This window comes from Faecalibacterium sp. 3 (assembly GCF_048323735.1).
GTDB lineage: Bacteria > Bacillota > Clostridia > Oscillospirales > Ruminococcaceae > Faecalibacterium > Faecalibacterium wellingii.
The window spans coordinates 114,165-171,835 of sequence record NZ_JBLWFN010000001.1 but is presented as its reverse complement, the minus strand read 5'-3'; the positions used below and the strand labels follow the sequence as shown (position 1 = coordinate 171,835).

At 58.5% G+C, this 57,671-nt stretch carries 48 protein-coding genes and 3 rRNA genes (2 of these 51 cut by a window edge); 40 read left to right on the top strand and 11 right to left on the bottom strand.

Going from position 1 to position 57,671, the window contains the following annotated elements:
- The 4 genes from ACNSPV_RS00775 to ACNSPV_RS00760 all read left to right on the top strand — a co-directional run.
- Positions 1-575: the 3' portion of an exodeoxyribonuclease III gene (locus ACNSPV_RS00775; protein ID WP_249237352.1), read on the top strand. It extends 178 nt beyond the left edge of the window; the window shows 575 of its 753 coding nt (coding positions 179-753); its start codon lies off the left edge, out of view; the stop codon is at positions 573-575.
- A gap of 50 nt (positions 576-625) precedes the next feature.
- Complete coding sequence (locus tag ACNSPV_RS00770; RefSeq protein WP_339395091.1) at positions 626-1,111, top strand: small multi-drug export protein; 486 nt, start codon at positions 626-628, stop codon at positions 1,109-1,111.
- A gap of 129 nt (positions 1,112-1,240) precedes the next feature.
- On the top strand, positions 1,241-2,629 hold the full coding sequence (locus tag ACNSPV_RS00765) for a Sapep family Mn(2+)-dependent dipeptidase (protein ID WP_348584940.1): 1,389 nt from the start codon (positions 1,241-1,243) through the stop codon (positions 2,627-2,629).
- A gap of 8 nt (positions 2,630-2,637) precedes the next feature.
- Complete coding sequence (locus tag ACNSPV_RS00760) at positions 2,638-3,072, top strand: DUF3842 family protein (RefSeq protein ID WP_348585170.1); 435 nt, start codon at positions 2,638-2,640, stop codon at positions 3,070-3,072.
- 302 nt (positions 3,073-3,374) lie between these two features.
- Here ACNSPV_RS00760 and epsC read toward each other — a convergent pair whose 3' ends face one another.
- Complete coding sequence (gene epsC / locus ACNSPV_RS00755) at positions 3,375-4,046, bottom strand: serine O-acetyltransferase EpsC (protein WP_005944190.1); 672 nt, start codon at positions 4,044-4,046, stop codon at positions 3,375-3,377.
- Between the two features lie 495 nt (positions 4,047-4,541).
- Between epsC and ACNSPV_RS00750 the strand changes: the two genes are divergently transcribed.
- From ACNSPV_RS00750 to ACNSPV_RS00675, 16 genes are all read left to right on the top strand, one after another.
- Complete coding sequence (locus ACNSPV_RS00750) at positions 4,542-5,732, top strand: dihydroorotase (protein ID WP_348584941.1); 1,191 nt, start codon at positions 4,542-4,544, stop codon at positions 5,730-5,732.
- Positions 5,733-5,796: 64 nt separating this feature from the next.
- Entirely contained in the window at positions 5,797-6,663 is an 867-nt protein-coding gene (pyrF, locus tag ACNSPV_RS00745; RefSeq protein ID WP_249237348.1) for an orotidine-5'-phosphate decarboxylase, read from the top strand.
- Complete coding sequence (locus ACNSPV_RS00740; protein ID WP_308595067.1) at positions 6,644-7,417, top strand: dihydroorotate dehydrogenase electron transfer subunit; 774 nt, start codon at positions 6,644-6,646, stop codon at positions 7,415-7,417. Before pyrF ends, ACNSPV_RS00740 begins: the two co-directional genes overlap by 20 nt.
- Positions 7,417-8,343: a dihydroorotate dehydrogenase gene (locus ACNSPV_RS00735; RefSeq protein ID WP_348584943.1), complete on the top strand. Its 927-nt coding sequence runs from the start codon at positions 7,417-7,419 to the stop codon at positions 8,341-8,343. The genes ACNSPV_RS00740 and ACNSPV_RS00735 overlap by 1 nt, the downstream gene beginning before the upstream one ends.
- Positions 8,344-8,477: 134 nt before the next feature.
- Positions 8,478-9,071, top strand: coding sequence for an orotate phosphoribosyltransferase (pyrE, locus tag ACNSPV_RS00730; protein ID WP_118528611.1), 594 nt, complete (start codon positions 8,478-8,480; stop codon positions 9,069-9,071).
- A 21-nt stretch (positions 9,072-9,092) separates the two neighbouring features.
- Entirely contained in the window at positions 9,093-10,202 is a 1,110-nt protein-coding gene (locus ACNSPV_RS00725) for a carbamoyl phosphate synthase small subunit (RefSeq protein WP_348584944.1), read from the top strand.
- Position 10,203: 1 nt separating this feature from the next.
- Positions 10,204-13,455, top strand: a complete 3,252-nt coding sequence (gene carB, locus ACNSPV_RS00720) for a carbamoyl-phosphate synthase large subunit (protein WP_348584945.1) — start codon at positions 10,204-10,206, stop codon at positions 13,453-13,455.
- A 232-nt stretch (positions 13,456-13,687) separates the two neighbouring features.
- A complete protein-coding gene (locus ACNSPV_RS00715) occupies positions 13,688-13,990 on the top strand; it encodes an HU family DNA-binding protein (protein ID WP_249237343.1) in 303 nt (100 codons plus the stop codon).
- A gap of 228 nt (positions 13,991-14,218) precedes the next feature.
- A complete protein-coding gene (locus ACNSPV_RS00710; RefSeq protein WP_249237342.1) occupies positions 14,219-15,406 on the top strand; it encodes a DEAD/DEAH box helicase in 1,188 nt (395 codons plus the stop codon).
- A gap of 189 nt (positions 15,407-15,595) precedes the next feature.
- Positions 15,596-16,249: a MerR family transcriptional regulator gene (locus tag ACNSPV_RS00705; RefSeq protein WP_348584947.1), complete on the top strand. Its 654-nt coding sequence runs from the start codon at positions 15,596-15,598 to the stop codon at positions 16,247-16,249.
- On the top strand, positions 16,230-16,541 hold the full coding sequence (locus ACNSPV_RS00700; RefSeq protein ID WP_005944222.1) for a heavy metal-binding domain-containing protein: 312 nt from the start codon (positions 16,230-16,232) through the stop codon (positions 16,539-16,541). The genes ACNSPV_RS00705 and ACNSPV_RS00700 overlap by 20 nt, the downstream gene beginning before the upstream one ends.
- Positions 16,538-17,428: a CPBP family intramembrane glutamic endopeptidase gene (locus tag ACNSPV_RS00695; RefSeq protein ID WP_348584948.1), complete on the top strand. Its 891-nt coding sequence runs from the start codon at positions 16,538-16,540 to the stop codon at positions 17,426-17,428. The genes ACNSPV_RS00700 and ACNSPV_RS00695 overlap by 4 nt, the downstream gene beginning before the upstream one ends.
- A gap of 524 nt (positions 17,429-17,952) precedes the next feature.
- Positions 17,953-19,463: ribosomal RNA gene (locus tag ACNSPV_RS00690) — 16S ribosomal RNA — on the top strand.
- Positions 19,464-19,744: 281 nt separating this feature from the next.
- Positions 19,745-22,579, top strand: a 23S ribosomal RNA gene (locus ACNSPV_RS00685).
- Positions 22,580-22,706: 127 nt separating this feature from the next.
- Positions 22,707-22,823: ribosomal RNA gene (gene rrf / locus ACNSPV_RS00680) — 5S ribosomal RNA — on the top strand.
- The 16S, 23S and 5S rRNA genes sit together here, the layout of an rRNA operon.
- Positions 22,824-22,863: 40 nt before the next feature.
- Entirely contained in the window at positions 22,864-23,142 is a 279-nt protein-coding gene (locus ACNSPV_RS00675; RefSeq protein ID WP_348584949.1) for a DUF1287 domain-containing protein, read from the top strand.
- Between the two features lie 104 nt (positions 23,143-23,246).
- On the opposite strand, the gene fba is transcribed toward ACNSPV_RS00675, so the two are convergent.
- Complete coding sequence (gene fba / locus ACNSPV_RS00670) at positions 23,247-24,110, bottom strand: class II fructose-1,6-bisphosphate aldolase (protein WP_005941384.1); 864 nt, start codon at positions 24,108-24,110, stop codon at positions 23,247-23,249.
- Positions 24,111-24,980: 870 nt separating this feature from the next.
- Here fba and rlmB point away from each other — a divergent pair.
- The 4 genes from rlmB to ACNSPV_RS00650 all read left to right on the top strand — a co-directional run bounded on the left by rlmB (position 24,981) and on the right by ACNSPV_RS00650 (position 30,414).
- Positions 24,981-25,790, top strand: coding sequence for a 23S rRNA (guanosine(2251)-2'-O)-methyltransferase RlmB (rlmB, locus tag ACNSPV_RS00665; protein WP_348584950.1), 810 nt, complete (start codon positions 24,981-24,983; stop codon positions 25,788-25,790).
- A 48-nt stretch (positions 25,791-25,838) separates the two neighbouring features.
- Positions 25,839-28,550 carry a cell envelope biogenesis protein OmpA gene (locus ACNSPV_RS00660; protein WP_348584951.1) on the top strand — a complete coding sequence of 904 codons (2,712 nt, stop codon included), beginning with the start codon at positions 25,839-25,841 and terminating at the stop codon, positions 28,548-28,550.
- A 171-nt stretch (positions 28,551-28,721) separates the two neighbouring features.
- Positions 28,722-29,261, top strand: coding sequence for a rubrerythrin (gene rbr / locus ACNSPV_RS00655; RefSeq protein ID WP_249237337.1), 540 nt, complete (start codon positions 28,722-28,724; stop codon positions 29,259-29,261).
- Between the two features lie 211 nt (positions 29,262-29,472).
- Entirely contained in the window at positions 29,473-30,414 is a 942-nt protein-coding gene (locus ACNSPV_RS00650) for an Ig-like domain-containing protein (protein ID WP_348584952.1), read from the top strand.
- A gap of 39 nt (positions 30,415-30,453) precedes the next feature.
- Here ACNSPV_RS00650 and ACNSPV_RS00645 read toward each other — a convergent pair whose 3' ends face one another.
- A complete protein-coding gene (locus ACNSPV_RS00645; protein ID WP_348584953.1) occupies positions 30,454-30,627 on the bottom strand; it encodes a hypothetical protein in 174 nt (57 codons plus the stop codon).
- A 125-nt stretch (positions 30,628-30,752) separates the two neighbouring features.
- On the opposite strand from ACNSPV_RS00645, the gene ACNSPV_RS00640 reads away from it, so the two are divergent.
- The 6 genes from ACNSPV_RS00640 to ACNSPV_RS00615 all read left to right on the top strand — a co-directional run bounded on the left by ACNSPV_RS00640 (position 30,753) and on the right by ACNSPV_RS00615 (position 37,768).
- Positions 30,753-31,691 carry a ribonuclease Z gene (locus ACNSPV_RS00640; RefSeq protein WP_348584954.1) on the top strand — a complete coding sequence of 313 codons (939 nt, stop codon included), beginning with the start codon at positions 30,753-30,755 and terminating at the stop codon, positions 31,689-31,691.
- Positions 31,688-33,007: a tRNA nucleotidyltransferase gene (locus tag ACNSPV_RS00635; protein ID WP_348584955.1), complete on the top strand. Its 1,320-nt coding sequence runs from the start codon at positions 31,688-31,690 to the stop codon at positions 33,005-33,007. Before ACNSPV_RS00640 ends, ACNSPV_RS00635 begins: the two co-directional genes overlap by 4 nt.
- A gap of 68 nt (positions 33,008-33,075) precedes the next feature.
- Positions 33,076-34,179 (top strand): tRNA 2-thiouridine(34) synthase MnmA, encoded by a 1,104-nt coding sequence (gene mnmA, locus ACNSPV_RS00630; RefSeq protein WP_348584956.1) that lies wholly within the window; start codon positions 33,076-33,078, stop codon positions 34,177-34,179.
- A gap of 10 nt (positions 34,180-34,189) precedes the next feature.
- Positions 34,190-34,960, top strand: a complete 771-nt coding sequence (locus tag ACNSPV_RS00625) for a tRNA threonylcarbamoyladenosine dehydratase (RefSeq protein WP_348584958.1) — start codon at positions 34,190-34,192, stop codon at positions 34,958-34,960.
- A 519-nt stretch (positions 34,961-35,479) separates the two neighbouring features.
- A complete protein-coding gene (locus ACNSPV_RS00620) occupies positions 35,480-36,367 on the top strand; it encodes a putative manganese transporter (RefSeq protein WP_249237330.1) in 888 nt (295 codons plus the stop codon).
- 375 nt (positions 36,368-36,742) lie between these two features.
- Entirely contained in the window at positions 36,743-37,768 is a 1,026-nt protein-coding gene (locus ACNSPV_RS00615) for a zinc-binding alcohol dehydrogenase family protein (RefSeq protein ID WP_249237329.1), read from the top strand.
- Positions 37,769-38,372: 604 nt separating this feature from the next.
- On the opposite strand, the gene ACNSPV_RS00610 is transcribed toward ACNSPV_RS00615, so the two are convergent.
- The 8 genes from ACNSPV_RS00610 to ACNSPV_RS00575 form a co-directional block, all read right to left on the bottom strand.
- Complete coding sequence (locus ACNSPV_RS00610) at positions 38,373-39,662, bottom strand: TRAP transporter large permease (protein WP_348584959.1); 1,290 nt, start codon at positions 39,660-39,662, stop codon at positions 38,373-38,375.
- Positions 39,663-39,665: 3 nt separating this feature from the next.
- Entirely contained in the window at positions 39,666-40,178 is a 513-nt protein-coding gene (locus tag ACNSPV_RS00605; RefSeq protein ID WP_348584960.1) for a TRAP transporter small permease, read from the bottom strand.
- A gap of 112 nt (positions 40,179-40,290) precedes the next feature.
- Positions 40,291-41,358, bottom strand: coding sequence for a TRAP transporter substrate-binding protein DctP (gene dctP / locus ACNSPV_RS00600; RefSeq protein ID WP_348584961.1), 1,068 nt, complete (start codon positions 41,356-41,358; stop codon positions 40,291-40,293).
- 453 nt (positions 41,359-41,811) lie between these two features.
- A complete protein-coding gene (locus ACNSPV_RS00595; RefSeq protein WP_339395804.1) occupies positions 41,812-43,101 on the bottom strand; it encodes a TRAP transporter large permease in 1,290 nt (429 codons plus the stop codon).
- A gap of 16 nt (positions 43,102-43,117) precedes the next feature.
- The gene (locus ACNSPV_RS00590; RefSeq protein WP_249237324.1) at positions 43,118-43,624 is read right to left on the bottom strand and encodes a TRAP transporter small permease; all 507 of its coding nucleotides are present in this window, start codon (positions 43,622-43,624) and stop codon (positions 43,118-43,120) included.
- A 33-nt stretch (positions 43,625-43,657) separates the two neighbouring features.
- Complete coding sequence (gene dctP, locus ACNSPV_RS00585; protein WP_348584962.1) at positions 43,658-44,716, bottom strand: TRAP transporter substrate-binding protein DctP; 1,059 nt, start codon at positions 44,714-44,716, stop codon at positions 43,658-43,660.
- 380 nt (positions 44,717-45,096) lie between these two features.
- Positions 45,097-45,828, bottom strand: a complete 732-nt coding sequence (locus tag ACNSPV_RS00580) for an NERD domain-containing protein (protein WP_348584963.1) — start codon at positions 45,826-45,828, stop codon at positions 45,097-45,099.
- 41 nt (positions 45,829-45,869) lie between these two features.
- Entirely contained in the window at positions 45,870-46,898 is a 1,029-nt protein-coding gene (locus tag ACNSPV_RS00575) for a zinc-binding alcohol dehydrogenase family protein (protein WP_249237321.1), read from the bottom strand.
- 249 nt (positions 46,899-47,147) lie between these two features.
- Here ACNSPV_RS00575 and ACNSPV_RS00570 point away from each other — a divergent pair, with 249 nt between their 5' ends.
- From ACNSPV_RS00570 to glp, 10 genes are all read left to right on the top strand, one after another.
- The gene (locus tag ACNSPV_RS00570; protein WP_249237320.1) at positions 47,148-47,873 is read left to right on the top strand and encodes a GntR family transcriptional regulator; all 726 of its coding nucleotides are present in this window, start codon (positions 47,148-47,150) and stop codon (positions 47,871-47,873) included.
- 273 nt (positions 47,874-48,146) lie between these two features.
- On the top strand, positions 48,147-49,607 hold the full coding sequence (locus ACNSPV_RS00565) for an NAD(P)/FAD-dependent oxidoreductase (RefSeq protein WP_348584964.1): 1,461 nt from the start codon (positions 48,147-48,149) through the stop codon (positions 49,605-49,607).
- 3 nt (positions 49,608-49,610) lie between these two features.
- Positions 49,611-50,843 (top strand): NAD(P)/FAD-dependent oxidoreductase, encoded by a 1,233-nt coding sequence (locus ACNSPV_RS00560; protein WP_249237318.1) that lies wholly within the window; start codon positions 49,611-49,613, stop codon positions 50,841-50,843.
- On the top strand, positions 50,840-51,202 hold the full coding sequence (locus ACNSPV_RS00555; protein WP_249237317.1) for a DUF1667 domain-containing protein: 363 nt from the start codon (positions 50,840-50,842) through the stop codon (positions 51,200-51,202). The genes ACNSPV_RS00560 and ACNSPV_RS00555 overlap by 4 nt, the downstream gene beginning before the upstream one ends.
- Before the next feature lie 253 nt (positions 51,203-51,455).
- The gene (locus tag ACNSPV_RS00550; protein WP_348584965.1) at positions 51,456-52,220 is read left to right on the top strand and encodes a formate dehydrogenase accessory sulfurtransferase FdhD; all 765 of its coding nucleotides are present in this window, start codon (positions 51,456-51,458) and stop codon (positions 52,218-52,220) included.
- Positions 52,221-52,381: 161 nt separating this feature from the next.
- Entirely contained in the window at positions 52,382-53,299 is a 918-nt protein-coding gene (locus tag ACNSPV_RS00545; protein WP_348584966.1) for an FMN-binding protein, read from the top strand.
- 22 nt (positions 53,300-53,321) lie between these two features.
- Positions 53,322-53,966: a ferredoxin-like protein gene (locus tag ACNSPV_RS00540; RefSeq protein WP_348584967.1), complete on the top strand. Its 645-nt coding sequence runs from the start codon at positions 53,322-53,324 to the stop codon at positions 53,964-53,966.
- A 12-nt stretch (positions 53,967-53,978) separates the two neighbouring features.
- Positions 53,979-56,135: an aldehyde ferredoxin oxidoreductase N-terminal domain-containing protein gene (locus ACNSPV_RS00535; protein ID WP_348584968.1), complete on the top strand. Its 2,157-nt coding sequence runs from the start codon at positions 53,979-53,981 to the stop codon at positions 56,133-56,135.
- Between the two features lie 38 nt (positions 56,136-56,173).
- Positions 56,174-57,091 carry a hypothetical protein gene (locus tag ACNSPV_RS00530; RefSeq protein ID WP_348584969.1) on the top strand — a complete coding sequence of 306 codons (918 nt, stop codon included), beginning with the start codon at positions 56,174-56,176 and terminating at the stop codon, positions 57,089-57,091.
- Positions 57,092-57,532: 441 nt separating this feature from the next.
- Positions 57,533-57,671 carry the 5' end (the start) of a gephyrin-like molybdotransferase Glp gene (glp, locus tag ACNSPV_RS00525; protein ID WP_348584970.1) on the top strand. The gene runs 1,100 nt beyond the window's last position, so only the first 139 of its 1,239 coding nucleotides appear in the window; it begins with the start codon at positions 57,533-57,535; the stop codon falls past the right edge of the window.

Genomic DNA, 57,671 nt, shown 5'->3' with positions numbered 1-57,671 from the left:
AGGGCTACTCCGGCACGGCCTGCTGGTGCCGTGAGCAGCCGCTGGCCGTGACCACCGGCATCGGCATCGAGGAGCACGACCACGAGGGCCGGGTGCTGACGCTGGAATACCCGGCGTTCTGGCTGGTGAACTGCTACACCCCCAACAGTCAGGACGGGCTGAAGCGTCTGGACTACCGCATGGAATGGGAGAACGCCTTCCGCGCCTACCTGCTGGCGCTGGATGCGAAAAAGCCGGTGATCCTGTGCGGGGACCTGAACGTGGCCCATACGGAGATCGACATCAAAAATGCAAAAACCAACCGCATGAGCGCAGGCTTCACCGATCAGGAACGCGGAAAAATGACCGAGCTGCTGGATGCCGGCTTTGCCGACAGCTTCCGTGTGCTGCACCCGGACGAGGTGAAGTACAGCTGGTGGAGCTACCGCTTCCATGCCCGGGAAAAGAACGCGGGCTGGCGCATCGACTACTTTATCGTATCCCGCCGCATCGCCGACAGGATCCGGGCGGCAGAGATCCACAACGAGATTTTCGGCTCGGACCACTGCCCGGTGGAGCTGGACATTGACCTGTAACCTGTAAAAAACGCCTGCTCTCCCGGAAAGAGCAGGGAAAAGGAGACTCTATGCTCAAAAGCTATCTGCTGGTATTTTTCGTTTCCATGGTGCCGCTCATTGAACTGCGCGGTGCCATCCCCATCGGGCTTGGCATGGGCCTGCCCATCCTGCCCACCTATCTGGTGTGCGTGGTGGGCAACATGATCCCGGTGCCGTTCATCTATCTGTTTGCACGCAAATTCCTGATCTGGGGCTACCATAAGCCCATCATCGGGCCCATCTGCAAGTTCTGCATCGTCAAAGGCGAAAAAGGCGGCCGCGCACTGGAAGCCAAGGCGGGCCGCGGCCTTGAGGTGGCGCTGCTGCTGTTCGTGGGCATCCCGCTGCCGGGCACCGGCGCGTGGACCGGGACGCTGGCGGGCTCAATCCTGGATATGAAGTTCAAGGACGTGGTCAAGGCCTGCATGGGCGGCGTGCTGCTGGCGGGCATCATCATGGGTCTGGCCAGCGCGGGCCTGCTGGGTGCGCTGAGCACCCTGTTCTCGGTGGGCTGAGAAAAAAGACTGCGTTCCGGCAAAGAACAACAATTGACAATGGCATTTTGCCGCCGAGTATGCTAAAATAAAAAAAGTGTTTTGGAACCGGCGGCGCAAAGCTGCCGGACGGAAAGGAACGATAAGATCATGGATCAGGCACTGAATCAGAAAATCGACGCATATATTGCACAAAACAAGGAACAGCTGCTGAAGGATATCGCCGCACTGGTGGCAGTCAACAGCGTGGAGGGAACCCCCGAGGAGGGCGCACCCTATGGTGCAGGCCCCCGCGCCGCACTGGACAAGACGCTGGAGCTGGCTGCAGGCATGGGCCTTGCCACCCGCAACTGCGAGAACTACATCGGCTATGCAGAGCTGGCCGGCAAGGACCCTGAAAAGTATCTGGCGACCATCTGCCATGTGGACGTGGTGCCCGTGGGCAACGGCTGGACGGCCGACCCCTTCACCATGCGCATTCAGGACGGCTGGCTGCTGGGCCGCGGCGTTGCCGACGATAAGGGCCCCATGGTGGCTACCCTGTATGCCCTGAAGTTCCTCAAGGAGCAGGGCTATGAGCTGCGCTACCCCATCCGCGCACTGGCAGGCACCAACGAGGAGACCCACATGCAGGATGTGGACTACTACCTCAAAAACTACCCGGCCCCGGCCTTCTGCTTCACCCCGGATGCCGAGTTCCCGGTGTGCAACGGCGAGAAGGGCCTGTTCGGTGCCAAGATCGTCAGCCCGGTGTGCAACGGCGTCATCGTGGAGATCGAGGGCGGCGTGGCAAACAATGCCGTGCCCGACCGTGCAAGTGCACTGGTCAAGACTGATATCTCCAAGCTGAAGAATGCCCCCAACATCACGCTGGAACCGGAAGGCGACGGCGTGCGCATCCGTGGCTGGGGCAAGTCCGGCCACGCAGCTATGCCGCAGGGTACCGTGAACGCCATTGGTCTGGTGGTGAACTACCTGCTGGACAACGGCCTGTGCAACGATGCGGAACGTGCGTATCTGGAAGCCATCCGCAAGCTGCATGCTTCCACCGCCGGTGAGGGTCTGGGCATCAACTGCGCCGACGGCCCCTTTGGCCCGCTGACCGTGATCGGCGGCCGCATCTACATGGAAGATGGCCGCATTTTCCAGACCATGGACAGCCGCTTCCCCACCTGCACCAACGGCGAAAAGATGACCGAGCAGATCCGTGCCGCACTGGGCGACGGCGCTGAGCTGCGCGATGTGACCGCTGCCGAGCCCTTCTATATTGAAGCCGACAGCCCCGCCATTCTGGCCTGCATCAACACCTACAACGAAGTCACCGGCGAGAACGCCAAGCCCTTCACCATGGGCGGCGGTACCTATGCCCGCCATTTCCCCTATGCGGTCAGCTTTGGCCCCGAGCATGTGGACCTGCCGCTGCCGGAGTTCGGCGGCCCGATGCACGGTGCAAACGAAGCTGCCCCCATTGACAAGCTGCTGGAAGCCGTAAAAATCTATATCATCGCGCTGCTGCGCCTTGAGGAAATCGACTTCTGATGCAGCCGGTGAATGTGCTCGTCATCGACGGGCAGGGCGGGGGCCTTGGCAAACAGCTGGTGGCGGCCCTGAGCACGCAGTGCCCGGAGATCCGGCTCACTGCGGTGGGCACCAACAGTCTGGCGGCAAACGCCATGCGCAAGGCCGGTGCCCCGCGTGCCGCCACCGGCGAGAATGCAGTGGCGGTGAACTGCCGCAGCGCGGATATCATCGTGGGGCCAATCGGCATCGTTATTGCGGATGCACTGCTGGGCGAGATCACGCCCGCCATGGCCACGGCCGTGTGCCAGAGCCATGCGACGCGGGTGCTCATCCCGGTGAACCACTGCGAAAACTATATCGTGGGTGTGCCGGAGCAGCCCATCAGCGATCTAGTGGCCGCTGCGGTGCAGAAGGTGAAAGCCCTCTGCGCCGGGGAAGGCTGCGGAAAAAGGGTTTATTGAAAATGCCCTCCGCTCTCGCTCTGGGCATGATTCAAGGAATTTATATTTTTTAGTTGCAAGTCGGAAAATCCTGCGGGATTTTCCGACTTGCTTTTTCACCGGAGCGGGCGCAATGAAGAAGTGGCCTGTTTCCCGGCTGTGCGGCTGTTTCCGCAGGAAACGAGCACAGACAGATCAAGTTTCCCTCTTGGACCCTTTCCGTGAAAATGCAACAGCGGACAGCCCGCAGGCTGTCCGCTGTTGCTATAAGATATTTTTCCGCTGAAGATGCCCAGAGCGCAAGCGGAGGGCATTCTGAATCGTTATGACTTCTGCCGTGCGGCGATCTGCGCTGCCGTGGGCGGGGTGTCGCCCTGCGCAGCGTTTTCCAGTGCGCCGAGGCGGCGGTCCAGATCGGTCAGGCGCTGGGCTACGATATCCGGCAGATCCTGCTGGTCCAGATCGTCCGCCGGGTTCACGGCCTTGTTGTTGATGCGCACCACCTCGGCGGGCACGCCCACGGCGGTGCAGTTGGCGGGCAGATTGCGCAGCACCACGCTGCCTGCGCCGATACGGGAGTTGTCCCCGATATACACCGGGCCAAGGACCTTGGTGCCTGCACCGATCAGCACGTTGTTGCCCAGAGTGGGGTGGCGCTTGCCGGTGTCCTTGCCGGTGCCGCCCAGAGTGACACCGTGGTAGATGGTGCAGTTGTCCCCGATCTCACAGGTCTCACCGAACACGATGCCCATGCCGTGATCGATGAACAGGCATCTGCCGATGGTGGCACCGGGGTGGATCTCGATGCCGGTGCGGCGGCGTCCGTGCTGGCTGACCCAGCGGGCAAGGAAAAAGCGCTTATGCTGGTACAGCCAGTGCGCAATGCGGTGATACACCAGAATGTGAAAGCCCGGATACAGCAAAATGACCTCCAGCACGTTGCGTGCTGCGGGGTCCTTGCGCTGGATGTTCCGCGCGTCCTCCAACAAACCCATGGGAAAACCCTCTCTTTCCTGATTCCGATGAAGCTGCTCTGAATAAAAATCACGCCTCTGCCATGAAAACAGCCTCTGACTCTTTTGACCATATTATAATAGCACACCCGGACGGGAATGTACAGCAATATGCTAGGAATTGATGTAACTAACCCTGAATCTGGCGGGGAAAAACTGCTTTTGGGTAGAGTAGCTAAAATTCCGGGAGGGAAGCGGCAAACCTTTTTGCAACAAAATATATGCGGAAGCATTGACACATTTCGCGCTTCTATGCTAAAATATTATGAAAAGATTCCAGACTTATAAAAGGAGACAGCACCATGCAGAAAAGCGCGATGTGCACCAAACTGAACAAGCAGTTCGCATCCGGTTTTGCCGTGGGTTCGTTGTTTCCTTTTTTTGTGGAATGAGCTTTTCCCTTTGCGGGGAAAAGTTTTTTTTTGCCCGTAAGCCGGAAAGCCGAACCAGACAAACGCAAATCAGGAGGGAACTGCGATGCTGCTTGTAAATGCTGTGAACACCGAAGGAAGACCGCTTGAGATTTTTGTAAAGGACGGCAGGATCGCTGCTGTGGGTCAGGAGCTGGAGGCACTGGCCGGGGAGAACGAAACGGTCATTGATGCCGGAGGGCTGACCGTGCTGCCCGCCTTTGTGGACCTGCACTGCCACTGGCGCACCCCGGGCTTTGAGTACAAGGAGGACATCGAGACCGGCAGCCGCGCCGCAGCCGCCGGCGGTTACACCTTCGTGAACCTGATGCCCAACACAAAGCCGGTCTGCTCTTCTGCGGCACAGGCCATGATGGTGGAACAGAAAGCCGCCGAGGTGGGCCTGTGCGATGTGAACCAGACCGTCTCCATCACCGAGAACTTTGACGGTGTGAGCATCGACCACCTCAAGACCCTGCCTGCCGGTGTGAAGTTCATCACCGAGGATGGCCACGGCGTGCAGGACAATGCCACCATGGCAAAGGCTTTCGCTATCTGCACCCAGAAGGATATCACCGTGATGAGCCACGCTGAGGATATGGAGATCAGCCCGTGGGACTACCGTCTGGCTGAGGACATCGAGACGGTGCGCAACTGCTGGCTGAGCGAATACTACCAGACCCGGCTGCACATGTGCCACGTGTCCACCCGCGGTGCACTGGATGCCATCCAGATGGCAAAGCTGCGGGGTGCACCTGTCACCTGCGAGGTGACCCCGCACCACCTGTGGTTCACCAATGATACCTGCGATTACCGTGTGAACCCGCCCATCCGCACCGCCGACGATGTGCAGGCGCTGGTGGATGGCATCCGCACAGGCATCGTGGACGCCATTGCCACCGACCACGCGCCCCACTCCGAAGAGGACAAGCTGAAGGGCATGGCCGGTATGGTGGGCAGCGAGACCGCTTTCGGCGTCTGCTACACCAAGCTCTGCAAGCAGGAAGGTCTGCCGCTGGAAGTGCTGGTGCATCTGATGAGCACCCGCCCCGCCGAGATCCTGGGCCTTGCCAAGGGTCAGCTGGAGCCGGGCTACGACGCGGACTTTGTGCTGGTGGATCTGGATACCCCCTACACCGTGGACAAGGACAAGCTGCATTCCAAATCTCACAACACCCCGTTCGATGGTGCCCAGCTGTTTGGCAAGGTCTGCGCCACCATCAAGGGCGGCAAGCTGACCTATCAGGCAGAGAACTGAGAAAATGTTTCACAAAATAATATGATATAAAATAGATAAGAGAGCAAACAGGAGGTACACCCAAATGACGAACATGGACAAACTGTACGAAGCTGTGGAAGCCCGCGGCCCGGTGTGCGTGGGTCTGGACACCGACTTCAGCTACCTGCCCGCCGATTTTGTGGACAGCACCCTGTCCCGCGGCGAGAACATCGTGCGCTTCAACAAGAAGCTCATTGACGCCACCAAGGCCGTGGCAGGCTGCTACAAGGTGCAGATCGCTTACTACGAGTCTCTGGGTCTTGAGGGCATGAAGGCCTACGCCGACACCCTGAAGGCTGTGCGCGAGGCAGGTGTGCCGGTGATCGCCGACATCAAGCGCGGCGATATTGCCAAGACCGCCGAGATGTACGCCATGGGTCACTTTACCGGTGATTTCGAGAGCGATTTCGTCACGCTGGCACCCTATATGGGTCTGGACTCCATCAGCCCCTATCTGCCCTACGCCGAAAAGCAGGGCAAGGGCATGTTCGTGCTCTGCCGCACCTCCAACGGCGGTGCCAAGGACTTTGAGTATGAGAAGCTGGCCGATGGCCGCCACGTCTACGATCTGGTGGGCGACAAGCTGAACGCTCTGGGCAAGGACTACATGGGTGAGCACGGCTATTCCTCCATCGGTCTGGTCATCGGCGGCACCCACATCGAGGAGGCCACCGAGATCCGTGCAAAGTATCAGGACAGCTTCTTCCTGATCCCCGGCTACGGCGCACAGGGCGGCAAGGCCGAGGACATTGCCCAGTATCTTACCAAGGGCAACGGCGGCGTGGTCAACTCCAGCCGCGGCATCCTGCTGGCCTACAAAAAGCAGCCGGGCACTGCCTTTGACGAAGCCGCTTACAACGAATGTGTGAATATGAAGGAGGCCATTGCTCATGCGTGCAGCCTGCTGTGAAGCCACTGTCCTGCGCAATGAGGTCATTGCCCCGGACATCCGTCTGCTGACGGTGGTCTGGCCGGACCGCGACCACGCACCCCACGCAGGCCAGTTCTTTACCCTGCGTGCATGGGGCGCAGACGAAGCCCCCTTCCTGTCCCGGCCCATCAGCGTGCACCGCTGGAACCCGGACAGCAGCACCATCGAGTTTCTGTATCAGGTGGTGGGCGAGGGCACTGAAAAGATCGCGCAGCTCAAAATGAAGGATACCTTCCAGCTCACCGGCCCTATGGGCAACGGCTTTGATGTGCCGGACATCCTGAGCAAGTATAAAAAAATCGCTGTGGTGGGCGGCGGCATCGGCACCGCGCCCATGTTCCAGCTCACCCGCGAGCTGGCAGCGGCAGGCGTGAAGCCGGATGTGTTCTTCGGCTTCCGGGATGCCCCCTACTGCATGGAGGAGTACCGCGAGATCGCAAACCTCGTCAAGGTGTCCACCGACACCGGCGCGGTGGGCTTCCACGGCTTTGTCACCCAGCTGTACGACCCCGCCGACTACGATGTGGTGCTGGTGTGCGGCCCCACGGTCATGATGAAGAACGCCGCCCGCCTGTGTGCCGAAAAGGGCACCCCCTGCTTTGTGAGCATGGAAAAGAAGATGGCCTGCGGCATTGGTGCCTGCCTTGGCTGCACCTGCGAGACCAAGGGCGGCGAGGGCAAGAGCGTGTGCAAGAACGGCCCGGTATTTGATGCAACGGAGGTGTTCTTCTGATGGCTGACCTGAAAACCAACCTGCTGGGCTTTGTGATGAACAGCCCGGTCATCGGCGCATCCGGCACTGTGGGCTACGGCGTGGAGTACGAAGAGCTGGCAGACTTTTCCAAGATCGGCGGCATTTCCGGCAAGGGCCTGACCCTGCACGGCCAGTACGGCAACAAGGGCGAGCGCCTGTGGGAGACCCCCTCCGGCCTTATCAACAGCATCGGCCTGCAGAACCCCGGCGTGCAGCACTTCATTGACGTGGAGCTGCCCGAGATGCTGGAACTGAAGCAGAAGTACGGCACGGTGGCCATCGCCAATCTTGGCGGCCACAGTGAGGAAGAGTATGTGGAAGGTGCCGCGATGCTGAGCGACAGCGCAGTGGACATCGTGGAGCTGAACATCTCCTGCCCCAACGTCAAGGTGGGCGGCATGGCCTACGGCGTCAAGGCCGAGGCTGCCGGTGAGGTGGTGCGCATGGTGCGCGCTGCCTGCAAAAAGCCCCTGATGGTCAAGCTGAGCCCGCAGGCCGAGAACATCCCCGAGATGTGCAAGGCTGTGGAAGCTGCCGGCGCGGACGCCATCAGCCTGACCAACACCTTCCAGGCCTGCGCCATCGATCTGGAAAAGCGCCGCCCGGTGTTCAACAACATCTTTGCGGGCCTGTCCGGCCCGGCGGTGCGCCCCATCGCTCTGCGCATGGTCTGGCAGGCCGTGGGCGCGGTGAACATCCCGGTGGTGGGTCTGGGCGGCATCGCCACGGGCCGCGACGCACTGGAGTTCATCATGGCAGGTGCCACGGCGGTGCAGGTGGGTGCCGCAAACTTTGCCAACCCCCGCGCCATGGAGACCATTGCGGACGAGATGGCCGCATGGATGGACAAGAACGGCGTGAAAACGCTGGACGAGATCCGCGGATGTGCCCGAAATGCTGAATAATCCAATTGATATACCAGCATAAATCCTGATTTATACGCATAAAAACAAAGTTGCTGCATAAATTTGCAAATCACGCAAAAGCGTGGTACAATACCGTTCAAAAGACATTTTTATAAAAGAGAGGGAGAAGTACAATGAGTGAAGCACTTGAGATCCTGAAGAGCTGTGACGCGTTCCTGGAAGGCCACTTCCTGCTGTCCTCCGGCCGCCATTCCAGCGCATACTGCCAGATGGCTTATCTGCAGCAGTACCCCGACCGCTGCGCCGAGGTCATGAAGAGCGTGGCAGATAAAGTCAAGGAAATGGACGTGGATGTGATCGTGGGACCTGCCATGGGCGGCATCGTGTACGCCTACGAGCTGGCCCGCCAGACCGGCAAGCGCGCCATCTTTACCGAGCGCGTGGACAATGTGATGACCCTGAAGCGCTTCGCCATCCACCCGGGTGAGAAGTGCCTCATCGCTGAGGACGTGGTCACCACCGGTATCTCCTCTCTGGAGACCAAGCGGGTCATTGAGGAGAACGGCGGCATCTGTGTGGGCATCACCTGCGTGGTGGACCGCACCAAGCCCGAGGCTCCGTCTCCCATTCCCATCGTGGCAAGCGCCCTCAAGCTGGATCTGCCCAACTACGCACCCGAAGAGTGCCCCATCTGCAAGGAAGGCAAGCTGCCGCTGGTGCATCTGGGCAGCCGCAAGATGAAGCAGGAAGCAAAGCAGACCCTGTAATGTGTTGAAACGAGGAAAACTATGAACGCATATCTTCTTTTGGCAAATGGCATGGTCTTTGCCGGCCAGTCAGTGGGTGCCGAGGGCGTCACCGTGGGCGAGGTGGTCTTTGCCACCGGTATGGTGGGCTTTCAGGAGACTCTGACCGACCCCAGCTACTACGGCCAGATCATCACCCAGACCTACCCCCTGATCGGCAACTATGGTATGAATAAGGACGACATGGAGTCCGACCGCATCTGGGCAAAGGGCTACATCGTGCGCGAGGCCTGCACCACCCCCTCCAACTGGCGCTGTGAAGAGACGCTGGACAGCTTTTTGAAAAAGAACAACACCATCGGCATCGAGGGCATCGATACCCGCCACCTGACCCGCATCATCCGGGAAAGCGGCGTGATGAACGGCGCCATCCTGACCACCTTTGACCCCGCCGACCCGGCCAACAAGGCCGAGACCGAGGCCCTGCTGGCCCAGATCCGCGCCTACGCCGTCACCGATGCGGTGAAGAATGTTACCTGTGAAAAGCCCGAGGTGTTCAACCCGCAGGGCGAGACCCATATCGTGCTGATGCACTACGGCTGCAAGCGGAACATCGTGCGCTGCCTTGTCAAGCGCGGCTGCAAGGTGACCGTCATGCCCGCCTTTGCAACGGCAGAGGAAATCAAAGCTCTGAACCCGGACGGCATCATGCTGTCCAACGGCCCCGGCGACCCCGCCGAGCCGGTGGAGGTCATCGAGAACCTCAAGCAGATCTTTGCACTGAACATCCCCACCTTCGGCATCTGTCTGGGCCACCAGCTGTCCGCGCTGGCAGCCGGTGCCAAGACCATGAAGCTGAAGTACGGCCACCGCGGTGCCAACCAGCCTGTGACCGACTTTGAGTCCGGCCGCACCTTCATCACCAGCCAGAACCACGGCTACGCTGTGGTGGGCGACGAGCTGCCCGCCGAGATGGGCGAGGTGGCACAGGTGAACGCCAACGACGGCACCTGTGAGGGCATCAAGTACAAGAAGTGGAACTGCTTTACCGTGCAGTTCCACCCGGAAGCAAACGGCGGCCCCAAGGATACCGAGTTTCTGTTCGACCGCTTCCTGAACAACGTCAAAGCAGCAAAAAAGGAGGCACGCTGAAATGCCGAAGGACCCTAGAATCAAGAAGGTGCTGGTCATTGGCTCCGGCCCCATCATCATTGGTCAGGCTGCGGAGTTCGATTACTCCGGCACGCAGGCCTGCCGTGCCCTGAAGGCAGAGGGCATCGAGACCGTTCTGCTGAACTCCAACCCCGCAACCATCATGACCGACCCGGATGTGGCCGACCATGTTTACATCGAGCCCATGACGCTGGAAGTCGTGGAGCGCATTCTGGACATCGAAAAGCCGGACTCCGTGCTGCCGAACCTCGGCGGCCAGATGGGCCTGAACCTGTCCATGGAGCTGGCCCGCTCCGGCTATCTGGACCGCACCGGCATCCGTCTGCTGGCCTGCAAGCCCGAGACCATCGACCGTGCCGAGGACCGCGAGCTGTTCAAGGAGACCATGGAAAAGCTGCACCAGCCCATCATCCCCTCTGAGGTGGTGGAGACGTTGCAGGATGCGCTGGCCTGTGCAGACCGCATCGGCTACCCGGTCATCGTCCGCCCCGCCTTTACCATGGGCGGCACCGGCGGCGGCATCTGCGAGAACAAGGCAAAGCTCATTGAGATCGGCACCAACGGCCTCCGTCTTTCCCCCATCCATCAGATCCTTGTGGAAAAGTGCATTGCCGGCTGGAAAGAGATCGAGTACGAGGTCATGCGCGACCACAAGGGCAACGTGATCACCGTGTGTAACATGGAGAACCTCGACCCCGTGGGCATCCACACCGGCGACTCGGTGGTTGTGGCTCCTTCCCAGACCCTGACCGACCACGAATACCAGATGCTGCGCACCGCTGCTCTGGATATCATCACCGAGCTGGGCATCGAGGGCGGCTGCAACTGCCAGTTTGCTCTGAAGCCGGACAGCTTTGATTATGCGGTCATCGAGGTCAACCCCCGTGTGTCCCGCTCTTCTGCACTGGCTTCCAAGGCCACCGGTTATCCCATTGCCAAGGTGGCCACCAAGATCGCCATCGGCTACACGCTGGACGAGATCACCAACGATGTCACCGGCAAGACCTGCGCCTGCTTTGAGCCTGCGCTGGACTACATCGTGGTCAAGTATCCGAAGTGGCCCTTTGATAAGTTCGTCTACGCCGACAAGTCTCTGGGCACCCAGATGATGGCCACCGGCGAGGTGATGAGCATTGGCAACAGCTTCGAGGCTGCCATGATGAAGGCAGTTTCCTCCATCGAGCTGGGCATGGACACCCTGACCCACAAGCCCTTTGAGGAGCTGACCGATGACGAGATCGTGGCCCACATGCATGTTCAGGACGCCGAGCGCGTGTTCTGCGTGTACGAGGCTCTCAAGCGCGGCATCGACCACGAGACCATTTACAAGATCACCAAGATTGACTGGTGGTTCCTGGACAAGATGCAGCATCTGGCAGATCTGGAAAACGGTCTTGCCAAGTGCAACGGCGTGCTGACCGAAGAGCAGTACAAGACTGCCAAGAAGTACGGCTTCCAGGATAAGACCATCAAGCGTCTGGCACAGGTGGACAAGCTCCCTGTGGAGAACTACCGCGCCGGTTTCAAGATGGTGGATACCTGTGCGGCCGAGTTCTCGGCCAACACCCCCTACTTCTACTCCACCTACGACGGCGACAACGAAGCCGCTGAGTTCATTGCCGAGAAGGAAGCCGAGGCATCCGCCAAGGGCGAGCCCAGGAAAAAGAAGGTGCTGGTCTTTGGCTCCGGCCCCATCCGCATCGGTCAGGGCATCGAGTTCGACTACTGCTCGGTGCACTGCGTGTGGACCCTGAAGAAGCACGGCTGCGAAGCCATTCTGGTCAACAACAACCCCGAGACCGTCTCCACCGACTTTGACACCGGCGACCGTCTGTACTTTGACCCGCTGAACCCGGAGAGCGTGGACAACATCATCGCCACCGAGAAGCCGGACGCCTGCGTGGTGCAGTTCGGCGGCCAGACCGCCATCAAGCTGGCAAAGCACATGGACGAGATCGGCCTGCCCATTCTGGGCACCCCGGCAGATGCCATCGATGAAGCCGAGGACCGTGAGCGCTTCGACGAGCTGCTGGAGCGCTGCAAGATCCCCCGCGCACCGGGCCGCACCGTGTTCAATCTGGACGAGGCGCTGGCCGCTGCCGATGAGATCGGCCTGCCGGTGCTGATGCGCCCCTCCTACGTGCTGGGCGGTCAGAACATGATCGTGGCCTACACCAAGGCAGACGTCATTGAGTACATGGGCGTCATCACCGAGCATGTGGACATGGATCATCCCGTGCTGCTGGATAAGTACATTCTGGGCACCGAGTGCGAAGTGGACGCCATCTGCGACGGCGAGAACTTCCTGATCCCCGGCATCATGGAGCAGGTGGAGCGCACCGGTGTGCACTCCGGCGACTCCATCTGTGTCTACCCGGCACAGCACCTGACCCAGGCCGAGATCGATACCATGGTGGACTACACCGGCCGCTTTGCCCGCGAGCTGCATGTCACCGGTCTGGTGAATGTGCAGTACGCTGTCTCCAACGGCAAAGTGTACGTCATTGAGGTGAACCCCCGTTCCTCCCGTACTGTGCCGTATATCTCCAAGGTCACCGGCGTGCCCATGGTGGATCTGGCAGTGCGCTGCTGTCTGGGCGAGAAGCTGGCAGATATGGGCTATGGCACCGGCCTGCACCCCAACGCACCCTATGTGGCCGTCAAGGTGCCTGTGTTCAGCTTTGAAAAGCTGCACGGTGTGGATACCCAGTTCGGCCCCGAGATGAAGTCTACCGGCGAAGTGCTGGGCATTGCCCCCAACTATCACGACGCCCTGCTCAAGGGCCTCATCGGCGCGGGCTACACCTTCAAGACCCCCGGCCCCGCAAGCTGCTGCATCTTCACCGTGAAGGACAGCGACAAGCCGGAGTTCGTGGATATTGCGTGGAAGCTCAAGAGCATGGGCTACAAGCTGTACGGCACCTCCGGCACCTGCGCATGGCTCAACAAGCACATGGTGCCCTGCAACGAGGTGCGCAATATGTCCGGCGAGTCGCCCAACATCGTGGACCTGCTGCAGAGCGGTCTGGTGGACTACGTGTTCTCCACCAGCACCAAGGGCCGTGACCCCAAGCGCGATTCCGTCCGCCTGCGCCGCAAGGCCGTGGAGCTGAGCATTCCCTGCATCACCGCTGTGGATACCGCCAACGCTCTGGTGGACTGCCTGCGCAGCGACCACAGTCTGGAAAATATCCCGCTGGTGGATATTGCCACCCTGTATCACCGCAAGTAATTACCGCTGTAATTACCCCCGGAAACGGATAAAGACAGACTTTATACAGCGCCCGCCAAAACGGCGGGCGCTGTATTTGTGAAAGGCAGACAGAGAATATAAAAGTTCGTGCGCAATAAATGACGTTTTGTGCGCAATCTGTCGCAAACAGTGCGCAAATTATGTTATACTCAACAACGCAAAATTTGCCAAAAGACCGTTACTTTTGGACATTCCAGGAGGATATAGATACATGACCCGTTCCCAGATGATCGAGACTGTTGCACGCAAGACCGGCTTTACCGAAGCTCAGGTCGAGACCACGATGGATGCGATGTTTGACCAGATCGCCGACTGCCTGCGCGCAGACGAGAAGGTGACCATCGCAGGCTTTGGCCGTTTTGAGATGCGTCCCCGCAAGCCCAAGGCCTACACCAACCCCAAGACCAAGGTTTCCAGCCGTCTGGAGTCCACCTCCATCCCCGGCTTCAAGGCCAGCGGCCGCTTCAAGCAGAAGCTGGAAGCAGGCAAGAAGAACGTGGAAGAGACCGCCTGATCGATGTGCATTGAGGACCGTACCCGTGACCCCGGGTGCGGTCCTTTTTGTTTGCTGGATATGCGGGCAAGAGAACGATTTGGAATGCCCAGAGCAAAGCGGAGGGCATTCTAAATCGTCCCGCTCTGTGCCCGGCGCACGGCATCTTTTTGTTTCTCTGCTGACAAGTGCGGCATTTCATGCTATACTGAGTGCAGAATATAAAAGGACAAAGGAACGGAGATTCAGATGCTTTACAGTGAACTGCAGTGCAGCCCGGCCATCCATCAGGCGGTGGAACGCATGGGCTTTGCCGAAATGACCGAGATCCAGGAAAAGACCATCCCCGTCATGATGGCGGGTCATGACGTGATCGCAAAAGCCCCCACCGGCACCGGCAAGACCTGTGCCTTCGGCATCCCGGTGGCGGAACATATCCTCCCGGAAAACAAGTACCCGCAGGCTGTCATCATGGCTCCCACCCGGGAGCTGGCCCAGCAGATCGCAGAAGAGCTGACCCAGCTGACTTATTTTATGCCGGAGGTGCAGGTGGCCTGCGTGTATGGCGGTGCCAATATGGAAAAGCAGGCAAAGCGCCTTGCCGAGGGCTGCCAGATCGTGGTGGCCACGCCGGGCCGTCTGATGGACCACTACAAGCACCGCACCATCGACATCTCCCATGTGACCCAGATCGTGCTGGACGAGGCCGACGAGATGCTGAACATGGGCTTCTATAAGGATGTGCGGCATATCATTGAAATGATGAAGGCCCGCAAGTCCCTTTCCATGTTCTCGGCCACCATCAGCCGCGAGGTGATGGACATTGGCTGGCTGTACCAGCACAACGCTGAGGAGATCACCGTCCAGCCCCGGGAGGAGAGCCAGCCCAAGATCACCCAGTATATGCTGGAGACCTCCGGCCGCAACAAGCTTTCCGACCTTGCACAGATCATCATTGGTGAGAGCTACAAGCGGGTAATGGTGTTCTGCGATACCAAGTTCAACACGGCCACTCTGGCCAACCAGCTGGCACGGCTGGGCTTCTCGGTGGATTGTCTGCACGGCGACCTCTCCCAGAAGGAGCGCAACCAGATCATGCAGAACTTCCGGGACGGCAAGCTGGCCATTCTGGTAGCCACCGACGTTGCCGCCCGCGGCATCGATGTTTCGGACGTGGACGCCGTCATCAACTACGATGTGCCCAGCGAGAACGAACATTACACCCACCGGATCGGCCGTACCGGTCGTGCCAAAAAGGAGGGCGTGAGCTACCTGTTCTATGTGCCGGAGGAGAAAAAGCGGGTGCAGGAGCTGCTGCGCCTGACCCGCAATACCGACCTGTGCACCCCGGTGCACTTCGACTTCAACCATGAGCACATCGTGGTGGAGGAAAAAAAGGACAACGCCGACCGGTTCCAGATCAAGTGTTACTTTTAAAGGAAGAAACTCCCCCAGTCTGCTCCGCAGACAGCCCTCTCAAGGAGGGAGCCTGCCCGTACGGTAAGCCTCCCTCTCTGAGGAAGGTGTCAAGCGAATGCGAGACGAAGGGAGTTCTTTTTGTAAAAAAGACTTGACCTTCCCCTTTCTGGAAGGTGTAACATAGGCACGTAAGGAGGCACCGGAGCCATGAAGATCAATGAAGTGGAAGCCGCTGTAGGCGTGACCAAAAAGAACATCCGCTTTTACGAGGAGGAGGGGCTCATTACCCCCGGCCGCGAACCGGGCAACGGTTACCGCAGCTACTCGCAGGCGGATGTGGAGCGCCTGCGCCGCATCAAGCTGCTGCGCAAGCTGGATGTTCCGTTGGCCGAGATCCGGGAAATGCTGGAAGGGCGAAAGACGCTGGCCGAGGGAATGGGTCAGCAGCTGGAACGGCTGAACGCCCGCCGCAAGGATCTGGACGAAGCCATCGGCTTCTGCACTGTATTGGAAAAGGCTTCCGGAAACCTTGAAGAACTGGATGTGGAGCAGACGCTTGCGCGCCTTGCTGCACGGGAAGAACAGGGGGTGACCTTTGTGAACATTGAACGCACAGACCGAAAAGGTGAGCGCATCCGCGGTGCCTGCGTCGGCGCGGCCCTTTTTGTGGCGCTGATGGCTTTTGTGATCGCGACGATGGCGTGGGCCTTTTACAGCGACCCGCAGGAAGCGCCGCCGCTGCCGCTGCTCATCGTATTGTTCGGCATCCCGGTGGGGTGCATCGTGGGCACGCTGAAGGTACTGCTGGAACGCATTGAAGAGATCGGAAAGGGAGAAGAAGATGCTTATCGTAACTATTAACGAGGTGCCCGGCAAAAAGCTGGAAGCGCTGGGCGTGGTGCGCGGCAGCACGGTGCAGAGCCGCAATCTGGGCCACGATCTGATGGCGGGGTTCCGCACGCTGGTGGGCGGTGAAGTGACCGACTACGCGGATATGCTCACCGAAGCCCGGCAGATCGCCACAGGACGCATGGTCAAGGATGCAGAGGCCCTTGGAGCGGATGCAGTTGTAGGGATGCGCTACGCTTCTGCCAGCGTCATGCAGGGCGCGGCAGAGGTCATTGCTTATGGAACGGCGGTGAAGTTCGTATGACCACAAAAGAAAAGCAGGGCTTCGGCCTTTATTTCCTGTTAGCGTTTGGTCTGGCATGGCTGTGTCAGGTCGGTGGCTGCATGGCGCTGCTGCAAAAGCAGAATGCCGTGCTGTATCAGCTGGCGCTGGTCGCCACCATGCTCTGCCCGCTGCTGGCGGTGCTGCTGGTGCAAAAGGTCTTTCTGCGCCAGCCCACCGGCATCGGCTGGAAGGTGCAGGGCAAGCGCCGCTACTGGCTGGCGGCGTGGTTCGGCCCGGCGGTGTTCACGGTGCTGGCTGCAGTGCTCTATTTTGCGGTGTTCCCGCATCGGCTGGACCTCTCCGGCAGCTGGCTGACAGCGGCCTACGGCGGCGAGATGGACGCTCAAACCCTGCACAGGGAGCTGGGCGTATCCAACCTCAGCTACATGCTGGAAACAGGTCTGTTCGCGGTCACACTGGCTCCGCTCATCAATATGTTCGCAGCTCTGGGCGAGGAAGCCGGCTGGCGCGGGTATATGATGCCTCACCTGAAGGAGCAGCTCGGCCTGCTCAACGGCCGCCTGCTGGGCGGCGTGATCTGGGGTGTCTGGCACTGGCCGCTGATGCTGCTGGTGGGCTACGAATACGGCACCAACTATTTGGGTGCGCCGGTGCTGGGCCTTTTCGTGTGGTGCATAGTCTGCTTTGCGCTCAATACCCTGTTGGACTGGCTCTATGAAAAGACTGGGTGCATCTGGGTGCCGTCCATTGCGCACGGCGCGTTCAATGCGGTGGCAGCGCTGTTTGTGGTTCTGACGAACCCGGCAGACAGCTATTACAATGTATTGGGTCCGGCACCCATTGGCCTGATCGGAATGCTGCCCATGCTGGCTGCTGCAGTCTGGCTGACCCTGCGAAGATCCTGAAAACCTGAATATTTCCGGGAGAGGACTCTTCCGCTTTTGCCGCCGCAGCTGCATTGCAGCTGCGGTTTGCTGCTGTTTTGGGATGAACGCAAAAAAGAATGAAAAAAATCTGTCAAAAAGTGTTGACAAGGAGGCGGGGGTGTGGTATTATACTTGAGCGCCAAGCGCTGAGGCAAAAGAATGACTTCTGGAGCCACAGCAGGAAGCCCTTGAAAAGAACCAATAGACGCTGAAAACACCAGTTGACACTGAGATGCTTGAAGCGTTTCAAGTTCAGAAAGTTCAAAAGCTTCTAAAAAATAAGGCTTGACAAAAAACCACTTCGGTGGTACAATAAACAGGTCGTCAGCCGCAAGGCTGAGGCGCTACAGGACCTTGAAAATTGAACAATATCGAAAAACTTGTAAGGAACCTTTATGTGTTTGGAAAAACACTTAAAACAATTCCAAAAGTAATTCACACAGGACGCAAGCGATTGCGTGCTGAGCGAACAAGATTTAACACTTTAAAAGTGATAAATATCATTTATAAAGAGTTTGATCCTGGCTCAGGACGAACGCTGGCGGCGCGCCTAACACATGCAAGTCGAACGAGCGAGAGAGAGCTTGCTTTCTCGAACGAGTGGCGAACGGGTGAGTAACGCGTGAGGAACCTGCCTCAAAGAGGGGGACAACAGTTGGAAACGACTGCTAATACCGCATAAGCCCACGGCTCGGCATCGAGCAGAGGGAAAAGGAGCAATCCGCTTTGAGATGGCCTCGCGTCCGATTAGCTAGTTGGTGAGGTAATGGCCCACCAAGGCGACGATCGGTAGCCGGACTGAGAGGTTGAACGGCCACATTGGGACTGAGACACGGCCCAGACTCCTACGGGAGGCAGCAGTGGGGAATATTGCACAATGGGGGAAACCCTGATGCAGCGACGCCGCGTGGAGGAAGAAGGTCTTCGGATTGTAAACTCCTGTTGTTGGGGAAGATAATGACGGTACCCAACAAGGAAGTGACGGCTAACTACGTGCCAGCAGCCGCGGTAAAACGTAGGTCACAAGCGTTGTCCGGAATTACTGGGTGTAAAGGGAGCGCAGGCGGGAAGACAAGTTGGAAGTGAAATCTATGGGCTCAACCCATAAACTGCTTTCAAAACTGTTTTTCTTGAGTAGTGCAGAGGTAGGCGGAATTCCCGGTGTAGCGGTGGAATGCGTAGATATCGGGAGGAACACCAGTGGCGAAGGCGGCCTACTGGGCACCAACTGACGCTGAGGCTCGAAAGTGTGGGTAGCAAACAGGATTAGATACCCTGGTAGTCCACACCGTAAACGATGATTACTAGGTGTTGGAGGATTGACCCCTTCAGTGCCGCAGTTAACACAATAAGTAATCCACCTGGGGAGTACGACCGCAAGGTTGAAACTCAAAGGAATTGACGGGGGCCCGCACAAGCAGTGGAGTATGTGGTTTAATTCGACGCAACGCGAAGAACCTTACCAAGTCTTGACATCCCTTGACAGGCATAGAAATATGTTTTCTCTTCGGAGCAAGGAGACAGGTGGTGCATGGTTGTCGTCAGCTCGTGTCGTGAGATGTTGGGTTAAGTCCCGCAACGAGCGCAACCCTTATGGTCAGTTACTACGCAAGAGGACTCTGGCCAGACTGCCGTTGACAAAACGGAGGAAGGTGGGGATGACGTCAAATCATCATGCCCTTTATGACTTGGGCTACACACGTACTACAATGGCGTTAAACAAAGAGAAGCAAGACCGCGAGGTGGAGCAAAACTCAGAAACAACGTCCCAGTTCGGACTGCAGGCTGCAACTCGCCTGCACGAAGTCGGAATTGCTAGTAATCGTGGATCAGCATGCCACGGTGAATACGTTCCCGGGCCTTGTACACACCGCCCGTCACACCATGAGAGCCGGGGGGACCCGAAGTCGGTAGTCTAACCGCAAGGAGGACGCCGCCGAAGGTAAAACTGGTGATTGGGGTGAAGTCGTAACAAGGTAGCCGTAGGAGAACCTGCGGCTGGATCACCTCCTTTCTAAGGAGTCAGGCGAAAGAGCGACATCGAAGATGACGATCTTTCGGACAGGTAACAAACAAGCAGAGTAGATATTGTTCGATTTTGAGGGCCCTGAAGAGTGAAAGCTCGAAAGAACCTTCAAAGACGTACCTTGAAAACTGAATAATAACTGCGAAACAAAGATTATAGTAAGTTCTTTTTTAAGAAATATTGCAATTTCAAAAGGAAGGGTAACAATAATCTTCGTTGGCAAGAGAGAATCAAGAGGATACCAAATGTTCTTGAAAGAACGTTTGAAAGGTCAAGCGAACAAGGGCGCAGGGCGAATGCCTTGGCACTGGGAGCCGATGAAAGACGTGATAAGCTGCGATAAGCTTCGGGGAGCTGCAAATAAGCATTGATCCGGAGATTTCTGAATGAGGAAACTCACCTGGGTTCATACTCAGGTACGTTATACTGAACTTCAAAATAGGTATATCGAGGGAACCGCCTGAACTGAAACATCTAAGTAGGGCGAGGAAGAGACATCAAACGAGATTCCGTAAGTAGTGGCGAGCGAACGCGGAAGAGGGCAAACCGAGAGTAGAAATACTTTCGGGGTACGGAGCGCATTTAGGACTTAAGTTGTTAACCGAACGGCATGGGAAGGCCGGTCAGAGAGTGTGAGAACCACGTAGGTGAAAACGACGAGAGCCGAGCGAATTCCAGAGTACGGCCAGACACGTGAAACCTGGTCGGAATACGGGGGGACCACCCTCCAACCCTAAATACTACCCAGTGACCGATAGCGTATAGTACTGTGAAGGAAAGGTGAAAAGCACCCCGGGAGGGGAGTGAAAAAGAACCTGAAACCCTGTGCCTACAAGCACCTAGAGCGCGTCAATGCGTGATAGGGTACTTTTTGTAGAACGGTCCGGCGAGCGATTGTATGCAGCAAGGTTAAGGACTTAAGGTCTGGAGCCGAAGCGAAAGCGAGTTTGAAAAGGGCGTTAAGTTGCATATAATGGGCCCGAAACCGGGTGACCTACCCATGGTCAGGTTGAAGTGGAAGTAAAATTCCATGGAGGACCGAACCGACCTCCGTTGAAAAGGCGGCGGATGAACTGTGGGTAGCGGAGAAATTCCAATCGAACCCGGAGATAGCTGGTTCTCCCCGAAATAGTTTTAGGACTAGCCTCAAGTTAGATACCTGGAGGTAAAGCACTGAATAGCCTAGCGGCCGAGAGGTTAGCGAAGCTTATCAAACTCAGAATGCCAGAGTATTGATGCTTGGGAGTCAGACAGTGTCAGATAAATGTCATTGTCAAAAGGGAAACAGCCCAGATCTACAGCTAAGGTCCCAAAGTCAGGTTAAGTGGAAAACGATGTGAAGATACGCAGACAACCAGGATGTTGGCTCAGAAGCAGCCACTCATTCAAAGAGTGCGTAATAGCTCACTGGTCGAGCGGCTTTGCGCGGAGAATTTAACGGGGCTAAACCTGACACCGAAGCTTAGGCAATACAGCAATGTATTGGGTAGGGGAGCGTTGTATACGCGGTGAAACAGTAGCGTAAGCGGCTGTGGAGTGTATAGAAGTGAGAATGCCGGAATGAGTAGCGCGAATGCAGTGAGAATCTGCATGGCCGAAAGCCTCAGGTTTCTGGAGGAAGGTTCGTCCGCTCCAGGTCAGTCGGGAGCTAAGGTGAGGCCTAACGGCGTAGCCGATGCACAGACGGTAGAGATTCCGTCACCACCAAAAGAGTTAAACACAGGGACACATATGAAGTCTCGGAGCCGGGTGTTGGTTCCGGTAGCGATCGAGGGAAGTTAGTACCGAAGTCCGGGATGGAAGATGGCGAGAAAAGCTGTGTGTATTTCTGCGGTGCCCGTACCGCAAACCGACACAGGTAGGTAGGAAGAAGATTCTAAGGCCAACGGGAGAAGGGTTGTTAAGGAACTCGGCAAATTGACCCCGTAACTTCGGGAGAAGGGGTGCTGCAGCAATGCAGCCGCAGAGAATCGGCCCAAGCAACTGTTTACCAAAAACACAGGTTTGTGCTAAATCGAAAGATGACGTATACGAGCTGACGCCTGCCCGGTGCTGGAAGGTTAAGAGGAGATGTGCAAGCATTGAATCGAAGCCCCAGTGAACGGCGGCCGTAACTATAACGGTCCTAAGGTAGCGAAATTCCTTGTCAGGTAAGTTCTGACCCGCATGAAAGGCGTAATGATTTGGGCACTGTCTCAACAGCCCGCCCGGCGAAATTGTAGTACCGGTGAAGATGCCGGTTACCCGCGACAAGACGGAAAGACCCCATGGAGCTTTACTGTAGCCTAATATTGGGTTTCGATGTTGCATGCACAGGATAGATGGGACACTGGGAAGCAGGTGCTTTGGCGCTTGTGGAGTGGCCGTTGGGATACCATCCTTGCGATATTGGAATTCTAACCTGCGCCTTTGAATCAAGGCGGGGGACATTGTTAGGTGGGCAGTTTGACTGGGGCGGTCGCCTCCTAAAGAGTAACGGAGGCGTTCAAAGGTTCGCTCAGCTTGAACGGAAATCAAGCAAAAGAGTGCAAACGCAGAAGCGAGCCTAACTGCGAGACTGACGGGTCGAGCAGTAACGAAAGTTGGAGTTAGTGATCCGGTGGTATGTGAGTGGAAATGCCATCGCTCAACGGATAAAAGTTACCCTGGGGATAACAGGCTGATCTCCCCCAAGAGTCCACATCGACGGGGAGGTTTGGCACCTCGATGTCGGCTCATCGCATCCTGGGGCTGTATTCGGTCCCAAGGGTTTGGCTGTTCGCCAATTAAAGCGGTACGCGAGCTGGGTTCAGAACGTCGTGAGACAGTTCGGTCCCTATCTGTCGTGGGCGCAGGATATTTGATGGGAGCTGTTCCTAGTACGAGAGGACCGGAGCGGACGTACCTCTGGCGCACCAGTTGTTCTGCCAAGAGCATAGCTGGGCAACTATGTACGGATCGGATAAACGCTGAAAGCATCTAAGCGTGAAGCCGACCCAAAGATAAGATATCCCATTGTTTCAAACAAGTAAGACCCCTTGAAGACTACAAGGTTGATAGGCATGATGTGTAAGTGGAGCGATCCATTCAGCAAGCGTGTACTAATAGGTCGAGGGCTTGACCACAGTTCGCTTGAGACTCTGAGAGTCAACGAAAAAATGTTAGCAGTGATTATTCAGTTTTGAAGGCACGTCCTTCTAAGAAACACTGGACAAAGTAGACCAGTTATGGTATACTGAGCCAGTCAGATCGGTCGGTGTCAATGACGGTGAGGTTCCACCTGTTCCCATTCCGAACACAGAAGTTAAGCTCACTTGTGCCGAAGATAGTTCGCTGGAAACGGCGCGTGAAAATAGGTAGTCGCCGACTTAAACAAAACGCTTCAGAAGAAATTCTGAGGCGTTTTTTGTTGTCTGAACTGCTTCCGAAATTTTTGCCGCATATTGCACGTACAGTGCACGAAAAGGCTCTGAGAGATCGTGTCTATCAAAAGGGGGAATATACGGAACAATGGCAGGGCGGTGATATTGTGATCTTCGAAAGACATATCGGCGTAGTGTCTGACCGTCGAAATAAAAACGGTGTGCCTTATGTGATCCACCACAATGACCCATGGCAGACAGCTTACGAGCAGGATATTTTGGAAGAGAGAACGGACATCATCGGACACTATCGCATTTCTGAATAAAACTGAATAAAAGTAGAAAAAGCGGCCCCGCCGCGTTGAGCATTCAACGTGACGGGGCCGCATACTTTATTGGATGGTGTACCGGTTACGATACGAGCTTCTGCTTAGCCCTTGCCTGCGCAGCCGAACAGCTCGATCTTCTCCTTGCACTTGGCCTCGATGGCCTTTGCGCCGGGAGCCAGCAGCTTGCGGGGGTCGAAGCCCTTGCCCTGCTGATCCTTGCCCTCTTCGATGTACTTGCGGGTGGCCTCAGCAAACACCAGCTGGCACTCGGTGTTGATGTTGATCTTGGAAACGCCCAGGCTGATGGCCTTAGCGATCATCTCGTCGGGGATGCCGGTGCCGCCGTGCAGGACCAGAGGGATGTTATTGGTGGCCTTGTGGATGCGGTCCAGAGCCTCGAAGTCCAGACCCTTCCAGTTTGCCGGGTAGACACCGTGGATATTGCCGATGCCGGCAGCCAGGAAGTCGATGCCCAGAGCAGTGATCTTTGCGCACTCCTCGGGGTCTGCGATCTCGCCGGCACCCACAACGCCGTCCTCGACGCCGCCGATGGAACCGACCTCTGCCTCGATGCTCAGGCCCTTAGCGTGTGCCAGAGCCACCAGCTCCTTGGTCTTTTCCACATTCTCCTCGATGGAGTAGTGGCTGCCATCGAACATGATGGAAGAGAAGCCGGCCTCGATGCAGGCCTTGCAGCCCTCATAGGTGCCGTGATCCAGATGCAGGGCAACGGGAACGGTGATGCCCATGGAATCGACCATAGCGCTGACCATAGCAGCGACGGTCTTGAAACCGGTCATGTACTTGCCAGCACCCTCGGAAACGCCCAAGATCACGGGGCTCTTCATTTCCTCGCAGGCGGTCAGGACAGACTTGGTCCACTCCAGATTGTTGATGTTGAACTGAGGCACACCATAGTGGCCATCACGTGCTTTGATCAGCATTTCGGTTGCATTTACCAACATTATTCATTACCTCCACAAAATCATTGGGGCCTTGCTCGTTTCGTGCCTGCTTTGTGCACGTCTTAACGAACTTACAGGGTTAGTATACCCCAAACAGCGCCTAAAATCAATCCAAACGGGCTTTTTTCCTGCAACAATGCGGAAAATCGATCCCTGCGGGGAAGGAAACTTTCCGTCAGAAAGGGTCAGCACAGAACAAAAAACAACAATATTCCATAAAATCTGCAACATGAAGCCGCGCGGCGGGAAAGCAGCAAAAGGACGAATTTTCAACATGGATCCACATTCGTCAAAATGATATTGGAAGATCTGGCAAAACCGGACAGAATGCAGTTCAAAAAATTGTCATATTTCCGACTTGTATTTTACAAACTGTACGCAAGAAAAACAAACAGGTCGAACCGGAATGTGGAAAACACGGTGGAAAGTGTGGAATTCCACCCGTAAAACAGGCTTTAAAACAGGACTTTTGAACTTTCTCCACCGGGTTTTCAACATGTGGAAAAAGTGATCGGCCCTTTACGGATTGTATACCACATTTTTGTGGAAAACTTTTCTCGTCGGCAAAACAGAGGACGTTTGTGCAGCAGCAGAGTGAAGATGCATCTGTGCGGCAAAACATTTCTGCAAAAATGAGCGCGGCCTGCCAAAGCGGAAAATGCGGCAGACCGTGAACAGGGTGTGAAAACTTTTGCCGGACAGGGACAAAAAATGGTGATTTACTGGCAAACAAAGGCGGCATATGTTATACTTCAAAATGAGTTATCATATGGAAACGCTACGGGTGCGCAGTGCAGGATGCCGCGCACCTTTTGGAGGGTGCATGCAGCACGTTCCGGTAATACAAAGAAAAGAAAGGGAGAAAATACAATGGAAGAAAAGAATCAGCCGCGCCGTCCGCGCCGCAGCCCGGAGGAGAACCCGCAGAAAAACGAGAGCCTTGTTTACGGCAAAAATCCTGTGACCGAGCTGCTCAAGAGCGGTTCCGGCGTGGATACCGTGCTCATTGCCGAGGGTCTGGCTCCGGCGGTGGCGGCTTACTATACGGCGCTGGCCAAGGAGGCGGGTGCCACGGTCAAGCGGGTGCATCCCAACAAGCTGCGCCTGATGACCGGCACTGAGAGCCATCAGGGTGTGGCTGCATTTGCCAGCGAGATCGAGTATGTGACGGTGGATGACCTGATGGCAGCAGCCAAGGCCAAGGGCGAGGCACCTTTTCTGGTGCTGAGCGATGGCATCGAGGACCCGCACAATCTGGGCGCAGTGATGCGCAGCGCTCTGCTGTGCGGTGCCCACGGGATCGTGATCCCCAAGCGCGGCGGTGCATCGGTGACGCCCACCGTTATCAAGTCCAGCGCGGGCGCAGCGGAGCGTCTGCCGGTGGCCCGTGTGGCCAACATCGGCGAGACCATCCGCCGCCTAAAGGATCAGGGCGTGTTCGTCTATTGCGCGGATATGGACGGCGTGTCCCTGCGCAGGAACAACCTCACCGGCCCCATCGCACTGGTGCTGGGCAGTGAAGGCAGCGGCGTTTCCCAGCTGGTCAAGAAGCTGTGCGACGGTGTGGTGCGTCTGGATATGGCGGCATCCGGCACCGGTGTGGACAGCTACAATGTGTCGGTGGCTGCGGGCATCATCCTGTACGAGATCCAGTCCCAGCGCGCAGCACAGCAGGCATAAACCGGTACAAAGGCCGGAACCTCAACGATATTTACAGGAGGGACAAGAATGCCGAAGGATAAAAATAACAATCAGGCAATGACCAAGGATGAAAAGTTCCGCTCTTTTTTCAGCACCACGGCGGTGAACATCCCGGATGAAATGACCCGGCGGGATGAAGAACTGCCGGAGGAAAAGCCGCAGAAGCGGTTTGGCCTGTTTGCCCGCGGCAAGGCAGATCAGGAGGAAGCCCAGGCAGCAGAGCCGCAGGAAATGCCCACCGGTGAGGTGGTGCTGGGCGGGGATGCCCAGCCGGAGCAGGAAGCAGATCTGGAACTGATGCTGAAGCCTGCGGCAGACCCGGAGCAGGAGCTGGCCCCGTGGCCCCTTCTGGAGACGGAAGCGGAGGATGCAGAACCGCTCAGGGTGGATCTCCCGGCCCCTGCTCCTGCAAAGAAGCCGGAGCCGCCCAGACAGAGCACAGCCCCGGTGGCAGAGACTGCCGGGCAGCGCAGTGAGGCAAAACCCTCCCGCAGCCCCAAGAATGCACCGGAGGTGCTGCTGCCGCAGGAGGAACAGGAGCAGCAGGAAATGGCTCAGCTCAAGGCCATGATCAATGGCCTGAGCGAGAAAAAGCCCGCTCCCGGCGCAGCCGCGCCGACCCGGACGGCACAGGCAGAGGAAACAGCCCCGGCAGCGCAGCCGGAAACTGCTCCTGAACGTAAACAAGAAGAAAGCGGCACGCCGCTGCCCGCTGCTGTGTTTGCGTCGGTGAAGGAAGCGGATGCCGACCTGCAGCCGAAGGAAAAAAAGAGACCGGAATGCAAAAAGCCGGTGATCGATTTCTTTGGCCATGCAGAGGACGAAGAAAAACCGCAGGCCCCCTCGGCCCCGGCAGATGCGCCCGCTGCAAAAGAGGACACCATGAGCCTGCCGCTGCTGCCGCTGGACGGCGAAGCCCCGGCGGTAGAGCCGCAGACAAAGGCAGAGGCAGCGCCTCAGCTGGAACAAAAGCCGGAAGCCGGGGAGCAGCCTGCGCCGCTGGCTGAGGAGCCGGAGAGCGAGCCGCAGGGCCCGGAGGCGACAGCGGAAAAGCTGCACCGTATGAGCGCCGAGCTGACGCTGCGCTGCGTACTGGGCGGCATTCTGGCCGTGGTGCTGCTGCACTTTGGTCTGGTGTCGGACGGGCTGCTGCCCGCGATGGCCGCGCTGGACCCGGATGCAGCTCCGGCGGCATTCTACGGCGCAAACCTGCTGCTGCTGGCGGCAAGCCTGTGCGTGGGCTTCCCGGTCCTGCGGGACGGCCTGACCGGCCTGCGCGGGCGTCCCTCGGCCGATACGATGCCGGCTCTGGCTGCAGCGGCGGCGCTGCTGCAGGCCGTGACGGCAATGCTGAACGCCAATGTCTACCGCGGCACCACGGGCATTTCTCTGCTCAGCGGCATGGCGGCGCTGGGCCTGTTCCTTGCCCTGCTGGGCAGCCGGGTGATGCTGGCAGCGGTCAAGGGCGGGTATGAGCTGGTGACCAATGGCGTGGAGCATCAGGGTGCTTTCCGCGCCAGAGATAAGGACCTGCTGCGTGCGCTGGCACGGGATCTGGAACAGAAGGATCCATGGGTGCTGCTGAGCCGCCCGATGCAGGATGCCGAAGGCTTTGTGGAACAGAGCCTGTGCGAGCGTGCCAGCGAGCGCCGTGCCCGCAAGGTCTCGTACATTCTGCTGGGCGTTGCCCTGCTCAGCGGTGTGCTGTTCCTGCTGGCAGGAGCCGGGTGGAACAAGGCCGTTGCAGCCATGGTCGCAGTGCTGTGCATGGGTGCACCGCTGTCTTCCACCCTCATCGCGGGCATTGCATCGCTGCGGTTGCAGCGCGCCGCTGCGGCTGTGGGTGCGGTGGTGCCCGGCTGGCAGGCCATTGAGCAGCTGGGCGGTATCGATACGCTGCAGATCGACGCCGACGACCTGTTCACAACCGACAGCGCACAGTTGGAGGATATCCGCATCTTCAAGGGCGGCCGCATCGACCGTGCGATCCTGTATGCGGCCAGCGTGCTCAACGAGACCCACGGTGCTCTGCGGGGCCTGTTCCGCCAGATCATCGAGGACCGTACCGACATCCTGTTCCCGGTCAAGGATCTGGAACAGCATCGGGGACTGGGCTTCTCGGGCTGGTGCGATAATAACCGCATCCTCATCGGCACCCGCCGCTATCTGGAGAAGGAGGGCGTCTCGCTGCCGGATGAAGAGTACGAGACGCAGCACTCCAAAAACGGAGAACTGCAGATCCTGTATCTGGCAGTCTCCGGCAATCTGCACGCAATGTTCGTACTGAAGTATGTGGGCGGGCGCAATGTGGCCCGGGGCCTTGCCGTGCTGCAGAAGGAAAATATCCGGCTGATGGTCACCTGTCAGGACCCCAGCCTGACCGCAAAGCATATCACCGAGGTGTACCGTCTGCCGGAGGGCATGGTCACGGTGCTGGATCAGGAGCAGTGCGATGCCATCAAGGCCGCACCTGCCGACCCGGCGGACGTCTGCTGCATGATCCATCTCAAGGGCTTTGCCAGCCTGACCGGCGGCCTGCAGGCGGCAGATCAGGCCCAGAATGCGGAGAACAGTGCCACTACGGTGCAGATGGTCTCGGTGCTGTTCTCCATCGTCATTGCGGCTCTGCTGACCAGCGCGGGCAGCATCTGGGAGCTGTCGGTGGCGACGGTGCTGATGTATCAGGCCGCGTGGAGTGCACTGAGCATTGCAGTCTGCGCCCTGAAGCAGCACAATTAAAAGTGAGAATTATTCTTAAAATAAATAGGAATTATTCTTGATTTTACATTGGGAATATGGTATACTCTGTTCAGAACCTGAGCCGCAGGCGGAAAAATTTCCGCCGGGCTGAATGATAGAGCCGGGATCGGTCGATCCTGACAGAAGATCCGTTTTTGAAAGGAGAGCACCATGGAACTGAAGGGCACCAAAACCGAGAAAAACCTGATGGAAGCATTTGCCGGTGAGAGCCAGGCACGCAATAAGTACACTTTCTTTGCCAGCATGGCCAAAAAGGAAGGCTACGAGCAGCTGGCCGCGATCTTTGAAGAGACCGCCGGCAACGAGAAGGAACACGCAAAGATCTGGTTCAAGCTGCTGTGCGGCGGCGCGATCCCCGATACCCTGACCTGTCTGGACATGGCCGCAGGCGGCGAGCACGACGAGTGGACGGAAATGTACCCCCGTATGGCCAGAGAGGCCAAAGAAGAGGGCTTCCCCCAGATCGCAGCCCTGTTCACCATGGTGGCACAGATCGAGAAGGAGCACGAGGAGCGCTACCGCGCGTTGGCCGATAACCTGAAGAACAGCAGGGTGTTTGCCCGTGAGGAACAGCAGGTGTGGCAGTGCCGGAACTGCGGATATACCTATATCGGCAAGTCCGCACCGCTCAAGTGCCCGGTGTGCGCACATCCTCAGAGCTATTTTGAGCTGAAAAAGATCAACTACTGATAAAAACAGGCAGACGCCGCCGTATCCGGTCCCGGGTACGGCGGCGTTTTGTACAAAATTGAAAACCGGATTTTAGCACTCCCCACAAAATGCGGCCCAGCGGCACGGCAGAAGGGCCCAAAAACTTGACCATGTTTTGCTCTGCGTGTAAAATAATACGAAGATAAGAGTATTTGAACGTTTCCGGAAACAGGCAGGGAGGGCAAAGCCCATGAAGCAAAGATTCAAGACCGGCGTTGGCGCATTCGTGCTGTGTGTGGTGCTGCTTTTGGCAGGAGCTCTGCCGGTCTGTGCGGTCAAGGCCCACCCGGTCCCGGACAGCGGTATGACGCTGGACACCTCGGAGCTGCTGCTGGAGCTGACCAGTGAGGACCCTGCCCCGGTGGCCTATCTGACGGTGCAGGCACCCAACGATTACTTTTTCCTGATCTGGACGTCCAGCGCACCGTCGGTGGCGTCGGTGGACGGCACCGGCAAGGTGACCGGCCATTCCGAGGGCACGGCTTCCATCACAGCCTGCAACGAGCGGGGCGAAAAAACGGCCTGCTTTGTGACCGTGCACAAAAGCACAGTGGCCCGCCCGGTGCTGAATACCACCGAGCTGGCGCTGACCATTACGGAGCAGGAGCCTGCGCCTTCGGCGCAGCTGAAGCTGGAACAGAACGACAGAGGGTTCATCTATGTGCGGCAGTGGGTGAGCAGCAGCCCTTCCGTGGCACAGGTGAGCAGCAGCGGTACCGTGACGGGCCAAAGCTCCGGCAGAGCCGTCATCAGCGCACTGACGACAGCCGGGCAGGTGCTGCGCTGCACGGTGACAGTCACCTCTGAAATAGGCCGTGTGCAGATCAGCAAAAACGCCATGCTGCTGCAGGCAGTGGGGGCCAGCCAGAAGCTGACCGCGCAGGCTGCAGGCGGCAAAAACACGGCAATGACATGGCTCAGCAGCAACCCGGATGTGGCACAGGTGAGCACAGACGGCACAGTGACCGCTGTGGGCGATGGTGAGACCGTGATCCTTGCGGTCTCGCCGGAGGGCCGTGCCGATGCCTGCTACGTGGCGGTGGGAACGGCGGCATGGCGCTACCGCTCCGAGGAAGAGCTGGCCGAGGTGCTGACCGTCTCCGGGCAGCTGCCGTATTCGGATGGAAAATGAAAAGGGGAGCGTTCTGCGCGGCAGGACGCTCCCCTTTTTTCAGGAACCACCGGGCAGAAAGATCATCGTTCCCCGGGCAGACCACGCCATCCGCTGGGCCATGCAGCCGGGCGCACCGGCCAGCAGAAACAGGGCCAGCGCGGCGAGCAGCAGCACCCATCCAAGGCCGCTGTGCGGCCTGCCGGAAAAAGGCTCCCCTTTTTTGCGTCTCATCCCGCTGCCCCCCTTTTTTTGCTGTGCTGGGCCATCCTATGCGCCGCAGGCACCGATTGTGCAACCGGCCCGGCTGTGGTACAATAAAACCTTAAGAGATACATTGTACAGGGAGAACGATCTTTATGCTTACCATCACACTGCTGGGCACCGCTGCTACCATGCCGCTGCCGGACCGGGCGCTTTCGGCTGCGTTTGCAGCCTGCGGCGGGCACGGCCTGCTCTGGGACTGCGGCGAGGGAACTCAGGCAGCGGCACACCGGGCAGGCGTGAACCTGATGCGGGCAGATGCCATCTGCCTGACCCACTACCATGGCGACCACATCTTTGGTCTGCCGGGCCTTTTGCAGACGCTGGGGGCGCAGGGTCGCACAAGGCCGCTTGCCCTGCTGGGTCCGGAGGGCCTGCCGGATATCTGGGCGGCTGTGCGGGCGCTGACCGGCCCGCTGCCCTATCCGATGAAGCCGCAGGTGCTTATGCCGGGCCAGCCGCTGGCGCTGGATGCGCTGAGCGAGGGCTGGCCTGCCGGTGCGCGGCTGGTGCCGTTTGCCACAAAGCACCGGGTAAAAAGCCTTGGCTACCGGCTGGAGCTGCCCCGTGCGGGCAAATTTTCGCCGGAGCAGGCCCGGGCGCTGGGGGTGCCGGTGCAGCAATGGAAGCTGCTGCAGAAAGGGCAGAGCGTTGCCGTGGAGGGAAGAACAGTACAGCCTGCGCAGGTGCTGGGCACCCCGCGCAGGGGGCTGAGCGTGGTGTTCTCCGGCGACACCGCCCCCTGCCCGGGCCTTTTGCAGGCGGCACAGGATGCAGACCTGCTGCTTTGCGACGCCACCTATGCGCTGCCGGAGCAGGAAGCGCAGGCCCGGCAGTGGGGCCACAGCACCTTCGGGCAGAGCGCGGCCCTTGCTGCACAGGCGGGCGCAAAACGGCTGTGGCTGACCCATTACTCCCCCATGATCACCGACCCGGAGGAGTATGCCGAACAGGCACAGGGCATCTTTCCGGCGGCAGAATGCGGCTTTGATGGCAAAAGCATCACCCTGCAGTACGAGGAGGTGCAGCCATGACCATCCGGATGGACGAGGGCGCGGCGGAGCTGCTGGACACCCTGCACAGGGCGGGCTATGCGGCCTATGTGGTGGGCGGCTGCGTGCGGGACAGCCTGCTGGGTCTTACCCCCCATGACTGGGATCTTTGCACCAGCGCCCTGCCGCAGCAGGGGATGGAGCTGTTCGGCGAAGAAAAATGCATTCCCACCGGCCTGCAGCACGGCACCGTGACTGTAAAGCAGGGCGGTGGGCTGTACGAGATCACCACCTTCCGCACCGAGGGGACTTATACCGATGGCCGCCACCCGGACGAGGTGCATTTTGTACCGGATGTGCGGGAGGATCTGGCCCGGCGGGATTTTACCATCAACGCCATGGCCTACAATGAAAAAGAGGGCCTTGTGGACCCCTTTGGCGGGCAGGCCGATCTGCAGAGCGGCATCCTGCGGGCCGTGGGTGTGCCGCACCAGCGGTTCACCGAGGACGCGCTGCGCATCCTGCGGCTGTACCGGTTCGCAGCGCGGTTTGGCTTTTCCATCGACCCGCCCACGGCGCAGGCGGCACAGGAGCTGTGCGCCCATCTGGACTGCGTATCGGTGGAGCGCATCGAGGAAGAGCTTGCAAAACTGCTGAGTGCACCCGCCCCTGCGGCATATCTTGACGAAAAAATACTCAGTGTTGTTTTGCCCGAGCTTTCACCGGAGGCACTGGCGGCGGCAAAGCCGGTGGTGGATGCCTGCCCGGCGGGGGAGCAGGCCCTGCCCGTCCGTCTGGCGGCGCTGCTGCTGAGCCTTGGCGAGGGCGGCACCCGCCGCACCCTCAGGCGCCTGCGCTGCTCCAATGCCTGTATTGAGGAAACGGCGGTGCTGGTGCGGGAAGCCAGAAGGCGTGACGGTAGCTTTCTCTTCGGACACGATTCGGGCCATTCCATCGCCCGCCCTATTGCCTTCGGCAACAGGGTCCCACCCCAGCGGACGGTCCTCAGAGAAACTACCGTCACACCCGACTTTACTATCTACGCCCGCCGACTACTGGGCAAATATAACTTGTGTACCGTGCAGCGTTTGGCAGCACTGGGCACAGCCCTGCAGCCGGAACACGCGGCTGATTTTGCTGCACTTTCCGAATTGGCCGAACAATTGGATGCGGACGGCGTGTGCTGCCGCGTCAGCCAGCTGGCTGTGAATGGCCGCGACCTGATGGCGGCAGGCGTCCCGGCGGGGCCGGGCATCCGCAAAATACTGGAAGCGCTGCTGGACGGTGTGATCCGGGAAGAATACCCCAATGAGCGGCAAGCCCTGCTGGCCGCAGTGCAGCAGCTTGCTGCGTCTTGACAAGCGCTTTTTTCAGAGTTACTATTATACTACTGTTTTAGTGTGTTGAATGCACCAAAGGAGAACTTATGACCACACAGATCCCTGATTCAAAGCCGCGTGCCCTCATTGCCATGAGCGGCGGCGTGGACAGCTCGGTGGCGGCATGGCTCATGCAGCAGGCAGGCTATGACTGCACCGGCATCACCATGCGGCTCACCCGCAACGAAACGCTGGGTCAGTCCGGCTTTCACACCTGCTGCTCGGAAAAGGACATCGAGGACGCGGCAGAGGTGGCGTTTGCCATGGATATCCCGTACGAGGTGCTGGATTTCACGGCCGACTTCCGGGAGCAGATCATTGAAAAATTCGTCCGCGTGTATGAGGCGGGCGGCACGCCGAACCCCTGCATCGATTGCAATAAATATATGAAGTTCCGCCATCTGTTGGACTGGGCCCGGGCACACGGCATGGAGTATGTGGTCACGGGCCACTATGCCCGGGTGGAGCAGGACGAGGCCACCGGCCGTTTCCTGCTCAAAAAGGGGCTGGACGAGGGCAAGGACCAGAGCTACGTGCTCTACAACCTCACCCAGGAGCAGCTGGCGCATATCCGCCTGCCGCTGGGCGGCCTGCATAAGACCGAGGTGCGCGAGATCGCGGAGCAGCACAAATTCGTCAATGCCCGCAAGCACGACAGTCAGGACATCTGCTTTGTGCCGGATGGTGACTATGCCCGCTTTATGGAGGACTTCACCGGCAAGCGCTACCCGGCAGGTGATTTTCTGGACGAAAACGGCAGGGTGGTGGGCACCCACAACGGCGCGGTGCGGTACACCATCGGCCAGCGCAAGGGGCTGGGCCTTGCCATGGGGGCACCTGTGTACGTCTGCGGCAAGGACATGCAGGCAAACACCGTCACGGTAGGGCCGGAGGAGATGCTGTTCGACCGCATCGTGTATGCGGACGAGGTGAACTGGATCGCCATTCCGGAGCTGACCGGGCCGCTGCGGGTCACAGCCCGCACCCGGTACCATCAGGTGGAGCAGGCCGCCACCGTCTACCCGGCGGAGTGCGGCTTCCGGCTGGAATTTGACCAGCCCCAGCGCGCCCCTACGCCCGGTCAGGCCGTGGTGCTGTATCAGGGCGACACGGTGCTGGGCGGCGGCACCATCACCCGCGTAGAAAAGTAAGGAGAACGAAATGCAAAATCAGTATTCCCGCACGCAGCTGCTGCTGGGCGCGGAAGCCATGGAAAAACTGCACAATTCCCACGTGGCGGTGTTCGGCATCGGCGGCGTGGGCGGCTACACGGTGGAAGCGCTGGCGCGCAGCGGTGTGGGGGCACTGGATCTGATCGATGACGATAAGGTCTGCCTGACCAACCTCAACCGCCAGATCATCGCCACCCGCAGCACGGTAGGGCAATATAAGGTAGATGTGGCTGCGCAGCGCATCCACGACATTGACCCGGATATCAAAGTGACCACCCACCGGTGCTTCTTTGGCCCGGAAACACAGGATCAGTTCGACTTTACCCAGTACGACTATGTGGTGGACGCCATCGACACCGTCACCGGCAAGCTGGCCCTGGTGATGAAGTGCAAGGAGGCGGGCACCCCCATCATCTGCTCCATGGGCGCAGGCAACAAGATGGACCCGACCCGCTTTGAAGTGACCGATATCTACAAGACCTCGGTCTGCCCGCTGGCCAAGGTGATGCGCACCGAGTGCCGCAAGCGCAGGATCAAGCACCTGAAGGTGGTCTACTCCAAGGAGCCTGCCATGACCCCCATCGAGGATGACGCCATCAGCTGCAAGAATCACTGCATCTGCCCTCCGGGCACCCAGCGCAAGTGCACCCAGCGCCGTTCGGTGCCGGGCTCCAATGCCTTTGTGCCCTCGGTGGCCGGCCTGATCATCGGCGGCGAGGTGGTAAAAGACCTTGTGGGCTTTGTGCCAATGAAGGGGTAAAACAGACCGCAGACTCCTGCTGTGTGGGACGATTTGAAATGCGCTCCGCATTGCTTTGCGCATAAGCTAAGGAAATTATATTTTTGATTTTGGGGTCCAGAAACGCCTGCGGGCGTTTCTGGACCCCATTTTCATGGGCGGGGGTCGTGGAGGAAAGGCTTGTGCTTGCGGGCAGAACGTTAACTCCGCCGCACGAATGTTTCCGCAGGAAACCAGCGCGGCAGCTTCCGCTTTCGGTTATGACTCCTCCCGTGAAAAGGCAATTCTGGAAAATCCGCAGATTTTCCAGAATTGCGAAATAAAATAATAATTCCGCTGAAAATGGTCAGAGCATCAGCAAAGACTATTTAAGATCGTGCTTTTTACGCGCTGCAGCGTTCTATAATATAAATTTGCAATCAATTTGCAATTTGGTATTGCAATTGGAGAGAATATCGTGTATAATCATCCCTGTTCGAAAATGCAAATTGGTTGCAATTTGTTATGATAAAGCAATTTACTGCTGCGTTTGGAGTGTATATGGAACTGTTTCTGGATGTTCTGGGCGAGTCTTTGGTGGATACCGCCAAGATGCTGCCCTTCCTGTTTCTGGCTTATCTTCTGATCGAATACATTGAGACCCGCCATGGCGAGCGCATCGAAGCGCTGCTGGCCGGAGGCGGCCGCTGGGGCGCGATTCCGGGCGCGGTGCTGGGCTGTGTGCCGCAGTGCGGCTTTTCGGCCATTGCGTCCAACTTCTATTCCTCCCGCGTCATCACGCTGGGCACCCTGATGGCGGTTTACCTTGCTACCAGTGACGAAGCCATCCCGCTGCTGGTATCCATGCCGGCTTATTGGGACAAGCTGGCGGTGCTCATGGTCATCAAGGTGGTGTACGCCATTGCGGTGGGCTTTGCGCTGGACTTTGTCCTGCGCGGTGTGCTGCCCAAAAGCCTGCGCGGCGGCTACACCGGCCACGCGGATGAAGTGGACTGCCACGAGGAGCACAGCGACGAAGCCGGAAATGCACAGCCCATCTGGAAGGCAGCCCTGCGCCACACGCTGGAGATCTTCGTGTTCATTTTTGCGTTCAGTCTGGTGTTCGGCCTGATCGTCGAGGGCGTGGGCGAGGACGTCTTTGCCAGCGTTCTGGGCAGCATGGGCTTCTTCCAGCCGGTGGTGGCTGCGCTGGTGGGCCTGATCCCCAACTGCGCCGCCAGCGTGCTGCTGACCCAGCTGTATGTGGAGGGCGCCCTGCGCTTTTCCAGTCTGGTGGCGGGCCTGTGCACCGGTGCAGGCGTGGGTCTGGCGGTGCTGTGGCGCACCAACCCTTCCTGGAAGCAGAACCTCTTCATCACCGGCCTGACCTGGGGCGCAGGTGCCTTTCTGGGCGTGGCGATGCAGGTGGTCGTGGCCGTGTTTGCATAACGACCGGAACGGGCTGCCGCATCCGGTTTGACTGTATCCTTTTTAATATCTTCCTGTTGTTGAGAACAAAAAAACGGGCTGTTGCTCCGGGTCTCGCCCCCTGTGCAATGGCCCGTTTCATTTTTTACTGAATTTTAGCCATTGTGATATGTTACATGTTTTTGCCGGGGCTTCATTAAAATATGAAATAAAGCCGCTGTACAGGTCTTTTTTTGCGAAAAAGGAAAAATACTTTCTTTTTTCAAAAAGCAATTTACTTTTTGACCCATCTGTGGTAATATGTTAGTATCAGCACGGCCCGGAGCCATCCGCCCACCGTGCAGAAAGATCATCAAAATCTTTAAGACCGTTATCAGATTTTAGGAGGAAGATTTTATGAAGGGCGTTCAGATCGTTGAACCGAATAAACTGCAGATCGTTGATCTCGAGAAGCCTCAGATCGACAAGGAAAACAATGTTCTGGTCCGCATGGTTGCTGCCGGTATCTGCGGCTCCGACGTGGGCATCTACCATGGCACCAATGCCGCTGCCACCTATCCCCGCATCATCGGCCACGAGAATGTGGGCATCGTTGAGGAGATCGGCGAGGGCGTGACCCGCGTGAAGGTGGGCGACCGCGTCATCATCGATCAGGTCACCGCCTGCGGCCACTGCTACGCCTGCCGCAAGGGCCGTCCCAACGTCTGCGGCAACCTGAAGGTGCGCGGTGTGCACATCGACGGCGGCTACCGCGAGTACATGGCTGTGCCGGACCGCGACTGCTATCTGGTGCCTGAGATCCTGAGCGACGAAGAGGCGGTCATGATCGAGCCCACCACCATTGCTGTGCAGTGCTGCAGCCGTGCTGAGCTGGAGAGCGAGGACACCGTCATGATCATCGGCAGCGGCGCTCTGGGCAGCTCCATCCTGCGCATCGTCAAGCTGTACAACCCCAAGGCCATCATCGTCACCGATATCGACGACGCCAAGCTGGAAGAGGCCAAGAAGAACGGCGCGACCTACACCATCAACAGCCTGAAGGAGGACGTTCCCGCCAAGGCTCACGAGCTGACCGAGGGCTACGGCCCCACCGTGACCATCGATGCCGCCTGCGTCAAGGGCAGCCTGCTGACCGCTCTGCAGGCCACCGGCAACGCCGGCCGCGTCATCACCATGGGCTTCTCCGTGGCTCCCACCGAGGTCAACCAGTTCGTCATTACTTCCAAGGAGCTGGACGTTCGCGGCAGCCGCCTGCAGAACCGCAAGTTCCAGGATGTCATCGATCTGGTCAACGAGGGCAAGGTGGATCTGCGCGGCAGCATCTCCCACACTTGGAACTTCGAGGATGCACAGGCAGCCTTCGACTTCGTGGACAGCCGCGATCCTTCCTACCGCAAGGGCGTTCTGACCTTCAAGAAGTAAGAACCCTTCACCGAGGCGCTTCCGCGCTCTGAGGGCGCTGTGCGCCGGTTTCAGCGCACATTGTAAGATATAAATAAAACTGGCAGGGTGTGTCCTTCGGGGCGCACCCTGCTTTTGTCTGGCCGTTTTTTGTTCGGAGATGGCGGGCATTGCGGAATGACAAAGAACTTGCCATTGCGAAAAATGCACTTTATGGCACAGCGCGTTAGAGCGGCGGGGCAGGCAATGCAGCGGAAGGACGACTGCTCGCGGCCCCTTGCACAGGGGCTTTGCGGGGGCATTCTGCATGATGTTCAGGACTTCCTCAGGACGCCGGTTCAGCCGGCAGTCCTGAGCGCAGCAGGCTTCTATGATCTTTGCACAGAGAACTCCTGCTGCTCCGGATGCCGACCGGCGAAGAGGCCGGAGCGGGACAGCCTATCTATGACAGGCCGGCATGGGGCGGAATGACCGTTCCCATCCCAGCGGGGCGGCACGAAGGCTGTATGTTGCAAAAAAAGAGATAGGCGGCCCCTTTCGGGAACGCCTATCTCTTTTTGGGGCTGTTTGCAGCAGCCCTTTTTTGACGAAGTAAAAGAGTTTCTTGGAAAGACTAGGGAAAGGATCAGCCCATGACCAGATTTGCCACGCCAACGGTGAGGAAGGGCACATAGGTGACCAGGAACAGAACGCCGAAGTTGACGATCAGCAGCGGGACCAGAGCCTTCACGCTGTCGGACAGGGTGCACTTGCCGTAGCGGGAGCCGATGTTGGTAGCAGCGAACAGGCAGACACCGACGGGAGGAGTGCACAGGCCCAGAACCAGGTTCATGACCACGATGATACCGAACTGGATGGGATCAACGCCCACGGCGGTAGCCACAGCCAGCAGGGTCGGGAACAGGATCAGGATAGCGGCGATGGTCTCCATGAACATGCCGACGAAGATCAGGAAGAGGTTGATGAGCAGCAGGATCAGATACTTGTTGGAGGTCAGGCGCAGCATTGCGTCAGCGATCATGCTGGGGATGTGCTCCTTGGTCAGGATGAAGGCGAACACGTTTGCAAAGGCCACCAGAGCCATGATAGCGGAAGCGGAGGAAACGGTATCCTTCAGGCAGGAGTACATCTCCTTGGGGCCCATCTTGCGGTAGATGAACACTGCCACGAACAGGCCGTAGACCACGCAGATGATGGAAGCCTCGGTGGGGGTGACGATGCCGCCCATGATGCCGAACAGGATGATGGCCACCATGATCAGCGCCCAGATAGCCTCTTTCGTTGCATGCAGGACGTGAGCCAGGCTTGCGCGCTTATCGCGCTTGGGGTAGTGGCGCTTGACCGACAGGATGTAGCAGGTAGCGCACATGCCGAGGCCCAGCAGCAGGCCGGGGACGATGCCGGCCATGAACATCTTGGAGACGGACAGGCCGGTCATGGTGGCAGCCATGATCATGGGAACAGACGGGGGAATGATGGGGCCAAGGCAGGAGGAAGCGGCAGTGATGGCGACCGAGAAGGGCACGTCATAGCCCTGATTGACCATCATGGGGATCTCAACGCCGCCCAAAGCGACGGTATCGGACAGAGCCGTGCCGGAGATGCCGGCAAAGACCATGGAGGCCAGAACATTTGCATAAGCCAGACCGCCGGTGATGTGGCCGACCAGTGCGTCTGCAAAGTCCAGCAGCTTCTCAGAAATGCCGCCCTGATTCATCAGGTTGCCGGCAAAGGTGAAGCCGGGGATGCACAGCAGGGTGAAGGAGTCCAGACCCTTGAAGAAATACTGTGCAAAGTTGATCATCTGGATGTGGGAACCCAGCATGTAGGCTACGGATGCGAGACCCAGACTGAACGCCACGGGCACGCCGATGGCCAGCGCGACGAGGAAAACGATAAACAGAACTGCAACCATTGCTTAGTCCTCCTTTTCAGCGGTATCGTTCCAGCTCAGCGCAGTGCGGACGATGTCCAGCAGGTAGCTGACAGGCAGGATGATGAAGGTGAGGAACTGGGAGAAGTAGATATACTTCATGGAGATGTTGGTGGCGGTGGAGTTCATCGCAAAGGCGGGGAAGCAGTACTTCGGCTCGGCCATCACCAGAATAATCAGGCACATGGCAAGGATGATGACCTCGATGACAAGGTTCAGCACCTTCAGCGCCTTGGGACTCTTCTTTTTCAAAAAGTCGCCCATGAACTCAACGTTGACAAACTCATGCTTCAAAGCAGCCAGACCAACGCCGAAGGCCACCATGTAGATGAAGGAATAACGGGCCAGCTCCTCGGTCCAGGAGGGAGCATTGGGCAGGAAGTTGCGGCTGATGACCTGCACCAGAACGCAGAAGCAGAAACCGATGTAGAAAACGGAGCTCAGCGCATACAGCACTTCCATGTAGCCCTTGATGAACTTATTCAGGCTTTTTTTCATAAAAGATTCGACCTCTCTTTCCTTGAGGGTGGTATGGACGATAAAGAAGGGGCAGACTGCAAGTTTTGTCAGCCTGCCCCGTTGGAACAACTTAACTTATATCGTCAGTCGATCAGGCCAGAGCTTCGATAGCGTCGTAGATCTTCTTCTGGCTGTCGGTCAGGATGGGCAGCACGCCGCCGACCATTGCATCAGCAAACTCCTGAGTATCGACCTCGATGAACTCCATGCCCTGCTCCTGCAGCTGGTTGTAGTACTTTTCCTCGTTGTCCAGGAACAGCTCGTGCTCGTATGCCTGGCACTCGGCACCGGCCTGATCCACAACGGCCTTCTGGCTGTCGGACAGACGATTGTACTGGGCCAGACCCATTGCGATGTAGACCCATGCACGCAGGTGAGCGGTCAGGATCAGGTAGGGGCAGACCTCGTAGAAGCTCTGGGTCTCGATCATGGCCAGCGGGTTCTCCTGAGCCTCGATGGTGCCCTGCTGCAGAGAGGTAAAGACCTCAGACAGTGCCATGGGGGTGGGCTTTGCGCCCAGAGCCTGGAAGGCGGCCACAGTCATAGCGGACTGGGGGGTGCGGATGACCAGATTGTTGCAGTCGGCAACGCTGGTGATCTTCTTGGTGGAGGTGATGTAGCGGGGACCACGGGTGAAGTAGCCCAGGCACTTCATGCCGCAGGCCTCCATCAGGCCCTCGAACTCCTGACCGACTTCACCGGTCAGAACCTTCTCCATCTGCTCGTCGCTCTGGATCAGGTACGGCATGCCGATCATGCCCAGATCGGGCTGATAGGTCTGCATGGACTCGCCGGTGAAGGTGATGTCCACCGTGCCGCTGTCGGACAGGATGCCCTGGATCATATCAACCTCGGGGCCCAGCTGGCTGTTGGGGAACACGTCCACTTCGATGGTACCGTTGGAGTTGGCTTCGCAGTACTCCTTGAACTTCAGAGCGCCCTGATGCCAGGAGTCGCTCTCGTCGTTGATGTGGCCGATGTTGATCACGACCTTATCACCGGTGACCTCGCCGCCTGCAGCAGTGGAAGCAGATGCAGCGGTGGAGGTGGAAGCAGCAGTGCTGGAGGAGCTGCCGCCGCAGGCTGCCAGACCCATGGCCAGTGCAGAGACACCTGCAACCTTCATGAAGTTACGACGAGTGATCTTGTGGATACGCATAAAATTCTCTCCTTTTACTTCGTATGACCTTTTCCGGTTATCACGTCCGAACAGCAGGTTCGTGCTTCTGCGGTTCGGTTTTCCTGCAAATATACTAACATATCAGCTGAGGAATGTCCAGTAAAAAAGCAAAGTTTCTTTGCCAAATTCTTAGCCAAATCTTTGTGCGAAATGTAAAAAATTTGAAGCTTGTTGGATACAACAGACGAAACTTTTCTCCGGCAGAGGTGAAAATTACAAATAAATTACAATAAAAATCCTTTCTTTCGCAACGATCCTGTGCGGTGACCGACAAAGGTTGGAAAACACCTGATGATATGTTACACAATTCTTTGACAATGCCAGCGTATGGAAAGGACTGCAAAACCGGGTGCGGAAAGCGCAGCGACAAAAAATGGCTCCCTCCGCAAAAGCGGAAGGAGCCGTAAGAAGAAAGAGAAGAAGGAAAGCTTATCAGCCCATGACCAGATTTGCCACGCCAACGGTGAGGAAGGGCACATAGGTGACCAGGAACAGAACGCCGAAGTTGACGATCAGCAGCGGGACCAGAGCCTTCACGCTGTCGGACAGGGTGCACTTGCCATAGCGGGCACCGATGTTGGTAGCGGCGAACAGGCAGACACCGACGGGAGGAGTGCACAGGCCCAGAACCAGGTTCATGACCACGATGATGCCGAAATGGATGGGATCGACGCCCACGGCGGTAGCCACAGCCAGCAGGGTCGGGAACAGGATCAGGATGGCGGCAATGGTCTCCATGAACATGCCGACGAAGATCAGGAAGAGGTTGATGAGCAGCAGGATCAGGTACTTGTTGGTGGTCAGGTGCAGCATTGCGTCAGCGATCATGCTGGGGATGTGCTCCTTGGTCAGGATGAAAGCGAACACGTTTGCAAAGGCCACCAGAGCCATGATAGCGGAAGCGGAGGAAACGGTATCCTTCAGGCAGGAGTACATCTCCTTGGGGCCCATCTTGCGGTAGATGAACACCGACACGAACAGGCCGTAGACCACGCAGATGATGGAAGCCTCGGTGGGGGTGACGATGCCGCCCATGATGCCGAACAGGATGATGCCCACCATGATCAGTGCCCAGATGGCCTCCTTGGTCGCATGCCAGATATGGCTCCATTTAGGCGGGGTATTACGCTTGGGGTAGTGGCGCTTGACCGACAGGATGTAGCAGGTGGCGCACATGCCGAAGCCCAGCAGCAGGCCGGGGACGATGCCGGCCATGAACATTTTGGAGACGGACAGGCCGGTCATGGTAGCGGCCATGATCATGGGAACAGACGGGGGAATGATGGGGCCAAGGCAGGAGGAAGCGGCAGTGATGGCGACCGAGAAGGGCACGTCATAGCCCTGATTGACCATCATGGGGATCTCAACGCCGCCCAGTGCGACGGTGTCGGACAGAGCCGTGCCGGAGATGCCGGCAAAGACCATGGAGGCCAGAACGTTTGCATAAGCCAGACCGCCGGTGACGTGGCCGACCAGTGCGTCTGCAAAGTCCAGCAGCTTATCCGAGATGCCGCCCTGATTCATCAGGTTGCCGGCAAAGGTAAAGCCGGGGATGCACAGCAGGGTGAAGGAGTCCAGACCCTTGAAGAAATACTGTGCAAAGTTGATCATCTGGATGTGAGCACCCAGCATGTAGGCCACGGATGCGAGGCCCAGACTGAACGCCACGGGCACGCCGATGGCCAGCGCGACGAGGAAAACAATAAACAGAACTGCAACCATTGCGTTTCGACCTCCTTTATGCAGCAGGCTTCTCGGTCCAGCCGACCAGAGTGCGGACGATGTCCAGCAGGTAGCTGACGGGCAGGATGATGAAGGTGAGGAACTGGGAGAAGTAGATGTACTTCATGGAGATGTTGGTGGCGGTGGAGTTCATCGCAAAGGTGGGGAAGCAGTACTTCGGCTCGGCCATCACCAGAATGACCAGACACATGGCAAGGATGATGACCTCGATGACGAGGTTCAGCACATCCAGCGCCTTCTGATTCTTTGACTTGAGGAAATCGCCGAGGAACTCAACATTGACGAACTCGTGCTTCAGGGCCGCCAGACCAACGCCGAAGGCCACCATATAAATAAAGGAATAACGGGCCAGCTCCTCAGTCCAGGAGGGGGCATTGGGCAGGAAGTTGCGGCTGATGACCTGCACCAGAACGCAGAAGCAGAAGCCTGCGTAGAAGACGGAACTCAAAGCGTACAAGATCTCCATGTAGACCTTGATGAATTTATCCAAGCCTTTCTTCATGATCTCAACCTCTTTTCAGGATTCACAGCTGCATCAGGCCAGCGCTTCGATAGCGTCGTAGATCTTCTTCTGGCTGTCGGTCAGGATGGGCAGCACGCCGTCGATCATTGCCTTGGCGAACGCATCGGTATCGACCTCAATGAACTCCATGCCCTGCTCCTGCAGCTGGTTGTAGTACTTTTCCTCGTTGTCCAGGAACAGCTCGTGCTCGTATGCCTGGCACTCGGCACCAGCCTGATCCACAACGGCCTTCTGGCTGTCGGACAGGCGATTGTACTGGGCCAGACCCATTGCGATGTAGACCCATGCACGCAGGTGAGCGGTCAGGATCAGGTAGGGGCAGACCTCATAGAAGCTCTGGGTCTCGATCATGGCCAGCGGGTTCTCCTGAGCCTCGATGGTGCCCTGCTGCAGAGAGGTAAAGACCTCAGACAGTGCCATGGGGGTGGGCTTTGCACCCAGAGCTTGGAAAGCGGCCACGGTCATAGCGGACTGGGGGGTGCGGATGACCAGATTGTTGCAGTCGGCAACGCTGGTGATCTTCTTGGTGGAGGTGATGTAGCGGGGACCACGGGTGAAGTAGCCCAGGCACTTCATGCCGCAGGCCTCCATCAGGCCCTCGAACTCCTGACCGACTTCACCGGTCAGAACCTTCTCCATCTGCTCGTCGCTCTGGATCAGGTACGGCATGCCGATCATGCCCAGATCGGGCTGATAGGTCTGCATGGACTCGCCGGTAAAGGTGATGTCCACCGTGCCGCTGTCGGACAGGATGCCCTGGATCATATCGACCTCGGGACCCAGCTGGCTGTTGGGGAACACGTCCACTTCGATGGTACCGTTGGAGTTGGCTTCGCAGTACTCCTTGAACTTCAGAGCGCCCTGATGCCAGGAGTCGCTCTCGTCGTTGATGTGGCCGATGTTGATCACGACCTTATCACCGGTGACCTCGCCGCCTGCAGCGGAGCCTGCGGTGGAGGTGGAAGCAGCAGTGCTGGAGGAACTGCCGCCGCAGGCTGCCAGACCCATGGCCAGTGCAGAGACACCTGCAACCTTCATGAAGTTACGACGAGTGATCTTGTGGATACGCATAAGAAAATCTCTCCTTTTCATTTGTTTTCATGCCTGCGGTCAGGGTGGAACGCCGCTGCGCCGGTTCGTGCAGCCGTGCGCCGCGTTCCGTCTGCGGCATGTTTCCCTTGACGATATACTAACATATCAGCTTGACAGGAACAATACAAAACGGCGCTTCTTATCTGAATCTTTACCAGCCGTTCCCTAAAGAAAAGCTGTGCTTTATGTTGTATACTAGCCTGAAAAAATGGAGAAATGGAGCATAAAAACCAGAAAAAACAAAAACAGACAGCCCGGTACAGGAGGACCATACCGGGCTGTCTGTTTAAAAATCCCAGAGAATGCATCCGCAGCGTTCCGCTGTGCCGGAAGGCTGCTGGTAACATTTCAGACGCAGATCATTTCTTTTTCTTCTTGTTTTTTTCGGACTTGTATACCGTTACAAGGCTCTTCAGCTTCACGCCGGTCTCGTGGGTGTCCTCCACCGGGCCGGAATGGAAGCGCTCCTGCTCCAGATAGGCGATCATGCCGTCGCGGTCAAAGCACTTCTGGGCAGAGACGCCGGTCAGCCGGGCTTCCTTGCTGGTGAACACGGCGATCACCTCCACCGGGATGCCGCTCAGCCCGGCCCTGTCCATGGCGCGGCGCAGCAGCACCTGCTGCTTTTCGCTGGTGGTGACAGGGTTCGGGATGCGGTTGTCCGTGTGGTTGATGTGCTGACGCCACTGGTCGTTCGGCTGGTCGCCGGGACGGATCTCACCGGCAAAACCGAAGCAGTTCAGGCCCACCACGCCGCCCGGGGTGACCACCAGCGCCAGCGTGGTGGTCAGCTGGCCGCCTTCCTGAATGGTGCCGGGGTACACCAGCGTATAGTGCTGGCGCTTGGTAAAGGTGATGAGCTGCGAGACGATCGCGGTCAGCTCGCCCTGCATACTGTTGTTCACATGCCGTTCCGGCTTTTTTTCCGGCTCGACCTCAAGCCCCAGCGGGCCGCGCTTTTTTTTGCGGTGCAGCGGGGCCATCAGGGCCTGCGTAAAGCTTTTGGTGCCGTTGCGCGCAGCCACCATGGGCAGGATCAGCAGAAGGATCAGGGCCAGAACGACCACAACAAGAATATTCCATGCGTCCAAAACAGTACTCTCCTTATAACTTCAATGTAGTGGGGAGCCGTTTACTCCATCGTGACAACGACCTTCATGTAGCTGCCGGGGTTCTTCTCGATGTCGATGATAGTCTCAGGCACCTCTTCCAGCTTGACGGTCTTGGTGAGCAGCTTGAGCATATCCACCTTCTTGGTGGCGATCAGCTCCAGAGCCTCGGGGAACTCGCCGGCGCTGGTGCGGGCACCGCGCAGGTCGATCTCCTTGCGGGTGATGGTGTCGGTGGGCAGGCTGGTCTCCTTCTTGGGCCAGCCGGTGAAGGTGATGCGGCCTGCATGGCTCACAAGGTCCAGCGTGCTGCGGATGGCGGGGTTTGCGCCGGAGCACTCCATGACCTGCTGTGCGCCCTCGCCGCCGGTGATCTCGTGGACACGGGCATTGGCATCCTCCTTGCCGGAGTTGATGGTGTACTCCACGCCCAGAGACTTTGCAAAGTCCAGACGCTCCTGCACCAGATCCAGCAGGATGGCGTGTGCGCCGTAGGCCTGTGCCACCATGGCAGCAGCCAGACCGATGGGGCCTGCACCGATGATGGCGCAGTATTCGCCTGCCTTCAGGCCGCCGCGGTGGATGCCGTGCAGGCTGATGGTCAGGGGCTCGGCCATGGCAGCCTGCACCCAGCTCATGCCATCGGGGATCTTGACGAGCATATCAGCCGGGTGGCAGAAGTACTCGGCCATGCCGCCCTCAACGTGCACACCCAGAACGTGCAGATCGTCGCAGCAGTTGGTGCGGCCGATGGAGCAGGGATAGCAGTGGCCGCAGTACAGGTACGGGTCCACGACCACGCGGTCGCCCACCTTGATGCCGTTCTTGTTGTTCTCCGGGATGGAGACGACCACACCGGCCAGCTCGTGGCCGATGACGCGGGGGTAGCTCACCAGACCATTGGTGCCGCGGAACGCGCCGATGTCGCTGCCGCAGATACCGGCTGCCATGATCTTGATGAGGGCCTCACCGGGCTTGGGTTCCGGCATGGGGATCTTGACGCAGGAGACCTGCCAGGGTTCTGCAAAGCGGATCGCATTGATTTCAGACATGTGATTGACCTCCTATAGCCAACTGATATGTTACTTGTTGAGCATATTATAACGCCTTTGGGGCAGAAATGCAACTTGTTTTACAGTTTTTTATCCGCAATTTCAGGATTTTAGTTGCTTTTTAGCAAAAAGGCTTTTGACAAGTGATATGTTATGCCTTATAATAGAGGAAACAATATCTTAGAAGCAACAAACCTTGACCCAGCGCTTTCCTGCCGGAGAGCAAACTATTGTAAGGGGAAATTACCAATGAAAGATGACAAGTCCCGCATCCTGCCGCTGCTGATGGACCCTCGCCAGCCGGACGAGAACAACCGGGCCTACGCCTACCGCATCCTGCGCAAGAATATCATGAACATCCAGCTGCAGCCCGGCTGCCAGCTGAGCGAGGCGGAGCTGAGCGAGCATCTGGTCATGAGCCGCACGCCCATCCACGAAGCACTGATGATGCTCAAGGGCGAATGGCTGGTGGATGTGCTGCCTCAGCGCGGCAGCATCGTCTCCAAGATCTCGATCCAGTACATCAACGAGGGCTATGCCATGCGCAAGATGCTGGAACCCGCTTTGCTGCGCAGCCTGTCCGGCCACCTGAATCAGGCGCAGCTCAGCGAGCTGCACGGTCTGCTGGAACAGCAGGATGGCTCCGCCTGCATCAGCCACGATGTGCTGGGCGATTACTTCATCACGCTGGACAACGAGTTCCATAAGCGCCTGTATACCTATGCCGGTTATGACCGCATCTGGCAGGCCATGCACAACGTTACTACCCACATGGATCGTGTGCGCTATCTGGACACCGCTCTGTGCCAGATGGATATGGAGACCTTCCGCGAGGAGCATGAGCAGCTGTATAAATATCTGATGGTGGGCCTGCCCAAGGATGTGGATGTGGACGCATTCTTTGAGCATCATCTGGGCGCCTACCGGGAACACTTCCAGAGCCTGCTGGACCGCTTCCCGGATTTCTTCATCTGAGAAGCTGTTTTTGTGAGCAGGGCCGCTTCCGTGAATGGAAGGATGCGGAGGCCCTGCCTGCATTCGGGAGCCCCTTTTCCCTTGGCATTTCAAGCGGTTCCCGCCGAATTTCCAGAAGCTCTGTCGTTTTTACCAAAGGACAGAGCTTCTTTTTGTTTATGTTTTTTGCGGAAAGTGCTTGACAGAAGTCACGGGATGTTATATATTTGAAACGATGAAACATATAACACAACGCCGGTTTCCCATACCAGAAAAAGGAGAAAGGTGGATACCATGAAAAAACAATACGATGTGGTCATCATCGGTGCGGGCGTCGTGGGCAGTGCCATTGCGCGCGAGCTGTCCCGCTACAAGCTGAGCATTGCAGTGCTGGAGAAGAATCTGGACGTCTGCAACGAGACCAGCGGCCGCAACTCTGCGGTGGTGCACGGCGGTTTTGCCAACCCCACCGGCAGCCTGAAGGCAAAATGCTGCGTGGAAGGCAACAGGATCATGGACCAGCTGGCCGAGGAGCTGAACTTCCCGTTCAAGCGCTGCGGCAAGGTGCTGGTGGGCAACACCCCCGAGGACATGGAGCAGCTGGAGCGCACCATGAAGCAGGGCGCTGTCAACGGCTGCACTGGTCTGGAGATGATCGACGAAGCAAAGCTGCATGAGCTGGTGCCCGCCGTGGTGGGCAAGTTTGCCATGTGGTCCAAGAACAGCGGCATCATGGACCCGTTCCTGTATACGGTGGCTCTGGCCGAGAACGCACATGCCAACGGCGTGGATTTCTTCTTTGACCACAAGGTCACGGCCATCACCCGCGAAAACGAGCTGTACTACCTGCACACCGAGCACGGCGATGTCTGCACCCGCTGGGTGGTCAACGCCGCAGGCTTGGGCGCAAAGCAGATCTCCGACCTGCTGGGCCTGACCGGCTACCGTGTCATCGGCTCCCGCAGCAACTACATCATCCTGCACAAGCGCATGGGCAAGCTGCTGCCCATGCCGGTGTACCCGGTGCCCAGCAACACCTATATGGGCATCCACATCACCCCCACCGTGGACGGCAACGTCACCGTGGGCCCGGATGCCGAGAACACCGATGTGCTGGACGATTACAGCGTGCCGCAGGCCAACATGGACAGTCTGGCCGTGGAGGGCGCAAAGCTGTGGCCCCACATCTTTAAAAAGGATCAGATCCGCACCTTCGCCGGCATCCAGCCCAAGTGGGTGGATGAGAACGGAGCCATTCAGGACTGGAAGGTGGAGATCCGGGACGACGTGGCACCCAATGCCGTCAACCTCGTGGGCATCGAGTCCCCGGGCCTGACCGGCAGCGTGCCGCTGGCCCGCTACGTCATCGGCCTGATGCTGGAGCACGAGAAGTTCGAGGCAAACCCCGGCTTCGACCCGCACCACAAGGGCATCGTCAAGTTTGCAGAGTGCACTCCGGAGCAGCAGGCAGAGCTCATCGCACAGAACCCCGATTACGGCGAGATGATCTGCAGCTGTGAGGAAGTGACCAAGGCGGAGATCCTGCAGGCCATCCATAACCCGCTGGGCGTCTCCACCATGACTGGCATCAAGTACCGCACCCGCGCCATGATGGGCGGCTGTCAGGGCGGCTTCTGCCAGATGAAGATCGAGAACTTCATCGAGCAGGAGCTGGGCACCGAGCCGGAGGATGTTCGTTACAGCCGTCAGGGCTCCTGGGTCCTGACCGGAACCATGCGGAAGGAGGAGAACTGAGCGATGGAACAGAAGGACGTTGTGATTATCGGCGGCGGCCCCGCAGGTCTTGCCGCAGCGGTGGAACTGCACAAGCAGGGCATCCGCAACATGATCATTCTGGAGCGCGAGGCGATGCTGGGCGGCATCCTGCGCCAGTGCATCCATGATGGCTTTGGTCTGGGCCGCTTCGGCGAGAGCCTGTCCGGCCCCGAGTATGCACAGGCTTTCATTGATGAGGTAAACAAGCGTGAGATCCCCTACGAGACCAGCGCCACGGTGCTGAGTCTGACGGCGGATCGTGTCGTCACCGCCTCCACCCGCAGCGGCCTGCGCCAGTATCAGGCAAAGGCTGTGGTGCTTGCCATGGGCTGCAAGGAGCGCAGCCGCGGCGCACTGGGCATTCCCGGCGAGCGTCCGGCGGGCGTGTTCACTGCAGGCACCGCGCAGGCTTACATGAACCTCTACAACCGGATGCCCGGCAAGGAGGTCATCATCCTCGGTTCCGGCGATATCGGCATGATCATGGCCCGCCGCATGACGCTGGAAGGCGCTCATGTGCAAGCAGTGTTCGAGCTGATGCCCTACCCCTCCGGCCTGCCGCGCAACATCGTGCAGTGTCTGGATGACTACAATATCCCGCTCTATCTCAGCCACACCGTCACCGAGATCCATGGCCGCAATCGTCTGACCGGCGTGACCATCTCCGAGGTGGACGCGAACCGTCGGCCCATCCCCGGCACCGAGAAGGAGTACAAGTGTGATACGCTGATCCTCTCCGTCGGCCTGATCCCGGAGAACAAGCTGCTGGAGGATGCCGGCATCGCCATTGACCCCCACACCAACGGTGCCTTCGTGGACGAGAACCTGCAGACCAACGTGCCCGGCGTGTTCTCTGCCGGCAACGTGCTGCATGTGCATGATCTGGTGGACTTCGTTTCCATGGAGTCCGAAGCACTGGCACGCCACGCTGCCGCCTACGTTGAGGGCAAGGGCATCGACCCCTGCACGCTGGACGTGAAGTGCGGCGAGGGCGTGGGCCACACCATCCCGCAGAAGGTCAGCGGCAAGAACGACTTCAGCCTGTCGCTGCGTGTGCGGAACCACTACCGTGACTGCCGCATCGTGGTGCGCCAGAACGGTGTGGAAGTTGCTGCCAAGAAGATGAAGAAAGCCATTCCTGCGGAGATGATCCAGTTCAAGGTCTCTGCTGCCAAGCTGCAGGAGGAAGGCGCACTGGAGGTGTCGGTGGAATGAAAAAGCAATTTACCTGTATCGTCTGCCCCAACGGCTGCGAGATCGAAGCCGAAGTTGAAAATGGTCAGGTGATCTCGGTCACCGGCCACACCTGCCCCCGCGGCGAACAGTATGTCCGTCAGGAGCTGACTGCGCCCCGCCGCACCATCGCCAGCTCGGTGCTGGTCAAGGGCGGCGAGCTGCCTGTCACCAGCGTCCGCCTGACCCGGGCTATCCCCAAGGATATGATCTTCCCGGTGATGGACGAGATCCGCAAGGTGGTGCTGACTGCCCCCGTCAAGGCAGGCACCATCGTTCTGCACAACGTCTGCGGACTGGACAGTGACGTGATGGTCACCAAGAATGTTGCCGCAAAGTAAATCATCTGCATCGTTCTCCATGATATAAAGGAAAGCACCCGCTGCCCGGTCTGAAAATGCCCGGCGGCGGGTGCTTTTTCATGCAAACAGAAGGGGACGCCTGCCCTGCCCAAAAGGGTCCCGAAATAACCTTTTTGCCCTGAAATGCAGCGGACAGTCTTTTCTCGTGCGGGATCCTCTGCTATACTTATATTGTATTGGTGCGGGAACGAAATGCTTCTGAGACCCGGCACACAGGGAAGGAAATGGACTTATGCAGATCAACGACCTTTTTGGCAGGGCAGCTGCCTTTGAAACGGCGCGTCTGCCGGATGGCACCGCAGCGGTGCTTCCGGCAGAGCATGCCGCCGCGCTTTATGTCAATGAGCAGCCGGCCTTCCGGGTGGTGTGCACGCCGGAGCTGCTGCCGCAGCTGGCACTGGGGCGGCTGCTGACCGAAGGCTGGATCACTTCGGCACAGGAGGTAGAGCAGACCACGGTCTGTGCCGAGGGGCTGAAGGTGAACGTCTACCTGAACCATCGGCTGACGGCCCGCAGTGCAGCGGCGCAGGCGGTGTCCAGCTGCTGTACGGATAATGTCACGCTGAGCAGTCCGGTGGAGCTGCCGCCGCTGCGCACGGTGCCGCAGATGGAGCTGCAGCCGGAATGGCTGGACACGCTTGCCGCCGCCATGAGCGCCGGTCTGCCGCTGTACCGCGCCACCCGCGCTGTGCACAGCTGCTTTGTGCTGCGGCAGGGAACCATCCTTTTTGCCTGCGAGGACATTGGTCGGCACAACGCGCTGGATAAGGCTGTGGGCGAGATGCTGCTGCAGGGCGTCCCGCTGGCAGAATGCGTGCTTTATACCAGCGGCCGGGTGCCCGTGGACATGGTGCGCAAGGCCATCCGGGCGGGCGTTCCGGCACTGGTGAGCAAGAGCATGCCCACGATCCAATCGCTGGAACTGGCGCAGGAATACGGCCTGCAGCTGGTGTGCGGCAGGAAACATCCGCTAACTTTAGCAGAATGTGTAAAATGATGGTGACAAAATAGAGAAAGCACGGCTGTTTGCGTTGACTTACCTCCGGTACGGATGATAAAATAGTAACGAAGAAACCGCTTCGCTGTTGCAGCAGCAGGAGCGGCTATTTTCATGTCCGGGAAACTTTCCCGCACAAACAAAAACAGGCAGGTGATAACATGAAGCAGGCAACCAACCCGTTTGCGCCCGTTCCGCTGTGGCGTAAGCGGCTGCCGGGCTATGCAGCCATGGGCGCTGCCACGGTTGCCATGGCGGTCGGTCTGATCGCTGTGCAGCACGCGCGCACCACGGTTGCCGGTACCCTGCTGCCGGTGTCGGAGGCGGATGCAGCCGCCTACGGCATCAGCGCAGTGTACCAGCTCGACGACGGCAGCTACCGCGTGGAGGGCACTCAGAAGGGCTTCCAGAGCGATGTGCAGGCTGCTGTGACCCTTGACGCCGAGGGCAATGTTTCCGCTGTGGAGATCCTTTCGCAGGCGGAGACCGACAGCCTTGGCGGCCAGTGCGTCAACCCGGAGTTCACGTCCCAGTACCAGGGCGCGGCTCCCTTTACGCTGGCAGGCAAGAGCTACACCGTGACCGACCCGGCCACCGGCGCAGCCTACGCCTCTGCCGGTGCAGTGGCGGAGGACACCACTGCCGCTGAGGAGTTCGATCCCACACAGTGGAACGTGTCCGACACCTCTCCCGAGGCCGAGGCCACCCGCAGGATGTATGCGGCAGGCCTGACCCTCTCGGCACTGAACGGTCAGCCCCTGAGCGATGAGCTGGCTCCGCCGCTGGATTCCAGCGCAGAGGCCGTGGCACGCCGCAGGCTGTACGCAGCCGAGCTGAGCAAGAGCGCACTGGACGGCGAGCCCATGGCGATCCCCTTTGCGGATCTCTCGGCAGAAGAGCAGTCCAAGGCGCGTCTGGCACAGGCCGACCTGACCACGGAGCAGGCCCAGACCGGTGCGGTGAGTGCCGATCTGACCGAGGTGGACGCCCTTTCCGGCGCGACCATCACCTCGACGGCGGTAACGAACATCGTCAACAACTCGTATTTCTATGTGACCGAGGTGCTCTGCGCAGAGTGACCTCAACGGAGGAATGGAAACTATGGCAAAAACCGATTTTCTGACGGCTGACATGACCCGCCGCCAGTTCATGAAAATTTCGGGCAGGAGCCTTGCAGGGCTCACCCTCTCCGCATCCATGCTGTCCCTGTTCGGCTGCTCCCAGCAGCAGGTGGACAGCGGCGCAGTGGCTACTTGGGCATTGCCGCAGGGCCTGCTGGTGGTCAATGCGGATCTGTGCACCGGCTGCCAGCGCTGCGAGATCAACTGCACGCTGACCAACGACGGTGTGTGCTCCTCTTACATCAGCCGTGTCAAGATCCAGCGCCGCCTGAATCTGGATGGCGACGGCAACGGCCTGCTGTCCGGCACCGACAACTGCTTTGTCTACTTCCCGGACACCTGCCGCCAGTGTGAGGACCCCGCCTGCGGCAACGCCTGCCCGCAGAAGGCTATCACCACCGACGACCGCGGCATCCGCGTAGTGGATACCGACAAGTGCATCGGCTGCGGTGCCTGCCATGATGCCTGCCCGTGGCACATGCCCACTGTCAACCCCGAGACCGGCAAGTCGTCCAAGTGCATCGCCTGCGGTGCCTGCGTGGCAGGCTGCCCGTCCGGCGCTCTGTCCATCGTGGACTGGGATGCCGTCACCAGCGCAGCACAGGCTGCCTACAAGGACCTGTAAGGAGGAACAACAATGGCTGAAACTTATGGCTGGGCAGGCAAGATCCTGCGCGTCAACCTGACCACCGGTGAGATCACCACTCAGGACGATGAAAAGTACCATAAATATATCGGCGGCATGGGCATGGCCTACCGCATCATGTACGAGGAAGCTCCCATGGAGCTGGACCCCTATGACGAGAAGGCTCTGGTCATCTTCGGTGTCGGCCCCCTGACCGGTGCCGGTGTGCCCTGCTCCGGCCGTATGAACGTGACCTTCCGCTCCACCTGGTCTAAGGGTCACTCCATCATCGACGCACACATGGGCGGCCACATCGGCTCCATGCTGAAGTATGCCGGCTACGACGGCATCGTGTTCAGCGGCATCTCCGAAAAGCCCGTCTACCTGCGCATCGAGGACGACAAGGTCTCTCTGGAGGACGCAAGCGAGATCTGGGGCAAGGGCACCTTTGCTGCCAACAAGTGGATGGTGGAGCAGAACGGCCGCGAGTTTGAGACTGCTTCCATCGGCCCTGCCGGTGAGAATCTGGTGGACTACTCCACCCTGAACACCAGCTTCGGCAACTCCGGCGGCGCCGGTCTGGGCGCTGCGCTGGGCAACAAGAAGCTGAAGGGTCTGGCCATCCGCGGCACCGGCAGCGTCAAGGTCGCTGACCCCAAGAAGGTGCTGGAGCTGTCCAACTACATGATGGGCAACCTGATCGGCGGCAACAACAACCACAACGTGCCCGCACAGCCCCAGAGCTGGGCAGAGTACAGCGCCACCTCCGGCAAGAACCGCTGGTCCGGCGCTCCCGGCCGTATGTGGAAAAAGGCTCCCGGCGGCCCCGTGGATACCGGCGAGCAGCCCTACAACGATATCAACAAGGTGGCTCTGCGCTGCTTCAAGGGCTACTTCGATTTCGGCGCTCCCGCTGCCGAGTACACCGTGAAGAACGGCGGCTGCTCTTCCTGCCCCATCCGCTGCTACACCGAGTATGATGTGGACCCGCTGGCAGATTACGATCTGCCCACCCACAACTCCAACACCTGCATGCCCGTGCTGTACGGCACCCGCGTCTACCCGGACGGCGTGCACGACTTCAAGTACGAAGGCGACGGCACCATGGTCATCAATCTGGCATGGTCTCATGCTGTGGACGATATGGGCCTGTGGGACAACTACGGCAACCTGAACCGCGACCTGCTGTGGATCCTGCGGATGCCCCGCGAAGAGGCCACCAAGTACATCAGCGAGGCTGAGTACGACTCTCTGCCCTGGGAGTGGGAGAAGGCCGGCGATCCCCGCTGGGAGGTCGAACTGATCCGCCGCATGGCTTACGGCGAGGGCGATCTGTCCGTCATCGCCAAGGGCACCCTGGCTATGATGGAAAAGTTCGGCCTGCCCAAGAGCTGGCTGGACCGCGACGACGGCGCTACCAACTCCAACCTGATCTACAACGGCTTCCCCAACCACCACGGCCCTGCTGAGGCATGGCAGGTGGGCATGCTGTACAACCTTGTCTACAACCGCGACTGCATGATCCACGAGATCGTCTGCGAGACCGGTTCCGGTGCTCCCTATGAGGTGACCAAGAAGGTCATGGAGGACTTCTTCGGCGAGGGCTGCTACGATAAGGCCAAGGCCTACACTCCCATCAACGAGAACAAGGCAAAGCTGGCTGCATACTGCGTCAACGACAAGAACTTCCACGACTCTGCCACCCTGTGCAACTGGATGTGGCCCATGACCCAGTCTCCCTCCAAGGAGCGTGAGTACCACGGCGACCTGGACCTGCAGGCAGACTTTATGACCGCTGTCACCGGCGAGACCTATACCCAGGCCGGTCTGCAGGAGGACGGCGCCCGCATCACCCAGATGCTGCGCGTGATGACCGCCATCAGCTTCCAGCAGAACTGCGGCAGCGCAAACCTGCGTCAGGAGCACGATGCCATCTGCGATTGGGTGTTCGATAAGGACCCCGACTTCAAGGCATTCGAGGAAGGCACCACCAAGCTGGACCGCGCCGACATGGAGAAGGCAAAGGATCTGTTCTACGACATCTTCGGCTGGGATCGCACCACCGGTGTGCCCACCCGCGAGACGCTGGAAAAGTATGATCTGGCAGACATGGCCGATGATCTGGAAAAGCGCGGCATCTACGCCCAGAACACCGCGGCAGCTGAATAAATCCTATAGTAAATCCCATAGAAAGAGGAACGATCGTCATGTTGTTTGGCAGACGTAAACCCGGCTACACCACCACCGTAGATGGCAGCGCAGACCCGGAGCAGGCCGTTCTGGAACTGCAGAAGGCAGAGCTGGCCGCAAAGAAAAAGCCCAAGGCAGAGGTGTTCGACATCGATGCCGCCAGCGAGACGGCCCGCCGCCTGAAGGAGACCGGCAGCACCTTTGACGGCAGTGCCGCCAAGGCCGGCGAGGATGTGATGGCCGTGGTGGAGCGGGAGACCGCCGAGCTTGCTGCAAAGCAGGCCGCCGGGGCCGCACCCGAAGCCACTGAGGCTGCACAGCCTGATGCTACAAAGCCGGAGCTGCTGGATTTTCTGGCTGCTGAGCCGGAGGCAGAAAATGATCCCTTTGCGGATCAGCCCACCAAGACCGCTCCGGAGCTGCCGGAGCTTACCCCGGCACAGGAACTGGCCGGTTACATTCGCTCCCGCTCTGCGGCTGCGCTGCTGACCCCCCACGCCCTGCTGCTGACCGAGGTGGAAAATGCAGACGAGCTGCTGGCGCAGATGCCTGCAGACCCCCAGTGTGAGGACATCACCACCCGCAAGGGCGCAAAGGATACCTACTACTATTCCACCGCCAACATGAGCGACAACTACGCCATGATCGCGCAGCTCATCGAGGACAAGGATCTGTGTGTGATGTTCGCCGAGATGGTGCGGTTCAATGCCCGCATCTATCCCAGTGCCACCCCGCTGAAGTACTTCCAGCGCTCCCCCTACGGCCTTGCGCCGGAGGTCATCGAGCAGACATGGAAGTCCATGCAGGGCAAGCCGGAGTATGCCGACATTGAGGAGCTGACCAACAATCAGAATGAGCGGTTCCTCTTTTCCACCAAGCACCTCACCCGCCGCTACGCCAAGGCTATCAGCGACGTGGACGATTTCTGCGATTAAACCATAAACTACAATTGAATCAGGGTATAAGAGCTTCTTTGAGCAAAGGTGTCTAAACTCCCACAAAGAGCAGGACACCGCGCCGCAATGCTAAGGGCTGAGATAGAATAGATCGGCCGGCATTCAAGGGTGGAGGGGAAAACCCCGCCGCCTTCCCGCAGAAGAAACGCTGCAATTTGAAAAAAAGAACTCCTCCCATCCACACAGGGCACTTCCCGGGCCGTACCGTCACTGCAAGGACGGCACAGCCGGGGATGCCGTCGGCAGGGCAGACTGCAAGCTGCCGCTGGCCGGTATGTGCGGATATTCTGCGGAGGCGTTTTGATTTTCGGTCAAGACGTCTCCGCTTCTTTTTCACCTGTCGTTAAAAAAGAATATCCCCGGCACGCCCCGTCTGAGCCATAGCAGACTGGGTGCAGCCGGGCATTTGGAGGATTTTTTATGAAACAGCCTTTCTGCGCACCTGCCGCTGCGCTGCGCCGCGTGCTGGATGCAGCGGCGTCACTGCCGCGCCCGGCGGTGGAGACCCTGCCGCTGGAAAAAGCCTGCGGCCGCATTGCCGCAAAGGCGCTGTGCGCCC

Excerpts from the sequence above, each read along its gene's own strand:
- ACNSPV_RS00535 (WP_348584968.1), top strand. The coding sequence starts at position 53,979 with ATGGCTGAAACTTATGGCTGGGCAGGCAAGATCCTGCGCGTCAACCTG.
- ACNSPV_RS00620 (WP_249237330.1), top strand. The coding sequence starts at position 35,480 with ATGGAACTGTTTCTGGATGTTCTGGGCGAGTCTTTGGTGGATACCGCC.
- epsC (WP_005944190.1), bottom strand. The coding sequence starts at position 4,046 with ATGGGTTTGTTGGAGGACGCGCGGAACATCCAGCGCAAGGACCCCGCA.
- ACNSPV_RS00725 (WP_348584944.1), top strand. The coding sequence starts at position 9,093 with ATGAACGCATATCTTCTTTTGGCAAATGGCATGGTCTTTGCCGGCCAG.
- ACNSPV_RS00740 (WP_308595067.1), top strand. The coding sequence starts at position 6,644 with ATGCGTGCAGCCTGCTGTGAAGCCACTGTCCTGCGCAATGAGGTCATT.
- ACNSPV_RS00560 (WP_249237318.1), top strand. The coding sequence starts at position 49,611 with ATGGAACAGAAGGACGTTGTGATTATCGGCGGCGGCCCCGCAGGTCTT.
- rbr (WP_249237337.1), top strand. The coding sequence starts at position 28,722 with ATGGAACTGAAGGGCACCAAAACCGAGAAAAACCTGATGGAAGCATTT.
- ACNSPV_RS00565 (WP_348584964.1), top strand. The coding sequence starts at position 48,147 with ATGAAAAAACAATACGATGTGGTCATCATCGGTGCGGGCGTCGTGGGC.
- ACNSPV_RS00710 (WP_249237342.1), top strand. The coding sequence starts at position 14,219 with ATGCTTTACAGTGAACTGCAGTGCAGCCCGGCCATCCATCAGGCGGTG.
- fba (WP_005941384.1), bottom strand. The coding sequence starts at position 24,110 with ATGTTGGTAAATGCAACCGAAATGCTGATCAAAGCACGTGATGGCCAC.
- ACNSPV_RS00645 (WP_348584953.1), bottom strand. The coding sequence starts at position 30,627 with ATGAGACGCAAAAAAGGGGAGCCTTTTTCCGGCAGGCCGCACAGCGGC.
- pyrF (WP_249237348.1), top strand. The coding sequence starts at position 5,797 with ATGACGAACATGGACAAACTGTACGAAGCTGTGGAAGCCCGCGGCCCG.
- dctP (WP_348584962.1), bottom strand. The coding sequence starts at position 44,716 with ATGCGTATCCACAAGATCACTCGTCGTAACTTCATGAAGGTTGCAGGT.
- ACNSPV_RS00635 (WP_348584955.1), top strand. The coding sequence starts at position 31,688 with ATGACCATCCGGATGGACGAGGGCGCGGCGGAGCTGCTGGACACCCTG.
- ACNSPV_RS00610 (WP_348584959.1), bottom strand. The coding sequence starts at position 39,662 with ATGGTTGCAGTTCTGTTTATCGTTTTCCTCGTCGCGCTGGCCATCGGC.
- carB (WP_348584945.1), top strand. The coding sequence starts at position 10,204 with ATGCCGAAGGACCCTAGAATCAAGAAGGTGCTGGTCATTGGCTCCGGC.
- mnmA (WP_348584956.1), top strand. The coding sequence starts at position 33,076 with ATGACCACACAGATCCCTGATTCAAAGCCGCGTGCCCTCATTGCCATG.
- ACNSPV_RS00555 (WP_249237317.1), top strand. The coding sequence starts at position 50,840 with ATGAAAAAGCAATTTACCTGTATCGTCTGCCCCAACGGCTGCGAGATC.
- ACNSPV_RS00530 (WP_348584969.1), top strand. The coding sequence starts at position 56,174 with ATGTTGTTTGGCAGACGTAAACCCGGCTACACCACCACCGTAGATGGC.
- ACNSPV_RS00590 (WP_249237324.1), bottom strand. The coding sequence starts at position 43,624 with ATGAAGAAAGGCTTGGATAAATTCATCAAGGTCTACATGGAGATCTTG.
- ACNSPV_RS00595 (WP_339395804.1), bottom strand. The coding sequence starts at position 43,101 with ATGGTTGCAGTTCTGTTTATTGTTTTCCTCGTCGCGCTGGCCATCGGC.
- ACNSPV_RS00640 (WP_348584954.1), top strand. The coding sequence starts at position 30,753 with ATGCTTACCATCACACTGCTGGGCACCGCTGCTACCATGCCGCTGCCG.
- ACNSPV_RS00615 (WP_249237329.1), top strand. The coding sequence starts at position 36,743 with ATGAAGGGCGTTCAGATCGTTGAACCGAATAAACTGCAGATCGTTGAT.
- ACNSPV_RS00700 (WP_005944222.1), top strand. The coding sequence starts at position 16,230 with ATGCTTATCGTAACTATTAACGAGGTGCCCGGCAAAAAGCTGGAAGCG.
- ACNSPV_RS00765 (WP_348584940.1), top strand. The coding sequence starts at position 1,241 with ATGGATCAGGCACTGAATCAGAAAATCGACGCATATATTGCACAAAAC.
- ACNSPV_RS00550 (WP_348584965.1), top strand. The coding sequence starts at position 51,456 with ATGCAGATCAACGACCTTTTTGGCAGGGCAGCTGCCTTTGAAACGGCG.
- ACNSPV_RS00570 (WP_249237320.1), top strand. The coding sequence starts at position 47,148 with ATGAAAGATGACAAGTCCCGCATCCTGCCGCTGCTGATGGACCCTCGC.
- ACNSPV_RS00750 (WP_348584941.1), top strand. The coding sequence starts at position 4,542 with ATGCTGCTTGTAAATGCTGTGAACACCGAAGGAAGACCGCTTGAGATT.
- ACNSPV_RS00715 (WP_249237343.1), top strand. The coding sequence starts at position 13,688 with ATGACCCGTTCCCAGATGATCGAGACTGTTGCACGCAAGACCGGCTTT.
- ACNSPV_RS00545 (WP_348584966.1), top strand. The coding sequence starts at position 52,382 with ATGAAGCAGGCAACCAACCCGTTTGCGCCCGTTCCGCTGTGGCGTAAG.
- ACNSPV_RS00650 (WP_348584952.1), top strand. The coding sequence starts at position 29,473 with ATGAAGCAAAGATTCAAGACCGGCGTTGGCGCATTCGTGCTGTGTGTG.
- rlmB (WP_348584950.1), top strand. The coding sequence starts at position 24,981 with ATGGAAGAAAAGAATCAGCCGCGCCGTCCGCGCCGCAGCCCGGAGGAG.
- ACNSPV_RS00735 (WP_348584943.1), top strand. The coding sequence starts at position 7,417 with ATGGCTGACCTGAAAACCAACCTGCTGGGCTTTGTGATGAACAGCCCG.
- ACNSPV_RS00660 (WP_348584951.1), top strand. The coding sequence starts at position 25,839 with ATGCCGAAGGATAAAAATAACAATCAGGCAATGACCAAGGATGAAAAG.
- ACNSPV_RS00575 (WP_249237321.1), bottom strand. The coding sequence starts at position 46,898 with ATGTCTGAAATCAATGCGATCCGCTTTGCAGAACCCTGGCAGGTCTCC.
- ACNSPV_RS00695 (WP_348584948.1), top strand. The coding sequence starts at position 16,538 with ATGACCACAAAAGAAAAGCAGGGCTTCGGCCTTTATTTCCTGTTAGCG.
- ACNSPV_RS00605 (WP_348584960.1), bottom strand. The coding sequence starts at position 40,178 with ATGAAAAAAAGCCTGAATAAGTTCATCAAGGGCTACATGGAAGTGCTG.
- dctP (WP_348584961.1), bottom strand. The coding sequence starts at position 41,358 with ATGCGTATCCACAAGATCACTCGTCGTAACTTCATGAAGGTTGCAGGT.
- ACNSPV_RS00770 (WP_339395091.1), top strand. The coding sequence starts at position 626 with ATGCTCAAAAGCTATCTGCTGGTATTTTTCGTTTCCATGGTGCCGCTC.
- ACNSPV_RS00540 (WP_348584967.1), top strand. The coding sequence starts at position 53,322 with ATGGCAAAAACCGATTTTCTGACGGCTGACATGACCCGCCGCCAGTTC.
- ACNSPV_RS00625 (WP_348584958.1), top strand. The coding sequence starts at position 34,190 with ATGCAAAATCAGTATTCCCGCACGCAGCTGCTGCTGGGCGCGGAAGCC.
- ACNSPV_RS00705 (WP_348584947.1), top strand. The coding sequence starts at position 15,596 with ATGAAGATCAATGAAGTGGAAGCCGCTGTAGGCGTGACCAAAAAGAAC.
- pyrE (WP_118528611.1), top strand. The coding sequence starts at position 8,478 with ATGAGTGAAGCACTTGAGATCCTGAAGAGCTGTGACGCGTTCCTGGAA.